Source organism: Sphingomonas sp. Leaf242, assembly GCF_001422045.1.
Classification (GTDB): Bacteria; Pseudomonadota; Alphaproteobacteria; order Sphingomonadales; family Sphingomonadaceae; genus Sphingomonas.
Map to the genome: position 1 here is coordinate 1 of NZ_LMLW01000001.1, position 56,561 is coordinate 56,561.

56 protein-coding genes and 2 pseudogenes (1 of these 58 running past the window's edge) are annotated in these 56,561 nt (G+C 62.0%); 28 read left to right on the forward strand and 30 right to left on the reverse strand.

Annotated elements, in window-relative coordinates; all coding sequences use genetic code 11:
• Positions 1-127: 127 nt before the first annotated feature.
• Positions 128-382 carry a hypothetical protein gene (locus tag ASF09_RS19925; protein WP_156359111.1) on the forward strand — a complete coding sequence of 85 codons (255 nt, stop codon included), beginning with the start codon at positions 128-130 and terminating at the stop codon, positions 380-382.
• 363 nt (positions 383-745) lie between these two features.
• Positions 746-1,081: a hypothetical protein gene (locus ASF09_RS00005; RefSeq protein ID WP_156359112.1), complete on the forward strand. Its 336-nt coding sequence runs from the start codon at positions 746-748 to the stop codon at positions 1,079-1,081.
• 85 nt (positions 1,082-1,166) lie between these two features.
• Here the strand turns inward: ASF09_RS00005 and ASF09_RS00010 are convergent, their stop codons facing one another.
• Complete coding sequence (locus ASF09_RS00010; RefSeq protein WP_060523663.1) at positions 1,167-1,964, reverse strand: class I SAM-dependent methyltransferase; 798 nt, start codon at positions 1,962-1,964, stop codon at positions 1,167-1,169.
• Between the two features lie 322 nt (positions 1,965-2,286).
• On the opposite strand from ASF09_RS00010, the gene ASF09_RS00015 reads away from it, so the two are divergent.
• Positions 2,287-2,697, forward strand: coding sequence for a GNAT family N-acetyltransferase (locus ASF09_RS00015; protein ID WP_082443953.1), 411 nt, complete (start codon positions 2,287-2,289; stop codon positions 2,695-2,697).
• Positions 2,698-2,744: 47 nt separating this feature from the next.
• Here ASF09_RS00015 and ASF09_RS00020 read toward each other — a convergent pair whose 3' ends face one another.
• From ASF09_RS00020 to ASF09_RS00060, 10 genes and pseudogenes are all read right to left on the reverse strand, one after another.
• Positions 2,745-3,281 carry a GNAT family N-acetyltransferase gene (locus ASF09_RS00020; protein ID WP_235529467.1) on the reverse strand — a complete coding sequence of 179 codons (537 nt, stop codon included), beginning with the start codon at positions 3,279-3,281 and terminating at the stop codon, positions 2,745-2,747.
• 106 nt (positions 3,282-3,387) lie between these two features.
• Positions 3,388-4,098 (reverse strand): GNAT family N-acetyltransferase, encoded by a 711-nt coding sequence (locus ASF09_RS00025; protein ID WP_082443954.1) that lies wholly within the window; start codon positions 4,096-4,098, stop codon positions 3,388-3,390.
• A gap of 73 nt (positions 4,099-4,171) precedes the next feature.
• Positions 4,172-4,672, reverse strand: a complete 501-nt coding sequence (locus ASF09_RS00030; RefSeq protein WP_200912488.1) for a hypothetical protein — start codon at positions 4,670-4,672, stop codon at positions 4,172-4,174.
• Between the two features lie 183 nt (positions 4,673-4,855).
• The gene (locus ASF09_RS00035; RefSeq protein ID WP_060523667.1) at positions 4,856-5,233 is read right to left on the reverse strand and encodes a hypothetical protein; all 378 of its coding nucleotides are present in this window, start codon (positions 5,231-5,233) and stop codon (positions 4,856-4,858) included.
• A gap of 681 nt (positions 5,234-5,914) precedes the next feature.
• On the reverse strand, positions 5,915-7,474 hold the full coding sequence (locus tag ASF09_RS20785; RefSeq protein ID WP_268795599.1) for a PAS domain-containing sensor histidine kinase: 1,560 nt from the start codon (positions 7,472-7,474) through the stop codon (positions 5,915-5,917).
• Positions 7,475-7,528: 54 nt separating this feature from the next.
• Positions 7,529-8,053, reverse strand: a pseudogene (locus ASF09_RS21140) (PAS domain-containing protein); the annotation flags it as partial.
• Positions 8,016-8,189: a type II toxin-antitoxin system ParD family antitoxin gene (locus ASF09_RS21145; RefSeq protein ID WP_082443956.1), complete on the reverse strand. Its 174-nt coding sequence runs from the start codon at positions 8,187-8,189 to the stop codon at positions 8,016-8,018. The gene ASF09_RS21145 and the pseudogene ASF09_RS21140, both read right to left, overlap by 38 nt.
• Positions 8,190-9,808: 1,619 nt before the next feature.
• Entirely contained in the window at positions 9,809-10,657 is an 849-nt protein-coding gene (locus tag ASF09_RS00050; RefSeq protein WP_060523671.1) for a hypothetical protein, read from the reverse strand.
• A gap of 229 nt (positions 10,658-10,886) precedes the next feature.
• Positions 10,887-12,662, reverse strand: coding sequence for a methyl-accepting chemotaxis protein (locus ASF09_RS21110; protein ID WP_060523673.1), 1,776 nt, complete (start codon positions 12,660-12,662; stop codon positions 10,887-10,889).
• Between the two features lie 447 nt (positions 12,663-13,109).
• Positions 13,110-13,988, reverse strand: coding sequence for a TorF family putative porin (locus ASF09_RS00060; RefSeq protein WP_060523674.1), 879 nt, complete (start codon positions 13,986-13,988; stop codon positions 13,110-13,112).
• 479 nt (positions 13,989-14,467) lie between these two features.
• Here ASF09_RS00060 and ASF09_RS00065 point away from each other — a divergent pair, with 479 nt between their 5' ends.
• Positions 14,468-15,001: an AAA family ATPase gene (locus tag ASF09_RS00065; protein ID WP_060523675.1), complete on the forward strand. Its 534-nt coding sequence runs from the start codon at positions 14,468-14,470 to the stop codon at positions 14,999-15,001.
• A 107-nt stretch (positions 15,002-15,108) separates the two neighbouring features.
• Here ASF09_RS00065 and ASF09_RS00070 read toward each other — a convergent pair whose 3' ends face one another.
• On the reverse strand, positions 15,109-15,849 hold the full coding sequence (locus tag ASF09_RS00070) for an alpha/beta hydrolase (RefSeq protein WP_235529468.1): 741 nt from the start codon (positions 15,847-15,849) through the stop codon (positions 15,109-15,111).
• 531 nt (positions 15,850-16,380) lie between these two features.
• A complete protein-coding gene (locus ASF09_RS00075; RefSeq protein WP_156359113.1) occupies positions 16,381-16,770 on the reverse strand; it encodes a hypothetical protein in 390 nt (129 codons plus the stop codon).
• Positions 16,771-16,781: 11 nt separating this feature from the next.
• Here ASF09_RS00075 and ASF09_RS00080 point away from each other — a divergent pair, with 11 nt between their 5' ends.
• From ASF09_RS00080 to ASF09_RS21155, 5 genes are all read left to right on the forward strand, one after another.
• Positions 16,782-17,300, forward strand: a complete 519-nt coding sequence (locus tag ASF09_RS00080; RefSeq protein ID WP_060523679.1) for a PAAR domain-containing protein — start codon at positions 16,782-16,784, stop codon at positions 17,298-17,300.
• Positions 17,301-17,577: 277 nt separating this feature from the next.
• A complete protein-coding gene (locus ASF09_RS00085; RefSeq protein ID WP_060523682.1) occupies positions 17,578-18,168 on the forward strand; it encodes a hypothetical protein in 591 nt (196 codons plus the stop codon).
• Between the two features lie 791 nt (positions 18,169-18,959).
• Positions 18,960-19,436, forward strand: a complete 477-nt coding sequence (locus ASF09_RS00090) for a hypothetical protein (RefSeq protein ID WP_156359114.1) — start codon at positions 18,960-18,962, stop codon at positions 19,434-19,436.
• Positions 19,429-19,665 carry a hypothetical protein gene (locus tag ASF09_RS21150; protein WP_060523685.1) on the forward strand — a complete coding sequence of 79 codons (237 nt, stop codon included), beginning with the start codon at positions 19,429-19,431 and terminating at the stop codon, positions 19,663-19,665. The genes ASF09_RS00090 and ASF09_RS21150 overlap by 8 nt, the downstream gene beginning before the upstream one ends.
• Positions 19,666-19,696: 31 nt before the next feature.
• The gene (locus tag ASF09_RS21155; protein WP_200912489.1) at positions 19,697-20,086 is read left to right on the forward strand and encodes an HD domain-containing protein; all 390 of its coding nucleotides are present in this window, start codon (positions 19,697-19,699) and stop codon (positions 20,084-20,086) included.
• A gap of 692 nt (positions 20,087-20,778) precedes the next feature.
• On the opposite strand, the gene ASF09_RS00105 is transcribed toward ASF09_RS21155, so the two are convergent.
• Positions 20,779-21,996, reverse strand: a complete 1,218-nt coding sequence (locus tag ASF09_RS00105) for a MipA/OmpV family protein (RefSeq protein ID WP_327196525.1) — start codon at positions 21,994-21,996, stop codon at positions 20,779-20,781.
• A 1,251-nt stretch (positions 21,997-23,247) separates the two neighbouring features.
• Between ASF09_RS00105 and ASF09_RS00110 the strand changes: the two genes are divergently transcribed.
• Positions 23,248-24,426 (forward strand): hypothetical protein, encoded by a 1,179-nt coding sequence (locus ASF09_RS00110; RefSeq protein WP_082444031.1) that lies wholly within the window; start codon positions 23,248-23,250, stop codon positions 24,424-24,426.
• Between the two features lie 392 nt (positions 24,427-24,818).
• Complete coding sequence (locus ASF09_RS00115) at positions 24,819-26,531, forward strand: GMC family oxidoreductase (RefSeq protein ID WP_082443957.1); 1,713 nt, start codon at positions 24,819-24,821, stop codon at positions 26,529-26,531.
• On the opposite strand, the gene ASF09_RS00120 is transcribed toward ASF09_RS00115, so the two are convergent.
• From ASF09_RS00120 to ASF09_RS19475, 4 genes are all read right to left on the reverse strand, one after another.
• The gene (locus tag ASF09_RS00120; RefSeq protein ID WP_060523689.1) at positions 26,445-28,070 is read right to left on the reverse strand and encodes an alpha/beta hydrolase; all 1,626 of its coding nucleotides are present in this window, start codon (positions 28,068-28,070) and stop codon (positions 26,445-26,447) included. The two genes, ASF09_RS00115 and ASF09_RS00120, sit on opposite strands and share 87 nt — an antisense overlap.
• Positions 28,071-28,268: 198 nt before the next feature.
• Positions 28,269-29,882, reverse strand: a complete 1,614-nt coding sequence (gene glsA, locus ASF09_RS00125) for a glutaminase A (RefSeq protein ID WP_162237210.1) — start codon at positions 29,880-29,882, stop codon at positions 28,269-28,271.
• Entirely contained in the window at positions 29,879-30,535 is a 657-nt protein-coding gene (locus ASF09_RS00130) for a cupin domain-containing protein (RefSeq protein WP_060523693.1), read from the reverse strand. The genes glsA and ASF09_RS00130 overlap by 4 nt, the downstream gene beginning before the upstream one ends.
• A gap of 59 nt (positions 30,536-30,594) precedes the next feature.
• Complete coding sequence (locus tag ASF09_RS19475; protein WP_235529469.1) at positions 30,595-31,047, reverse strand: DoxX family protein; 453 nt, start codon at positions 31,045-31,047, stop codon at positions 30,595-30,597.
• Positions 31,048-31,375: 328 nt separating this feature from the next.
• On the opposite strand from ASF09_RS19475, the gene ASF09_RS00140 reads away from it, so the two are divergent.
• Both ASF09_RS00140 and ASF09_RS20810 read left to right on the forward strand, forming a co-directional pair.
• Positions 31,376-32,857 (forward strand): alpha/beta fold hydrolase, encoded by a 1,482-nt coding sequence (locus ASF09_RS00140; protein WP_082443959.1) that lies wholly within the window; start codon positions 31,376-31,378, stop codon positions 32,855-32,857.
• A 650-nt stretch (positions 32,858-33,507) separates the two neighbouring features.
• Positions 33,508-33,729 carry a hypothetical protein gene (locus ASF09_RS20810; RefSeq protein WP_235529470.1) on the forward strand — a complete coding sequence of 74 codons (222 nt, stop codon included), beginning with the start codon at positions 33,508-33,510 and terminating at the stop codon, positions 33,727-33,729.
• Between the two features lie 207 nt (positions 33,730-33,936).
• On the opposite strand, the gene ASF09_RS19935 is transcribed toward ASF09_RS20810, so the two are convergent.
• Positions 33,937-34,275: a hypothetical protein gene (locus ASF09_RS19935; RefSeq protein ID WP_156359116.1), complete on the reverse strand. Its 339-nt coding sequence runs from the start codon at positions 34,273-34,275 to the stop codon at positions 33,937-33,939.
• Positions 34,272-34,892, reverse strand: a complete 621-nt coding sequence (locus ASF09_RS00155; protein WP_235529577.1) for a DUF805 domain-containing protein — start codon at positions 34,890-34,892, stop codon at positions 34,272-34,274. The genes ASF09_RS19935 and ASF09_RS00155 overlap by 4 nt, the downstream gene beginning before the upstream one ends.
• A gap of 387 nt (positions 34,893-35,279) precedes the next feature.
• Between ASF09_RS00155 and ASF09_RS21160 the strand changes: the two are divergent.
• Positions 35,280-35,551: pseudogene (locus ASF09_RS21160) on the forward strand (NAD(P)-dependent oxidoreductase); the annotation flags it as partial.
• A 161-nt stretch (positions 35,552-35,712) separates the two neighbouring features.
• Here the strand turns inward: ASF09_RS21160 and ASF09_RS00160 are convergent.
• From ASF09_RS00160 to ASF09_RS00180, 5 genes are all read right to left on the reverse strand, one after another.
• Entirely contained in the window at positions 35,713-36,594 is an 882-nt protein-coding gene (locus ASF09_RS00160) for an AraC family transcriptional regulator (protein WP_060523699.1), read from the reverse strand.
• Between the two features lie 337 nt (positions 36,595-36,931).
• A complete protein-coding gene (locus tag ASF09_RS00165) occupies positions 36,932-37,132 on the reverse strand; it encodes a DUF5818 domain-containing protein (protein WP_060524801.1) in 201 nt (66 codons plus the stop codon).
• Between the two features lie 13 nt (positions 37,133-37,145).
• Positions 37,146-37,346, reverse strand: a complete 201-nt coding sequence (gene rpsU, locus ASF09_RS00170) for a 30S ribosomal protein S21 (protein ID WP_056052371.1) — start codon at positions 37,344-37,346, stop codon at positions 37,146-37,148.
• A gap of 287 nt (positions 37,347-37,633) precedes the next feature.
• Entirely contained in the window at positions 37,634-38,542 is a 909-nt protein-coding gene (locus tag ASF09_RS00175) for a sensor histidine kinase (RefSeq protein ID WP_235529472.1), read from the reverse strand.
• A gap of 223 nt (positions 38,543-38,765) precedes the next feature.
• Positions 38,766-39,986: a sigma-54-dependent transcriptional regulator gene (locus ASF09_RS00180; RefSeq protein WP_060524805.1), complete on the reverse strand. Its 1,221-nt coding sequence runs from the start codon at positions 39,984-39,986 to the stop codon at positions 38,766-38,768.
• 186 nt (positions 39,987-40,172) lie between these two features.
• Between ASF09_RS00180 and ASF09_RS00185 the strand changes: the two genes are divergently transcribed.
• From ASF09_RS00185 to ASF09_RS00200, 4 genes are read left to right on the forward strand one after another with little or no spacing between them, the layout of a single operon-like run.
• A complete protein-coding gene (locus ASF09_RS00185) occupies positions 40,173-41,408 on the forward strand; it encodes an efflux RND transporter periplasmic adaptor subunit (protein WP_060523701.1) in 1,236 nt (411 codons plus the stop codon).
• Between the two features lie 23 nt (positions 41,409-41,431).
• A complete protein-coding gene (locus ASF09_RS00190; protein ID WP_060523703.1) occupies positions 41,432-42,142 on the forward strand; it encodes an ABC transporter ATP-binding protein in 711 nt (236 codons plus the stop codon).
• Between the two features lie 48 nt (positions 42,143-42,190).
• Complete coding sequence (locus ASF09_RS00195) at positions 42,191-44,617, forward strand: ABC transporter permease (RefSeq protein ID WP_060523705.1); 2,427 nt, start codon at positions 42,191-42,193, stop codon at positions 44,615-44,617.
• A 36-nt stretch (positions 44,618-44,653) separates the two neighbouring features.
• Positions 44,654-47,077, forward strand: a complete 2,424-nt coding sequence (locus tag ASF09_RS00200; protein WP_060523707.1) for an ABC transporter permease — start codon at positions 44,654-44,656, stop codon at positions 47,075-47,077.
• Positions 47,078-47,155: 78 nt separating this feature from the next.
• On the opposite strand, the gene ASF09_RS00205 is transcribed toward ASF09_RS00200, so the two are convergent.
• Positions 47,156-47,506 carry a DUF2461 family protein gene (locus tag ASF09_RS00205; protein WP_060523709.1) on the reverse strand — a complete coding sequence of 117 codons (351 nt, stop codon included), beginning with the start codon at positions 47,504-47,506 and terminating at the stop codon, positions 47,156-47,158.
• A gap of 23 nt (positions 47,507-47,529) precedes the next feature.
• Positions 47,530-47,745 carry a hypothetical protein gene (locus ASF09_RS00210; protein WP_060523711.1) on the reverse strand — a complete coding sequence of 72 codons (216 nt, stop codon included), beginning with the start codon at positions 47,743-47,745 and terminating at the stop codon, positions 47,530-47,532.
• A 64-nt stretch (positions 47,746-47,809) separates the two neighbouring features.
• Here ASF09_RS00210 and ASF09_RS00215 point away from each other — a divergent pair, with 64 nt between their 5' ends.
• The 5 genes from ASF09_RS00215 (at position 47,810) to ASF09_RS19940 (ending at position 51,365) form a co-directional block, all read left to right on the forward strand.
• Positions 47,810-48,454, forward strand: a complete 645-nt coding sequence (locus ASF09_RS00215; RefSeq protein ID WP_082443961.1) for a TetR/AcrR family transcriptional regulator — start codon at positions 47,810-47,812, stop codon at positions 48,452-48,454.
• Between the two features lie 229 nt (positions 48,455-48,683).
• On the forward strand, positions 48,684-49,175 hold the full coding sequence (locus tag ASF09_RS00220; RefSeq protein WP_082443962.1) for a DUF892 family protein: 492 nt from the start codon (positions 48,684-48,686) through the stop codon (positions 49,173-49,175).
• Positions 49,176-49,267: 92 nt separating this feature from the next.
• Complete coding sequence (locus ASF09_RS21040; RefSeq protein WP_268795586.1) at positions 49,268-49,396, forward strand: hypothetical protein; 129 nt, start codon at positions 49,268-49,270, stop codon at positions 49,394-49,396.
• Between the two features lie 12 nt (positions 49,397-49,408).
• Positions 49,409-50,749 (forward strand): FAD-binding domain-containing protein, encoded by a 1,341-nt coding sequence (locus ASF09_RS00225; RefSeq protein WP_156359117.1) that lies wholly within the window; start codon positions 49,409-49,411, stop codon positions 50,747-50,749.
• A gap of 460 nt (positions 50,750-51,209) precedes the next feature.
• Positions 51,210-51,365, forward strand: coding sequence for a hypothetical protein (locus ASF09_RS19940; RefSeq protein WP_156359118.1), 156 nt, complete (start codon positions 51,210-51,212; stop codon positions 51,363-51,365).
• A gap of 50 nt (positions 51,366-51,415) precedes the next feature.
• Here the strand turns inward: ASF09_RS19940 and ASF09_RS00230 are convergent, their stop codons facing one another.
• Positions 51,416-51,694 (reverse strand): winged helix-turn-helix transcriptional regulator, encoded by a 279-nt coding sequence (locus ASF09_RS00230; protein WP_268795587.1) that lies wholly within the window; start codon positions 51,692-51,694, stop codon positions 51,416-51,418.
• 182 nt (positions 51,695-51,876) lie between these two features.
• Here ASF09_RS00230 and ASF09_RS00235 point away from each other — a divergent pair, with 182 nt between their 5' ends.
• On the forward strand, positions 51,877-52,740 hold the full coding sequence (locus ASF09_RS00235) for an SDR family oxidoreductase (RefSeq protein WP_060523719.1): 864 nt from the start codon (positions 51,877-51,879) through the stop codon (positions 52,738-52,740).
• 10 nt (positions 52,741-52,750) lie between these two features.
• Here ASF09_RS00235 and ASF09_RS00240 read toward each other — a convergent pair whose 3' ends face one another.
• Together ASF09_RS00240 and ASF09_RS00245 are read right to left on the reverse strand one after the other, a co-directional pair.
• A complete protein-coding gene (locus ASF09_RS00240; RefSeq protein WP_200912490.1) occupies positions 52,751-53,323 on the reverse strand; it encodes a sugar O-acetyltransferase in 573 nt (190 codons plus the stop codon).
• A 2-nt stretch (positions 53,324-53,325) separates the two neighbouring features.
• Positions 53,326-53,946, reverse strand: coding sequence for a DUF1349 domain-containing protein (locus tag ASF09_RS00245; protein ID WP_200912491.1), 621 nt, complete (start codon positions 53,944-53,946; stop codon positions 53,326-53,328).
• Positions 53,947-54,087: 141 nt separating this feature from the next.
• Here ASF09_RS00245 and ASF09_RS00250 point away from each other — a divergent pair, with 141 nt between their 5' ends.
• The 4 genes from ASF09_RS00250 to ASF09_RS00270 all read left to right on the forward strand — a co-directional run.
• Positions 54,088-54,636 carry a TetR/AcrR family transcriptional regulator gene (locus ASF09_RS00250; RefSeq protein WP_060523723.1) on the forward strand — a complete coding sequence of 183 codons (549 nt, stop codon included), beginning with the start codon at positions 54,088-54,090 and terminating at the stop codon, positions 54,634-54,636.
• Positions 54,637-54,882: 246 nt separating this feature from the next.
• Positions 54,883-55,119, forward strand: a complete 237-nt coding sequence (locus tag ASF09_RS00255; protein ID WP_060523725.1) for a YozE family protein — start codon at positions 54,883-54,885, stop codon at positions 55,117-55,119.
• A gap of 326 nt (positions 55,120-55,445) precedes the next feature.
• A complete protein-coding gene (locus ASF09_RS00265) occupies positions 55,446-56,006 on the forward strand; it encodes a GDSL-type esterase/lipase family protein (RefSeq protein ID WP_162237211.1) in 561 nt (186 codons plus the stop codon).
• 48 nt (positions 56,007-56,054) lie between these two features.
• Positions 56,055-56,561 carry the 5' portion of a TIGR02594 family protein gene (locus ASF09_RS00270; protein ID WP_060523731.1) on the forward strand. The gene runs 12 nt beyond the window's last position, so 507 of the gene's 519 nt are visible here — the first part of the coding sequence; its start codon is at positions 56,055-56,057; its stop codon lies beyond the right edge, outside the window.

A 56,561-nucleotide genomic window follows, 5' to 3' on the forward strand; every position in this document is an offset into this window, starting at 1 on the left:
CAACCAGAACAACGCCATCTACCGCCTCCATCGTCACACACTCTGTGAATCAGGAAGCTCCATTCAGATCAATAGACTGATTGGGTTTGAGCCCTAACTTCGATCATCTCAGCGGAGGCAGGAAACGATGATCTACGACGCATCGAGTTTAGTCGCGGCTAGCGGGGGCATCGCAATTATCGTGACGATGTTGATGCGTAACCCTTACCTCCCGCCATTGGCGCGCTATGCAGTCATCGGTGCTGCCTTTGGCCTGTTCACCTCCAGCCGCTATGTTGCTGAAGACCATAGTCTTCACGCCGCAATTTTCTCCGTTGGCGTTTCCGGTCTAATGGCCGCCGTCGCTCTCCGACACTTCCGAGCCTTTCCACCAAGTGTCTAGCAGGTTCGCCATCAGCTGAAGGAAGATGCCATGCGCTAGCTAAACATGTACCCGTCGCCTTTGTGGGGGGGCTGCTAGCCCTTATTATCATGCGCGCCTTTGGGTGGAGCGATTGGGCATTTAGCCGTGAAGACTGGTTCGTGCTCGGCGGATTACTTGTCGGTGAGATTACGGCCCGCTCCATCGTTACCGCCAGACGGAAACAGGCGTCATCGCAGTAGCTTTCCCATTTCTCGATCGATTCCGGGAACGCCCGCGCCGTCTCGCCTGCCGTTCGGTTTTGGGAAGGAGAGAGCGACGGCGCATACGCACAGACAATGCTGACGCCTTGTTACCCGGCTCCCGCCGCTGCATCATCCTTCAATGATGACGTTCGGCTTTTCTACGCTACTCGACCTTTTGAGTTGGATCGTAGCCGTAACGCTGGGTGCGAAAGTTCTGGCAACGCTCATACTGCTCAACTTCGACAAGAGCGTCTGGGATCGGCCAGGGTGGGGGGCGATCCTTTGGTGGTCTACCAAGATTACACCGATAATCGCGGTGCCTTGCGTCATTTGCATCGCGTGGTTGCAAGGCATGACCGATCAGATTTGGATTTTTGTAGGATTGATGGTGTTTGTAATGGTCGCGGTGCCGTGGAAGATCCGCCAGCGCCGAGCGCGGATAGCCGATCGGGCAACCATTAAATCAAGCTCGTAGTATCAAACCATTCGAATGCTCACCGCCGCTGACTATTCCCAAAATTCGATCGAAAAACGGGAATGCGATGGCTCAACGATTCACTTCATGCCGCCTTTCGGCTGATGAACAGCCCGCTTTCCTTGCCGACCTCAAGAACACCATTCCCGGCCTGAAAAGCTTCGGCAATGGCATCCCGAAACGCGGCAAGCTGCGCCTCGTCTGCCCTGTCGCCGGGCGGATAGGACGTGAGTGCTAAAAATACGTCGTCCGGCTCTGTCACTTGCATGCGCGCCGGATGCTGCGACATGCTTACATTGCCGAACTGGGCCTGCATGGCCCCCTCGGCCGCGTCGTATCCGAAGGCAGCGCCGGCCGGGTCCAACGGTTCGCTGCCGAACACGGTCGTCAGCGCATACAGTTCGCGCCTGTTGCCCGCTCCGTTCGTCGTCACGGCAAGAAACCCGCCGGGTTTCAAAACGCGGTATATCTCCGCAAGTCCCTTTGATGGGTCTGGCAGATGATAAAGCATGTGCATGGCTATGACGGCGTCAAAGGCCCCGTCCTCGAAAGGTAAATCAGTCGCATTGGCCTGCCTGCCGGTGACCGATGCGAACGGCAGTGGCTGGCATCGCTCAACAGCTTCCTGAACCATGCCCGGCGACAAATCCGAAAGGGTGAGTTCCAGATTCTTGGGCACCTCATTCGCGGCAGCCGCCCAAAACCAACCTGGGCCACATCCGATATCGAGGATGCTGGCCTCAGCGTTGAGAGGGAGTTGCTTCGCCACCCATGGGAACCAGTCCATCTCGGCAATGGTGTATTCGCTATGAAGGCGAGCGCGGGCGGCAAGCTTCTGGCTGTCGCTATACTGTTCTACATTGCCGGAAGTAATGGACGACATGATAGACCCTCCTCTGGGCCTTCTATCTTACATCGGCGACTACAGGCAGAACAAGCGGGCAGCGAGGAGACGGCTTGCGACCGAAGCCTATCACGCGACTGGGAGCTTCCCGAAAAGGAACGTCTGGCGGGAACCATGCCGCCTCGATGGCGCTGACGTGTAAACGCGCACGGTATGTGGCGGCCTTCTGATCGCGCTAATTGGCGTCGTGACTAGCCCCGCCATTCTCACTGAGGATCGAATTTCGGGAAAGCGGGTGAAGACGGGTAGTATGGGCTATATGGCTTCATAGGCAGGAGCCGTCCTGCAATAGAGGCAAGTCGTGGCGATCACGTTGAAGTTGCAGAAGGTGACGGAGGCCGACCCAACACGCGGTTGGGCCCCCGCTGAGTTTTACGACATGGTGGCGGCCGGAAAGGTCGTTGGCACTATCCAGCTGCGTCTTGGAAACACTGACTATATGCGCCTGTATGGCGGGCATGTGGGATATATGGTCGAGCCGGAACATCGGGGGCATGGCTACGCAAGCGAGGCGCTGACGGCATTGCGCCCGATTGCTCGCCGCCACGGCTTCGAGGAAATCTGGATCACCGTGCGGCCGGACAACACTGCGTCTTGCCGCACGCTCGATAAAGCCGGAGCGTGCTATGAGGGAACGGCAACAGTCCCGCTCGACAGCGACCTATATGTGCGAGGCGACCTCCATATGCGGCGATATCGCCTACTCACCTGAGCGGCCCCCGCTCATTCCCATTGGGATCGTGAATGGGAACGGTGATGCTACTCGGCGGGCGAAGCGGCTAGGTTGCTGCTCAAGGGCCGGCATAGCTCGACGCGATGATGGCTCCGCAACTTGAACGTGTCGGGACCGACACGGCGAAGCTCTCTATAGCCCAGTGACCGCCAGAACCTCTCCGCCGCATCGTTCGCCTCAAGGACAGCAAGCCTCATTTCCTCTGCTCCGCGAACCACTGCCCACTGCTCGATCGCGTCATGAATCGATCGGCCGATGCCTTGCCCTCTGACGGCTGAATCAACGATCATGAAGCCGAGATACCAGACACGGTCGCTTGGATAGTCACGCAAGATGGCGCCTACGGCTATCAGGCCGTTTTCATTCCGCCAGCCCATAATGGTCTGATCGGCCGAACTCTTTTCTTCGGGAACCTCGCGAAACAGATCGATCGCATCCGCCAGCGTCGCCGGCTCCCCGTCCTGCAACATGAAGTAGTCGATGCACCGGGCATATAGGTCAGCAACATCACCGGCATCATGCTCTGTGAGGATCGACGGCGGTTCACTGGTTGCGATCATCATCCACGCCTAGCCTGCCGCTCGACCGAACACGACCTTTCCCGCAATCGAAGGGCGATCGAGACCGACGCTTTCGCAAAAGGACGGTCAGTTGGGAATGTGCGGGTCTCTAAGCCGCAGTTCGATCGAGCACGTCAGATGCCACTATCCACTTGCCGAACAACGCAAAGCCGCACGATTTAGCAAGGGTGACGGATGCAAGGTTATCGATCTGGCAACGATACTGCGGTTCATATCCCTTTCGGCGCGAGAATTCGCTGATCGTCAGGACGACCGCACGTGCGAAACCTCTTCCCCGAACATCGGGAAGCGTCAGTACTCCTAAGTCCGCGAACAGGCCGCTTTCCCAAGGGTATGCGCTGGCGGCACTGACCAGCCGACCGTTCTCAAAGCAACCGAACACCGCCCAATGATCGAGTTCGACAAACGCATCGTCGCGGTCCTGCCCTGATGCATCGGCATGGAACGCCTCGAACGCATCCCGATCCTCGATCGTAAGTTGGCGTGCGGCCAATGATTGACCGAATGCGACGCGCGTATCCGCGGGAAGGTAGAACAAATAGTCGGGATCGTGCAGGCTGACGCCCTCGCGTTCCAACAGGTCCTGTATGTCGGCGATCAACGTGACACCCGGCGCATTAAGACTGACCCGATCGATCAGCTCGGGTCGCAATACGGTTCGCACCCGGCCATCAATCCCCTCCAGCATCATCGCCGGGCGTTTGGGGTTCAATTTCTCGCTTACCGCCCACGTCGAGCTGCCGTCACCAGCGAACGCATCATGCCAGTAGTCCAGAATGGGCTTGGGGAATATCGTCATGAGGCTGCACTACCATAGCGGCTCACTGCCCCGGCACTCCACTTTCCCGATGGGATCAAGATTTGTGACACGGTTAGACCGTGGCTGGCGTCTGTCGCCTTGCGAGCCAATCACGATGAACTGCGATGCCGGACGCGAGCCAGAGCGCACCAGCGGCCATTAATCCAGCGACCTTGCCGCCTGTGGGGGCGTCGACAATGAAGCCCATGATCGCCGCAACAATTAGCGCCGTTCCAAGAGCATAGAACGGACGAAAGCCGCCAGCAAAGGCGATTGGCAGGAAATGGAGGCCGACGACCAACGCCATTGATGGTAACAGAAGATCGGGTCGGTGCAGGTTCACTACGATGTTAGCGGCTAGGAAAAGGCCGACGCCTTCACCAATGCTGCTCCACATGATGGCTCGTTCTTCTTTCGGTGACGGCTTGATGCCCTCGCCAGGGGTACGGATCACATAGCTCGCGGCAAGACCGATCAGCATGAATCCTAAGAAGGGCAGCGCCACAGTGATCCCGGACAAGTGCCATTGCCAGTAAAGCGTCAACGCCGCGAACACCGCTCCGAAGAAGCTCATAATCAGCGCGCCCCATGCCCCCACAGACGGTCCCCCTTATATTTGATAGGCCGATAGTACGTCTGCAATTTCGACAGGTCGAGAAGGATACGCCCATTCTCATTTGGGAACGACGATCGAGAAGGCCGGGGCTTTCCCAAAAGGATCGAATTTCGGGAATATCGGGTTAAGTGGAGAGTAGTCCTAAGCCTCCGAGTCGGGTTTCGGGCTCCATGGCATCAGCCCGTATACTGCTTGGGAAAAGTCGATGTCGGTGGTCGGCCCGCCAGCGTTACAGTAGCCTTCGATCATCGAAAGGCGGCCGTCTTTCAGAAACACGATGAAGCCCATACCATGTTCGATCCCTAGCACGCTCCCATAGGCACCGCTTAACGGCGAGTTTTCGAGCAATACAGGAGCATCATCGGCGACCGCGAGGTGGGAAAAGAAGCCTGCTCCGCTGTTCTCAAAGCTGGTAACTTGTGCGGTGTCAATCTGGCGGCGCATGGCCTCGACAGAGCCCGAATACTCCGTTGCCGTGATTTCAAGAACTTCCCGTTCGATGGGCCAAAGCGGACGCATCAGGGGTCTGTAGCCGATCCTGCGTATGACCGGAACTGGGCGTTCTTGCCCGAGCCGGCATTTTCGCGAGGGATCGGATTTCGGGAATGTCCGGAATGGGAAGGAAAGCGGACAGGCTGCTTTTAGACTGAGCCGACGATTATCGTACCCCCGAAAATCCGCACTGCTGCTGGAACCCTTGCCACACCTTACTGGCTGTGCGCCGATCTACTGCGTCCATGAATGCCGAACTGAATGTGGCGTCCCCGTCAAAATAGGCAGTGAGAAGCGGAGCGGAACGACCTGAGTGTTTCAGGGAGTGGAGCATAAGACGGATTGAACCGGCTTCCGGCTTTGCGCCCCTATCGCTGACGACGCGACCATATCGGCTAAGCACGCGCATGGCGCACCTTGCGGTGGCATCCAGCGAGCGTTTCGAAAACCCCTCCCACTCGGGCACCGGCCTGTTCGCGTGGAGCATACCCCCAGTCGTCAACACGGCCGCTGAAAGGACTATGGAAGCCATTCGGATCGTACGGTTGGTCATTGAGACATGCTGCCTTGCTGAACGATCGTCCGCAATCGGGAAGCGCGAGAATGTCCGCGATCGGCAAGGTATGGGCGGTTTGGTCATTTTGGCCATTCCCAAAAGGGATGCTATTTCAGGAATATCCTGCTTCCTTAACTTGTCAGAACGAGAAACTAGCGGCAGTTTCCCTCCATCATCTCGCCGACTTTCGCCGCGAGTGCCTCCATGGAGAACGGCTTTGTGAGCAACTCCATACCAGCTTCAAGGTGGCCGTTTCCGACTGCGGCGTTCTCTGCGTAGCCGGTGATGAACAGCACCTTCAGTCCCGGCCGGAGTATCCGAGCAGCGTCGGCAACCTGCCGGCCGTTCATGCCGTTAGGCAGCCCGACGTCGGTGATGAGCAGTTCAATCCTTGCTCCGGATTGAAGTACCTTGATCCCGGCTGCGCCGTCAGCGGCACCGATCACCGTATAGCCGGCCTCGTCTAGCACTTCATCGATCAGATGGCGGATCGTCGCCTCATCATCGACCACCAGGATCGTCTGACCAGTCGCACCGGCGACGGTCAGAGCGGTCTCGTCGGCTTCCGTCTCCTCCGCGTCGCCAAGATGGCGCGGCAGGTAGACGCACACGGTCGTTCCCTCCCCAATTTCAGAGTAGATGCGGACCTGACCACCCGACTGACGGGCAAAGCCGTAGATCATCGACAGGCCGAGACCGGTGCCCTGGCCGATCGGCTTCGTAGTGTAGAATGGCTCGAAGGCGCGCGCGATCGTCTCAGCAGACATGCCCGAGCCTGTATCGGTGACGCAGATGGAGAGGTATTGCCCTGGTGACAGATCACGTTCCTTGCCAGTGCGGTCGTCGAGCCACTTGTTAGCCGTCTCGATCGTGATCCGACCACCGTCGGGCATGGCATCGCGCGCGTTGATGCACAGGTTTAGCAGGGCGTTCTCAAGCTGGCCGGCATCGATGTTCGCTGTCCACAACCCGCCCGCACCGACGATCTCGATGTGCGACGCACCTCCGACCGTACGCCGGAGCATATCTTCCATCCCGGTAATAAGACGGTTCACGTCCGTTGGCTTTGGATCGAGCGTCTGGCGTCGGGAGAAAGCGAGCAGTCGTTGAGTTAACGATGCCGCGCGGCGACCTGCACCCTGGGCCGCGTTGATGAACCGGTCGATGTCATCAAGCCGTCCCCGCGCGATCCGCGCTTGGAGCAGTTCAAGATTGCCCATCATGCCAGTCAGCAGGTTGTTGAAGTCGTGCGCCAATCCGCCGGTCAGCTGCCCCACGGCCTCCATCTTCTGAGCCTGCCGTAGCGCTTCCTGCGCGCTGGCGAGCTGTTCTTCAGCGTTTACCTGTTCAGTGATGTCCACACCGTGCTGAACCGCGCCGATGATCTCGCCATTCCCTGCGCGCAGCGGATTGTAGAAGATTTCCCACATGGGCGAGGCAAAATCTGGATGTCCGAACCGCTCGGTGATCGTGAATGCCTCCCCGGCAAGAGCACGATCGAGATACCCCGCGATGATTTCGCCCTGGTCCGGCAGGAAGAGGGCCGGGAACGTCTCGCCAGGCTGAGCGCGATGCCCATACACCCGGAAGAATTCATCGCTGAACGCCTGATTGAAGGCAACGATCGCGTGATTGATGTCAAAGGCGCACGCTGGATTCGGGTCGGATTGGAACACGTCCTGGTACAAGAGCAAAGCTTCCGATCGCTCCACGACGCGTTGCTCAAGCGTGGCATTCAGCGCTCGCAGATGCTGCTTGGACGTCGTCTCAGAAGCGACGTTTAGAAATCCTGCAATACTGCCGCCATCGTCTCGCAGGGGGCTATAGCAGAACGTCCACCAGGTTTCCTCAGCATGGCCGTACCGTTCCATCGTGAGGGGAAGATCATCAAAGGCGACCGTCTCCCCCGACATCGCTTGGACGATGAAGGGCTGGATGTCGGCCCAGACGTCACTCCAGATGCTCGCCATCGGCTTGCCAAGAGCGGCTGGATGTTTCTGACCCAAGAACGGTATGTAGGCGTCGTTATAGAATAGCGTCACGTCATCGCCCCAACCGATGCACATCGGAAAGCGAGACGCGAGCATCGTGTCGAGGACAGTCGTCAAAGATTGCGACCAACCGGTTCGATCACCGACGGACGTCGACGACCAATCATAGGACAGGGTCAACGCGGTAAGTTCGTCCGACCCCTTGAGGTGACCTGTGCTAGCAATAAGGGCTTGAGCCGTGATATTCGCAGTTTTCTCGACATTATCGTGCATGACTGAGCCCCATCGTTCGCGTCTCATCGCGTTCGATCATCGGCCGGAGCGCAGAGCGCACGATCTCGCTGGAGCTGCTGAACCGTCCTGATGGGACCTGCGCCTTGATGTACGCTTCTAGTTCGATCGTCAGAGTGACATTGCGGGTCAGAGTCGAAGCCATAAGCCCGTCTCTTCAGGCAGTTGGTGCCTGTCAATGCTTGCTAGCGGTATTGCTGCTCGCGGATGGCACTGAACCTTCCCGCAAAGGAACGTTGACCGGGAAACCTGCCCCGTCGATCCGGCTGACAGCCGCAGACGGATGCGCTTTCTCAAAATCTGTTCCCAATTTGAAATTCTCGAAATTCCGAATTTTGATGGCAAACTGGGAAAGATGCCGATGGCTCTTGGGCGGATATGGGGTGACGACTATACCCGAACCTGAAGCCGGGTGCTGATGTACACAACACCCTCAGCACCACCGTCCGTGTATGTTCAACAAACGGACGTTTTCTGGACAGAGGCAGCCGTTGGCCGTGCTTCTTATAAAAGCGTGTTTACAGTCGCTTAGTGCAACAGGTGTTCAACANTATGTTCAACAAACGGACGTTTTCTGGACAGAGGCAGCCGTTGGCCGTGCTTCTTATAAAAGCGTGTTTACAGTCGCTTAGTGCAACAGGTGTTCAACAAACGGCAGTTTTGTGAACGGATGTCAGCTCTTGAGGAGAGATGCCCGCCAACAAGCCATCGGCGCACGCCGCCAGACGGACCGACCGCTCTGCGCCTTTGTGTCTTCTTAACTGGACCGGGCGAACATGCGCATTGCCGCTCTACCAGAGCTTCTACCGCAAGCGTCTGCTTTCGTCGGGAGCTGCCGTTCCCGGCGGGCACATCCGATGACCGCTTTGTCCCAACTCAAGCCGTTCGACCGGTCCGCGCTATCAGGCGGCGCTCAATGCATTGGGNCTGGACCGGGCGAACATGCGCATTGCCGCTCTACCAGAGCTTCTACCGCAAGCGTCTGCTTTCGTCGGGAGCTGCCGTTCCCGGCGGGCACATCCGATGACCGCTTTGTCTTAACTCAAGCCGTTCGACCGGTATGAACCAACGGCCGAAGTTGGGAAGCCGGAAAGAGCCCGCCAGTGTCGACTATTGGGTCTAACCCGCCTTTATCGCGCCGCTGCGCGATAAAGGCGTCGCCCCCTGTGTCATCCCCATGGCAGCATCAAGGGTATCACCGGTGCTGCTAACCATCGTCCCCGGCGGGTAGCGCTTTTAGTCCGGCAGCAATCGGGGCGGCGGGCATCGCGCCAGCCGGGGTCGGGGAGGGCCCAATTTCGCGACCCCATCTAACACGCTATTACCCCCGCCTCGCCCGCGGTCTTTTCGTGGCCCAAAAGGTGCACCCCCCCATTGGCAGAAACCGGCCTAGATCCTAGCCCGACGCGCACCGATCGAGCAAACAGCGACGGTGCAGTTCGGTGCAGCAATCGCTGGCGTTGCGCGACTGAGGGCTGGTAACTGCTAACGCCCATTATCGGTGATTTCTGCGTTGATCGGCGCACCCCACAAGCGGACAGGCTACTCGCTTAACCAGGTTCCACCGCTACAGTCTGGAAATGGGTGAGGAGCAGTAGGTCCGCTTTCAGCTCCGATCGGTCAACAACGGTTGCGGTGCCCGCTACCCGAAATGTCGGCCAGGTTCGTGGCGAGGTTTCCGGCCCATACCGCGATGTCGTCTCGCTAGCAGCGGTCAGTAAACCCAAGGACTGGCTGGTCATATATGCCAAGCCGAAACGATTGCTATTTCACCGAACGGCAATCCTTCAACACCAGCACGTGGCGATCGAAATTCAACGATTCGTAGGCGCCACTTAGCGTGATGCTCTTTCCCGGCTTGAGCTGTAGGTAGTATGTCGCCTGACCCGCCGCCATCTTGCAGACGATATCTGTTTTGAACGGTGCCTGATTCGGTAGTCGCAATGCCTCTCGGCTAGGTTCGGGAATGTCGAACATGACGGCGTAACTGTTACCCCATTTATCGAGGCTGCCTACATTACCGCTAAAAACGAAGGTCTGATCACGATATCGCAATTCAGTGGCCGCCGGGTTGCGTTGGGTATCCTTTGAAATCTGATGCGAAAAGGAGAACGCGGTCATCGCGATCGGGGTAGATTTTCCAACTGCGGCTACTCTGCTGGCTGCGGCGGCAGTACCGGCACGACCGCCCTTCAACGCGCCTAAGATCTGGCACATTTCCGATTTTGCTGAAACTGCGTTGGCGGTCATCCCCCTGGGCAACTTCGCCTGGATCGACACGGTCGCGGCTCCGCCGTTGGCGGTCGTGCTCACTGTCAACGGAAAGCCCCGCGCCTTACCGCTGACGGATTGTTCAAACAACATGCTGCCAGCCTCGGGCTCGGCGGACATCACCACATAGCCGCGCGATGCAACGATTCCACGCAACTGGCCGATCGCGCTTTCCGGCGTCAGGTCCGTCACTGTCACTGCCGCGCCGAAGCGCTGCCCGCCGATGATGTTACCGGTCTTTGTGAACGCTTCCTCACAGGAAGTGGCATGCGCCAGTGAGGGCAGGCAAACAGCAACCGGTACGGCGAGATAAGCAAAGCGCATCAGATTTCCCAGCTTCATCAATATATATCGGCCGTATCAATTAGGATCAGGGCTGACAACCCGACGCGGTAGAGGCAATTACCACCCAATTGCGTACGTTTGGGTTCCCGGTCGAGATCACTAGAAATAGCCATTCGTTCGGTTTGTGTTCAACAACTGCACCCGTGGCGCACCCCGTCGACTATCGTGCAAACCGCCAAGCGGCGCATAGTGCAATTCCGAGAGCGCTTAACGTAAGTCGTTGCAATTAAGCGGCTATCCGCATGACGGCGTGTTTGGTTGTCATATCGGTGCTGCCCAGGCGAGCGATCTGGGTCCTGCTGTCTTCGAGCAACCCGTTGATTTCGGTAGTTGCGTCGCCCGCCTGGCCCGCCAGTTTGCGCACTTCTTCTGCCACCACCTTAAAGCCGTTGCCCGCCTCACCCGCCCGACCCGCCTCCACCGCAGCGTTGAAAGCAAGCAGATTGGTCATTCTGGCAATAACGTCAATTTTGCCAACAATCGTAGTTACACCGTCCAGCATTCGCCGCATCGCGCTCGACGTCTCCTCGACAGTGCGACGCCTCGGCGTGATATCGACTCCGCACATCAGAATGCGGTCGATCTTTCCCTCGAGATTGATCATTGGTGAAAAGGTCGCATCAAGCCACATGTCGTCACGCTTGGAACGAGGCCATGCCACTTCGCACCGCACCACCTCATTGCGAAAAATGCGTGCGATCTGATCCTTGGACAACATCATCGCCAATGGCTGCACGGCAAAATCGGCAAGAAAGGGATTAAGCGCTTGGCACTCCCCGGCTCCATCCCATTCAGCCATAGCGGTGGATGCACCGATCGCCTTGAGTTTCAAATCGAATTGCAGCGATTGGAGCTTAGTTTCGGTTATGTTGGCTTGGATAGATATGAACTTCTCTATATTTCCCTGTGAATCGTGCACCGGGTTTATAGCCAACGATATCCAATAAGGTTCGCCAGATTTATTATAGTTCAAGATTTCGTCATAGAATGCCTCACCCGCTGCCAGCTTTTTCTTGATACGATCCACCGTTGCCTTATCGGTCGCTTCACCTTGCAAGATACTCCCGGGTGATTTGCCCATCACGGCGGTGTCTGAGTAGCCGGTCATGCGGCGAAAGCCTTCGTTGACGTAGATGATACGCTTTTCACGGTCCGTGATAACTACCGAATTATCAGTACCGTCCGCAACCAGTGAGAGCAGATTGAATTTTTGCCTTTCTTCGACGCGTTTCGTGATGTCGCTGGCATATTTCACCACCTTGAACGGTATTCCGGCGGGGTCGAGAATAGGCGTGTAGGATGCTTGAAGCCAAAGAGGGCGGCCTGATCGACCAACACGCAAAAACTCACCGGCTAGACATTCACCGCGATTAAGTGCCTCCCAGAACTGCGCATACGAAACGCTGTCGCGCTCTGTGGTCGGCATGAACAGTCGATGATGTTTGCCGACGATTTGATATTCAGCATAGTCTACTGCGTTGCAAAAAATCTCGTTCGCCGACGTGATGATCCCGTTCATGTCAAAGGTGATCACGGCTTGAGTGAGGCCAATTGCGGCAATCTGCCCTGCGTGATCCGCGCTTCTAAGCTTGTTGACGGTAATGTCGGTGGCAAATTTCATAATCCTGACTGGAACGCCATCCGGACCGAGCAGCGGATTGTAGGCGCCCTGAATCCATATAGGCTTGCCTCCCTTGCCGACGCGAGCAAATTCCGCCGAGAAGAACTCCCCCGCGCGCAGTCTTTCCCAGAAATCGGCATAGGATTTACTGGCCGCCTCCCTCGGGTCGACGAACATCCGATGATGGCGCCCGACTATCTCGTCCAAGCTGTAACCCATCACCGCTAGGAAATTTGCGTTCGCATCCAGAACGATGCCGTCCAAGTCGAACTCAATAACAGCCTGCGACCGCCGGATGGCAACCCGCTCTGCTGCGTCGATAGCGAATGTAGGTATCGGCGGGTCGCTTTTGACCTTATCAAAAATTCCAAACATCGCCATTCCCCAAATATCTTTTGAATATTATAGGATTATTTTTCAGGGCTGGGCTCGATGATACGCTTGGATGAGCCGGCGGATCATGTGTGGCGGATGCTGCGGAACGGGGTCCCGCCCGAAAACACAATCGGCGCAAGCGATATTGCTTATTGACCAGTATTTATCCCGGCTATCTGCCGCGAAAGCGGTCATACCGCTTTCCTTCCCATTCCGGCCGTTCCGCGGCGGAGATACCCTCCGCCGCAACCACGCTTTTCCGCGGGTTTCACCGCGGGAAGTACCCCGTTTTCAGGCCGTTGATATCCCGGCTGGTTATGCCTAATCCTCGCCGCTCCCGGCTGCCAGCACTCTACCCGATTGAGGGCGCTCGTTCATCAAGGCAGCATGCCGATGATGAACAATCCAAGGGCACGACAGACCAAGTCGTGCATCAGGTATCCTTTCAGAAGGTCAGAAGTCAGCCGTGAGCGAGACCACGACAGTGCCGCCGGCGATATTGCCGGCGCGGTCCTGACCCTTGCTGAAGCTGGGGCGGAGGTACGTTGCCTCCCGGTTCGAAATGTCGGTGTCGATATAGCTGACGTTGAATGTCAGGTTTTTGTACGTGGCATCGGTACCGAGAGACCAATCCCAGTATGCGCCGGTAGGCGTGACCGCAGTCGCGTTCGGCCCCAAGCCATCCTGGCCCCAACTGTGGCCGACATGCGCCTTCGCCGTGATCGGCGTGCCGGCAAGCGCCAGAGCTCCGTCACCCCAAAGGTAGAGGTTGTCGTCCTTGTCGCCGGGACTGTTGTAGACGCCGTTCGCGGCATCGGTGCCGGTGTTATACCATTTGCCGAGCGCCTGCTGCTTGGGGGCGTAGGCAGCACCAGCGGTCAGCGTCGCAGGACCGGTAGTGCCGGCCAGTTTCACGTAAGGCTCGGCAAAGTCGGTTTTATCAGCGCCGCCCGGATACATGTACCAGGTGAGGCCGACGTCGAGCGTAGCATTGGCGGCAAGCGCTGCTTTATAGCCCCCGATGAGATCGAGTTCCATGTTGGCGCCGCCAAACGTTCCCCACCCCGCGAGGTTCGATCCCCAGGCGCCAGCGTAAAGACCGCTCTCGTGCGCAACCGTAATGCCACCCTGCACTGCCATTTCTTGGTCGGACTGCGATACGCCGCGGAACCTATAGTCGGAGGCAATTGCGGCCGAACCGCTAACCGTCAGCGTCGCGGGTGGCGCAGTGTCTTCGGAGGCTTCAGCCTTGTCGTTCGGTGTCGATTGTGCCCGCGCGGTAATTGGAAAAGCCAGGATCGCGACGACCGCGGCCGCTTGACGGAACTTCATTTCTACACCCCTTCACTACCGCTCGTCACATGACGATGCCTTCATGAAATGGGGATTAAACGCGTTCAGCATAGTAATTCGAGATCGATTCTGGGGAAACGCATATAGTTCGAATGTGCAGCCAGCAGCTACATAACCGAGCGTTCTTATTCCTAATTTGATAGTTTGGGATGCCCCTGGCGTTATCAAAACACCATCATGATGGGAAACCGGCATCGGTAGAAACGCCCAAAGCCGGACGTTCAGGCTGGCGATCCGAGCTACCAATAACGGCCATTCGTTAAGCGGCATCTTTCCCGTTTCTCCGTCTTCGATTGGCCATTTCGGGAAAGAGCAATTGGGAACAGATTTCGCGAAAGCGAAACCCACAGACGTCCGTCAACGCGATCGAGGCGGCGAGATTCCCGCTAGACGTTGGTTTGTGAGAAAGCCGTAAAAGCGGGTATAGAGCGCGCGAGATCACCTAGCGAGGGCTTGCCGTGCCGGTAGCCGGAAGGAAAATCGTTATCGTTTCCGGTGCCCCCGGCGCTGGCAAGACGACCTTGGCGGTTCCCCTCGCCTCAAGGCTTGGTTTTCCTCTCTTCTCCAAGGACTTCATCAAGGAGACGCTGACGGATGTGTTCGGTGATGCTGACGGCGATCTAGCAGCATCAAGGAAGATCGGCGGCGCGTCCATGGAATTGATCTGGTCTTTGGCGCGACACGCACCCCAAGCTGTCTTGGAGGCAAATTTTCGACCACACAGCGAGTATGAGCGATCCAAGCTCGCCGGCTTGGGTGCGCTCGTGATCGAGGTGCATTGCGACTGTGGTGCAGACGAGACTGCGCGCCGCTTCCGCGACCGCGCCGCTGCAAGCGGCCATCATGCCGCTCACCCATTAAAGGAAATGCCGCCAGAGATGCTGGCGGAATACGACAGGCCTGTTGGCTTGGGGCCGGTGATAACGGTAGATACGCGCGTCACAGCGGACGTTGAGAGGATCGCGCAGGACATTCTTCGATCCTTCGCGTGATCGCCGTTTCCCATTTCCCGATCGCAATGGGAATGGCCCGGCCGTCTCGCAGGCCTTTCCTAATCGGGAAAGATGCAGCGAGCCTTTCGGGCGGACTTTACCGTCTTTCACTGGATCACATTGATGGAGCGCAGCCATTGTTCCGCCAGCTTAGGCCAGTTGCCTATCGATGATTTTGTCGGGCGGACCCCAAATGCGTGCCCGCCCTCTGCGTAGATATGCATTTCCGCGGGCACGTCGGCTTCCTTAAGCGCGATGTAGTATGCAAGAGATTGCTGGACGCTATCGGTGTCATCGTTTTCAGCATGTATGATGAAGGTTGGCGGTGTCTCCAATGATACTATGATGTCTCCGCGCAATTTCAAATCTGACGGATCGCGCGATTTTGCCTCTTCATCTTCGTGCGCCCAAATATGTCCAGGGTAAGCGATCATGGCGAAGTCTGGTCGGCAGCTTACTACATCAGCGGCGTCTATTGAGCGGTAAGCCCGTTTTGCGAAGTTGGTACTCAACGCAGCGGCCAAATGCCCGCCAGCGGAGAAGCCCATTACACCGATTTTATTCGGGTCTATCCCATGCTCCTTGGCACTTTTACGAATAAGGCCGAGGGTTCTTTGGGCATCCTGTAACGCGGTGGGAACCGGTGGATAGTACCGCTTGCCATCCCTGTAGGTCGGTCCGGATTCCGGCACTCTGTATTTGAGCAGGACGCAGGTAATCCCACGAGACGTCAACCAGTCACAGATTTCCGTACCTTCCAAATCCATGGCGAGGAACTGATACCCACCACCCGGAAGCACCATGACAGCCGCACCGGTATTGGCTCCTGTCGGAGCGTAGATCGTCATCGTGGGGCGACTGACGTTATTGGCTCTCGGCCACCATTCGCGACCAGGCGGGGGGCCAACAGATTCTGGTTTGGGATGTGGCAATGCATTCGGCACCGTGCCAGGCCAAATCGGCACTTGTATATGTCCGGCGGACGGTTCCCAAATCCGAGAAGCAATTGCTGCCTTACCTGGGGTTCCGTTGATCGGCCTGACAGCCGCTTCGCTTACGTCATGCTGGCCGATCGTATCCGCTTGAACGTCGCAGGCTCCAAGCAAGGCTGCGAGTGTCACACAAAGAACGTCGCCACGCCCCATCGTCCGCCTGTCCTTTCCCGATTGCGGCAGCATATACGGGTTTCGAGAAAACCACAGTGTTCCCGTTATCGAATCCTTTTCGGGAAACGCAGCAGCGTCGGGCGACGTCCGCTAACGCCATCTGCCTCCCCAATAGCGGACGGGCTGCTTTCCTGCCCAACGCGGTCGTTCCCGCGACGCCGTCGCTGGCGGGGAGGCGCATCGGGCGACCACATTAATTGGGCGATCAACAGCCTACGCCTTCGCAACGATTAATGTATGATGTTGGCCAGATCCTGTCCCCGCAACCATCATTACAGAACTCGACATCACGCCGCCCCTTGGGGCGGCGTTGTCGTTTGTGGACCAGGCCAGCAGGTTCGATACTTTGGCGACCACCTCCGCCTCCGGGCCGCCGGGTTCGTCGGGGCAGATCGTCACGCTTTCGATGGGCGTCGACATCACTGCCGCAGCCTCGGTCCGGATTGATCCGTCGTCGAGCGACTTGCGGAGTGCCGCAACCTTGCCGCGGAAGCGGTCCACAAGCACCGGGTTTGGCTGGAGGACTACGATCGGTTTCCCGGTAGTCGTTGCAACTCTTTGTGCCTCCAGCCGCTCCTTCTCCGCCTCTCGCTCCGCGATCATCGCCCGGAGCAATGGACTGGCAATGCCAGCGAGCAGGTTTGGTGCAGATTGTTGAGTTCAGTATTGACCTGCTTGAGGCGGTGTCGAGCGGCAACTGCCTGCAATTCAATGACTCACCCTGGCTCGGATCGATTATCGTCCGCAAGGGATCGGCGACCGTCTTCATCAACGGGCGGCCCGCCTCGCGCCTGAAATCGATGCTGACGTGCGGCGCGCATATCAAGACCGCATCGCCGAACGTCTTCATCGGCGGCGAGACGGTGCGGACCGGCTTCGTTTTCGACCTTGAGGCGTGGACGCGTAGTGGCCTGCAGATCTTGGGGATAGGCGCCGCGGTAGGTGCTGGCGCGTTTGCTGCGATGGCCGGTGTTGCCGCATTCGGCACGTTCGCCGGGATCGGCGCGCTCGGTTTTGCGGGTATGGAAGGCGTCGGCATGGTCGGCGACGCGATCGAGCCAGGCTACCGCGACCTGGTTTGGTCGGCATGGGAATGGTCGTGTCCGAGCCGAAGTATGCCAAGGCTCATGTAGGCACGACGCTGGAAGGCACACCGGGTGGCCGGGTCATCGATGACTGGGATCATTTGAACACCTTTATGCCATGGGACAAAGGTGGCGAGCAGGTCTAGAGCCAAACATCTGCAGGCTATACCCGCGGATTGATGGGGGACGTTGAAGCGTTGCAACCACCAAGTAGGGCAGGCGGCGGTTACGTCTTCCGAAAATACGAGATCGAGGCCGGCAAAGCGGCAGGTCGGATCACCAGTTTCCAGGAGAAGATCGTGTTGCCTGATACGGGAAATTGGCCGTGACCTGGACAGCCTTCAGCAAGCAATATGAGGCAAAGGGGCGGGAGAAGGCGGATGGCTATTTTCCCTTCCACTTTGAGGGCATGGACGCCAACGAATTGACGCGGGCGCGAGCATTGATGGAAACGCGTGGCTCGGCCGGCGATACCACCGATCTCGACGGCTTGAGATTGATCGGCGATGCCGGCAGCATCGCCGTGCTCGAAGCCGCAGAGGCTCAGGATAAGAGGCTAGGCATTGCGTTCGAGTGTGCGCGCCGTGAGACTTTGTTCGCCCTGACGGGGAATGCGCGCTTCCTTGCCCCGCTGATCGATCGATTGGACACACGCGAGGACCGCGATTCGGCCTTCGCTGCGCAAGCGATCGCCCGCCATCAACTGCCGCCATCCTTCGCCACAGTATTGGCGGCCCGTATCGCCGACGGGCGTCACGAAACCGCCTTGCTGTGGATCATAAAGGCATGGCTGTCGGCGCAAGGCGAAGCAATCTGGCAGGTGCCAGTATTCGACGCGAACCTTTCCTTTATCCGCAGCGTGATAGCCGAGCGTCCCGCGGCGCGGCGAGCGTTGCTGGAAACATGGCGGATGTAAAATGGCTTGGTAAATGAGAAGTCAGTGCTGCACGGTTCCGATATTGTGGAGTAATGCGAGGTTTCGAGTTTAGTGAAGGGATGACGAGCGGACGGTTTACTCTGGTTGAATACGAACGGGTAACATGACATCTGGTCGACGTGATTGACGCCGCTATTTGTAGTTATCAGTAAATGATGTGGAGTGAATTCCAGCACCAGTACGAAGCTCGGTGACGTGAAAGGGCGACGGTTATTCTCCAAGTGACTTCGACGGGATGACGGAAGAGCAGCGCGCGCGTGCGCGGGAAATGATGCTGGATCGGGCGCTGAAAGCGCGATACCATGGATCTTAGCGGTTTGCGTTATATTGGCGATGCCGATACCATCGCCGCTCTTTAAGTCGCTGCCGAAAAACTTACCCACCTTGGATGGCGGGATGGCATCATCCGGCATGCAGTGTTCGAACTTACAGGCCAGGAAATATACCTGACCGATTGCGCGAATTAACTCGCCGAGCGCGATCGCCCGTGCAGTAACGTGCCGCCAGCGCTTTCACCCGGGATGTCGTTTCTAGCCATACCGAACACTTTCTGCTCGATCGTATCTGTGACGGCCGGCATAAAACAGCCATATCTTCGCTTGTGCAGGCGTGGATCGCTGCCCACCAACGCGCCGCGTGCGATATCACGTGTTTTCAGCGTCACTTGGACTTGATTTGCCAGATCAGCGGTGACCCTCCGAAACGTCGACATGATACATTGGCCATGCCGCGAGGAAGCTTTCGCGCGGATCGTGTCGCGGGACCCTGATATGTTGACATTCGAACACGAGACATCCTCTTTCGTTTTTCACGGAGTTCGGATCGGACCAAGTGTCCCCGTCACGCAACTCGCAGCGGGTCTGGGCGTCAGCGTTCAAGACAAGCCAGATGATCGAGCATGGAGCTTCGTTAAAGTCGACGACCGACCGGTGGGGGCGTTTGTCGCGTTTTTGGAAGGCAAGATCAACGGCGGCTATTTCTGGGTCGACGTGCCTAGTGCCGGGTGGAATGACTATGAACGCGCAGAGCAGCAGCGTCGAAGGAAACACGAGTGTTTGATGTACGAGATGTTCGGAACGCTGCAATACGACGATCAATTTTTGAGCGTCGACCTCGTGCGCGATCCTCGGTCCGGCCTTGAGCAGATACGGTTCGAAACTGGGGAACGGCTTGAGGTGCGTCCGTTTGGATCCAGGCGTGCGATGCCGATGAGGCAGCTAATAGGAAGGGCGCGTTGCGTTGCTTGAGGACAATGAGCGCGGCGTACCATCCGACGCATTTCGCGGGGGGCGTGACGTCTATATGATTTATAGCTTCGAAGACGTCGCCTTCCACTGGGAGCATGTGTCGGGACGGATTTTCCGTCGCTTCAAGGGTACGGGGCGGGAGAGCGAAACCGTCCATTCAAACCGCTTATATATGGACGCTCGAATGGGCGGCCGGCTCGCGACCCGAGAGGAGTACGACAATTACTGACCTATCGTTTAGCCCACTTGACGAAGCGATTGTGTTCGCAACTCATGCGCATCAGGGACAGGTCGACAAAGCTGGCGCGCCCTACATCCTGCATCCGCTCCGGGTAATGCTGGCGCAGGCGGACGATGTGCGCCGGATCACCGCGGTGCTGCACGATGTCGTCGAGGATTGCGCTGTAACGCCAGCTACGATCCGCGTTCGCTTCGGCGATGCGGTTGCCGACGCCGTGGTGGCACTCACCCGACGCGATGATGAGGACTACGATGCTTTCGTCGCGCGCTGCGCCGCAAACGAGATCGCGCGCGACGTGAAGCGCGCCGACATTGCCGACAATTTGGACCTTTCGCGCCTTCCCGTTGTTACGAACCGGGATCGAGAACGCGCTGATAAATACCGACGAGCGCTCGCGTTGCTTCAATAGAAGATTGGCCAACGACGTCGAAGCGTCGCAATTTTCCGGTCGCGCAAACGGCAGCTACGTCTTTCGGGTGGAATGGTCGCTTCTGGAAAGCAGCGAGAGTTCCTTCGATGTCGGATTATGGGCGGACATGGCCTAGCCGCTTTTTAGTGTCGACTGGCCGCCGAGCGCCGTTGTAAAAGACCGGTTTGTCGTTGCCGCGCACCTTAAATCCCGGACAATTGCGGCTTGCGCGGTGGAGTACGTGCTCCATGTCAGCACTATTGTCCGAGATACCCTGTCGGATTGAGAAAGTGCGCGACAACCTCGGAAATGAGGTTTTTCGTCATGGACAGCGGCTGCTGTTTTGGCGTGAGATCCAATCTCGACGAAGTCGCTACCTTGCAGGCTGGCTTGGTACCGAGCCGACCTCGAAGGCCCCTCGAATGCCCAATTTTTCCAGAACTCGACATTCACGGCCGATTGCCCGAACGACCGCTTTGTTCCAATGTTCGCCATTAAATTCTCGATCCGTGGCGGCTTGACGCCGCGTTCCACTGAGATGAAGACATGTCTGAAGTTGGAGCTAGCCAACGAAGCGCTGAGTGTCTGGGAGTGGGGCATCTGAGCTGTGCCAGCGTGAACGCCCCCTATAGTCGACCTTGCTGTGGGTGGATGACCGGCTACGGGCCAACTGGCCCCACCCACACTACGGACTAGAACGTATAGGCAAGACCGATCGTCCCGAGCCACTGATCGCGCGATCCGGCGATCGCGACGAGCGGGCTGCGGGCGATGTCACCTTCCATGCGTCCATAAGTGCCGCCCGCGACGATCTTGATGCCCTGCAGTAGGTCGCCAGTGAGCGAATAGCTGCCGATCGCGCCGAGCGTCCAGTTCTTGAGGCCAGCACCGGCGGCATAGATAGGCAAACCGCTCGCTACGCTCTGCGCCGTTGAGACGCTGTAATAGGTTTGGGCATAGCCGCGTTCGACGATGTCGGCGGACGCGAACACGCCGATCGCAGCCTTGCGGGACAGTGGCGTGAAATAAGTGATGCTAGGGTTCCAGATGCCGCTGTCGTGGACATTGCTGATGTCGTGGCGATAGCCGAGCGTGACCGACAGCTTGTCGTACGGGCTCGTCAGCACCCCGGTTTTGCCTATGCCAACATAGCCGCCAAGTTCGACTGCGGTGGCGCGCTTGCCGAGCGCACGGACGCGAAGGTCGACTATGTTACCGAGCGAACTGCGGTTGAAGTTCAGCTGGACGATCGGACCCACCTGGAAATCCCAGACTGGACCGGGCTCGTCCTTGATTAGGTCGACGCTCAGCTGGTTGCCGGCAAGCACGAAGCCGTACCCCCTGACGGCGCCGATCGCGGCGGGGACGGGGGTGATCCGGTAGTCGTTGGAGCCTTCGTAATCAGGGAGCGCCGCGACGCCGGCACCGACGGTCACGGTATCGCGGTACAGATCGGCGGGCTGGTCCTGTGCGTAGGCGGGTAGCGTGACGGTCACAGCAAGAATGCTGGCGAGCGTGAACTTCAGGGTTTGGGTATAGAGCACGGGAAGATCCTTTGCTGATCGATAAGGGTGAAGAAAACGGCTAGCCGCCAAGCGTGCGGTGGCGCCGGATGTGTGTGAGCGTTGACGCGACCGCTGGCGAACGACCGCGGGCTCTGCCGTTAATTTTGCTTGGCGCGTGTCGAACACGGGCAGTGCGCCGAAATCGCCACGGGCGTAGCGGGCCTCGACCGTCGCGACCGTTTGGTGCCGCGACGCCAGATCACGATCGTAGAGGTGAGCGCCGACCTGCACGTTCAGCGCGAGCACCCGGCCGCCGGTCTTGAAGCCAAGCGGAATGTCGCGGCGCGGGCGCAGGACGCCGTCCAACGCCGCAGTCTGTCCGCCAGCATGATGGATGGTGACCACGTTAACACGCGTGGCGTCGGATCGGGGGCGATATGACCGGCTCGGGAGAACAGCTGGCGCAGGCAAGGAGGGGCAGACCGGCGATAATCAGCTTAGTCGGCAGCTTGCTTGGCAGCCTGGTCGAGGCAATGGAAATCATCGGCATCGTCGTGTCCCGTTGTGAACGCGGTCGCCCTGCCGATTTGAACCGATCCTGGCACGGCGATCCTCGAAACCGACCAGTCGTTTTCGAAAACGACTGGTACGCAGGCTTGGAAAACGGCGCGCCTAGCCTTCGAGATGCCGCCGCCCAAACGTGCTGGGGGCCTTGCCGAAAAGTTCTTTGAACACCCGGTTGAACATCACGAGGTTGCCAAACCTGGCACCCATCGCGCTCGTCAGGAGCGACACGTCGGCCTGCGAGGGCGGCGAGCGCGCTGCGGACTTCGGCGATCCGGTGTTCGTTTAGGTAGTCGCTGACGCTGCAAAGGCCGAGCCCGCCATTGATGTGACGCCGCACGCGGTATTCAGGCGTCTCGATCCGCGCAGCGACCTTCGACATGAGATGCGCTTCCGGCTCATCTCCCCGGATCGCTCCGTCAGCCTCTGCCTGTAGTCGGCGATTACCAGCGATCTTGGCGAGCAGCGTTCGGCTGCATCAGGTCGCGGCCATGATATCGCGCCAGCTTCGGCCGTCGCGGAGAAGGCTTGAGATAGCGGCGTTGCGAGCCTTATTTTCGGGGCGTTCCTGATAAAGGCCTGCAACCTGCTCACGGTGCCGAACCAACTCGGCGTCGACTATAACGCGCATGTGCTCGAGTCCGTCCTGACCTACGTCGCGCCCGCGCTCGGATGGCGCTGAGGCGGCGCGTGTCACGGTGTTTCGGCTGGTTCAGCACTTCGAAGAGTGAAGGTGGGAGGGCAGGTCTACCGTAACCGATCACCGTCGAAACGGATCATGAAGGCGTGTCCGGTTTCAAAAGCGACAACGTCGACCTGAACGGCCGCTTTCATCCCCTCGCCGCGCGTTCAAACCCAACTACACAGCCGGCAAATATCTACTGGAAACCGCGTATTCGTCAGCTCCGCGCGCCGCCCTGTCGGCTGGTAAATTCGTCAGCGACTACAGGAATGACGATAGCGGCAGTGGTGCTTTCCACGCTCAACAGCTGAGAACCAACGCGCGCTTCCCCGCTGGCACAGACGGTCCTCTCCGACGATCGGATAGGCACTATTGCCGCCATCGCCAGCGAGGAAATCGAAATGACCGTTATGGTATCGCGCCTGCCAGCTACACGCCCCACGGACTTCAACAGTGGCTATCCCATCCCCAACAGTATTGAAGAATTGCTGGCCGATATTCAGGCGCTCGCACCTGAAATACGGTTGCGTGCCGACGAGATCGAGATCGACCGCCGCGTGCCGTCGGATCTGATCGACCGGCTCCGTACTATCGGCATCTTCCGGATGACAGCGGCCCGAAGTCGAGGTGGCTTGGAGTTCGATCTCGCATCGATCGTCGAGGCTATCAGTGCGCTCGGCCGCATCGATGGATCGGTTGGATGGACGGCGATGATCGGATGCAGCTCGTCGCTGTTCCTGCCGCTCCTGCCGCAGGAAACATATGACCTGATCTACCGGGACAGTCCCGACGTCGTCGTCGCGGGCTCCTCCCAGGCATTGGGCACCGCGCAGACCGTCGATGGTGGCTGGCTGGTCACCGGGCGGTGGCCGTTCGCCAGTGGTTGCCAGCACGCGCAGTGGATGCTCGGCGTGTTCGTCGACGACGACGACGCGATGCGCGGCTTCATCATGCCGGCGCGCACATGGCACATCGAGGACACCTGGTCCGTCGCGGGCCTCAAAGGAACCGGTAGCCACCACATCCGGGTCGACGGCGTCTTCGTCCCAGCTGCAAATGTGTTCGATCCGGCTATGGGGATCGTCTGCATGTCAGAGCCCCTCTTGCAGGCGCCCCGGCATTTGCTTCCACTGATCTATGCTGCGGTCGTCGTCGGCATGGCAGAGGGGGCGGTCGACGATATCGTCGCCATGGCCAACAGCGGCAGGCGTCTTCAATACGCCAGGGATGCGCTACGAGACATGGAGACGTTCCATGCCGAATTGGGCCGGATCGCGGCGGAGTTGAGGGCGGCCCGCGCGATGCTTCAGGCGCAGACCGCCATTCACTGGCAGCACGCGCTCACGGGGACTCTGCACACCGATGCGCGTCTTGCCGAGGCGACGCAGACCGCAGTGTGGCTGCAGTCGACCTGCGTGGAGATCGTCGATGCCTGTTTCCGCCTTGGCGGGGCGAGTGCGCTCTATGATACGTCGCCGTTGCAACGCCGACTGCGCGACATCCACGCCGCGGGACAGCACGCATCCGCGCAGCCGCGTCACTATGCCGGCGCCGGCAAGCTTTTGATCGAGGGGCATCGAGCGGTGTGATCGAGATCGGGTAAGTGGGGCGAGCTGGCTTCCGGCCGCCCCAAAGACGAGGTAGCATCCGCGTAGGACGTGCCGGACTGGCGAAGGCTTGGGCTTTGTTAGGCCGGCAGGTTCCGGGATAGATGCCGACGCAGCGGCAGTTTGGTTCGGGTCGACAAGGGGTAACCGGACTACCCAACTGGGTCCCCTTCACGCCGCGTGGTCCCGGAATACCACGCGCGCGCGCGCCGTTTCCACGCTCACATCCCCGACTGCGCCGCGGCCTGTCACCGATACAGATCGCGGCGTGACCGACATCCGGGCGCCGCGATCGAAGGATGGACATGTGAAGAACCCTATCGTCAGCGCTACCGGCCTTGGTACACGAAGGATCATCGAGCAAGGCCGTCGCCATGAAGCATGATGGCGAAACCACCGCTGCTTTTGAAACGCGTGTCTCGGCGAACCAAGCGCTGCAGCGTGCCGAAGACCGTCGCGAATACGACTATATCGTTTGCGGGGCGGGGTCGTCCGGTTCGGTGGTCGCGCGGCGGCTTGCGGAGGATCCCGATGTCACCGTGCTGCTGATCGAGGCGGGCGGCGGCGATGCCTCGCCGAGCGTTTCCAATCCCGCGCTCTGGATAGACAACCTCGGTGGCGAACGCGACTGGGGGTTTGTCGCGGAGCCGAGCGCGCATCTGAACGGACGTGCGATGCCGTTGTCGATGGGCAAAGGGCTCGGCGGCGGATCGTCGATCAACGCGATGGTCTGGTCGCGCGGGCATCGGACCGACTGGGACCATTTCGCGCGCGAAACCGGTGACGATGCCTGGAGCTACGAGTCGGTGCTGGGCATTTATCGCCGGATCGAGGACTGGCGCGGTGCACCCGATCCACTGCGTCGCGGGCAGGGCGGGCTGTTCCCCGTCGAACCCGCCCGTGACCCGCATCCGCTCGCCACGGCGCTGCTCCGCGGGGTCGCCGATGCGGGGATCGCCACGTTCGCCGATCACAACGGCGCGATGATGGAAGGGGCGGGCGGTGCCGCGCTGTGCAATCTCGCGATCAGCGGCGGGCTGCGATCGTCGGTGTTCCGGCGGTACCTGTACCCGGCGATGGCGCGGCCGAACCTGACCGTCTTGACCCACACCACGGTGACCCGCGTGTTGATCGAACGCCGCGAGGCGCGTGGTGTCGAGATCGTGATCGACGGCCAGTGGCGGCAGATCCGCACGCGGTGCGAAACGATCCTGTCGCTTGGCGCGATCAACACCCCGAAGCTGCTGATGCAGTCGGGCATCGGGGATATGTCGCAGTTGCGGCGACACGGCATCGCGCTGGTCGAGCATCTGCCCGGCGTCGGGCGCAACCTCCAGGATCACGTGATGGTGGCGGGGTGTGTCTGGGAAAGTCCCGAACCGATCGTCCCCCGCAACAATCTGGGCGAGGCGACCTTTTTCTGGAAAAGCGATCCGCACCTGGAGACGCCCGATATCCAGGCCTTCGTGGTCGAAGCGCCGATCGTCGCGCACGATGCGGGGGGACGCGATCCCGCCCCCGCTGCGTCATGGTCGTTGCTGCCCGGTCTGGTTCGGCCAAAGAGCCGTGGCTCGGTGACGATCACCGGTGCAGCACCCGCATCGCCGGTGCGGATCGAGGCCAACGCACTGGCCGATCCCGATGACCTGACGGCACTGGTGCGCAGCGTCGAGCTGTGTCGCGATATCGGCAACGGCGCAGCGCTGCGTCCGTACGTCAAGCGCGAGGTAATGCCCGGCAATTTGAGCCGCGAGGGCCTCACCGGATTCGTGCGGAATACGGCGTCGACCGTCTGGCATCAGGCTGGCACGGCCAAGATGGGGCGTGATGCGATGTCGGTCGTCGACGCCGAGCTGCGCGTCTACGGTATCGCCAACCTGCGCGTCGCCGATGCCTCGATCATGCCGCGGGTGACGACCGGCAACACGATGGCGCCGTGCGTCGTGATCGGCGAGCGGGCGGCGGCGCTGCTGACGGCCGCACGATCGTCGGAAACGCGGTCATCCGCCGATGCTCCTGCGTTCTTCGGCAAGGAACTGGCGGATATGCGCGACGAAGGCCGCGGCCGCGGGCTCCCGGCCGAGTAGGACATGATTCTCGGTGTCGAGGGTCACGAACTCGGCACCGGGGATTGCCGCCGCTAGAGCACCGCCGACCGCCAGCGGGATCTGACGGTCGCCGCGGCCGTGCATCACCAGCGTCGGCGTGGTCACGCCGGCCAGCCGGTGGCGTACATCGATATCGGCGAACACGTTGGCGAAGCGTACCGCGTTCTCGGCGCTGACCGCCTCGCGCTGAAACGCGTCGAACCAGTCGAGTTCCTCGGCGGAGGCGCCCGGCATGAACTGCCACGTTACGAGCTTGCGGTACGCGGGATCGGATCGCCCCCAGCCTTGACGGACGAGCGTCAGGATCGCCTCGCGTTCCTTGTGGACATCGGGCGTGCCGATCACGCGCCAGCCGGCCGCAAAACCACCCCACAGGATCAGGTGACTGACGCGTTCCGGGTGCCGCGCGGCATATTCGATCGCGACCGAACAGCCTTGCGAGATGCCGAGCAGCGGGAAACGGTCGATCCCGGCCGCGTCGACGACCGTCTCCAGATCGTGCACCAACGTATCGAAGTCGATCAGGGCGACCTCCCGGTCCGACATGCCGTTGCCGCGCCCGTCGTAGCGGAGGAAGCGGTGGTCCTGCGCCAAATCATGGAACAGCGGCGCCCACACCGGGGCATCCCAGTCGAGCTCGAGATGGTTGAGCCAATTTGCGACCTTGACGAGCGGTGGGCCGTCGCCGACCGAGGCAAAGGCGATCCGCACGCCGTCATCGGTTGTCGCGAAGCTGATCTTCTGGCGGTGCAGCGTCATCCGATCAGTTCCTGCACCGAGCGCTGGAGCCGATACATCTGCGGGAGCCGGTGCCCGCGAGGGCGCAGGTTCGAATGGCATTGCCGGTGATCTAGGCAACCCTGCCTCACGCAGCCCGGCGGAGAAGTCTCGCTCGACTCGCTTGGCATCTGCAAGCCGGCCCAGTTCGCGCAAGGTCCTTTGCAACCGTGCCACGGCCTCGTGATTGAACGGATCGGCGTCGCACCATTCGCGGCACCACGGGAGCCGGTCCTCGTGAGAGAGCGGCATCTCGCCGACAAGCCGTTGCAGCAGCGTGCGTCGCAACCGTGCGGTCGCCTCGCGTTCCGCCACCAGCCAAGCCTGGAAGGCTGCGTTGTCGGGCAGATCGATCCCGGCGAGCAACGGTTGGCGCAACGCGGTAAGACACGCGACGATTTCCTCGACCGACGCGTCGGGACCGATCTGGCGGGCGGCATGAAGGTCGATCGTCACTTCGCCTGCATCGAACGCGACGGTCTCGCGGTCCGCGATGACGCGCGGGCGATCGGTATCGATCAGCGCGCGGATCTTGCTGAGCGACCAGCGCAGCGCGCCGCGCGGATCGTCGGGACCATCGCCCCAGAACAGATCGATCAGATGCTCGCGGCGCTGTGGGCGGGTGGCGAGAACGAGATAGGCGAGGAGCGCGCGCGTCTTGCGCGAGGGGGGCAGCGGTACCGCATTGGTCGATTGGAAAACCGACAGGATGCCGAGTGTCGTTATAGCGAGATAACTCATGAGACGGGTGGGCCGATGTGAAGTGCCGCGAGCATGGGGGCCGTACGCTTGGAGGGCGTCGGGTCCCAGCCGGGGCATGGTTCATCACAAAGGCGGGGATCCGAACTGGATGCCCGCCTTTGTGGGAAAGCAGGGGGGGGCGAGCGCCCGATTTCTGGGGCGCGCGCGTGTTTGCAGAGATTGGCGAAGGGTTGGCGATCAATAAGCGAGGGCTTCGATCGACCCGCGCCGGAACATGCCGCCAGGGTCGAGGTCCACGGCGTCGGGCTTGCTCGGTTGCAGAAGCGCGATGCTTGCCGCGTCGCCGTTGCGGCACGCATCGTCGAGCGGGGTGTTGCCCCAGCGGTCGGCCACGTCCGTCGCCGCGCCGAGCGGCAGGAGATACCGGAGCACGTCCGCGCGGCCTTCGCTGGCCGCCAAATGAAGCGCCGTCCGGCCGTCATAGTCGGCAAGGTTCACGTCGATCGAGCGCGCCACCAGGCGGCGCAATTCGGTCAGGTCGCCCTTCGCTGCGGCGGCGCAAAAATAGGTCGCCTGATCGACCGCGGCTTCGGCAGACCTGCGACGCGGGTTGGTCTGTTCCGCCGTGGCGACCAAGCCGTCGAACGCGAACCGCTTGACGAGCCGGCGGGCAAATTCGACGCCGCGCACCGAGTTGCCCAGCGCGTCTAGGCGCGGGCTCCAGACCGCGATCCCGCAGACGCCCGGAATGGTGATGAACAGCGCCCCCGATACGCCCGATTTTGCGGGCAACCCAACGGTGAACGCAAACTCGCCGGAGAAATCATACAGACCGCACGACGCCATCAGCGGCAGGCAGTTTTTGGTGGTGTCGCTGGTGAAGACGCGCTCGTTGCTGAGTGGGCATACACCGCCGTTTGCGAACGTCGCCGCGATCGTCGCCATGCCGGGCGCATCGACGGTGATCGAACAGCATTGGAAATACAGGTCGAGCGTCGCCTTCAGGTCGGTGCCCTCGGGGAATGCGCCGTTCTCGCGCATGAAATAGGCGAGCGCGAAATTGCGATCGGCGGTGTCGCGCTCGGACAGGAAGACCGCGTTGTCGAAACCGACCGCCCCCTTGCCGGCGAGCGCACCCCAGGTCTGCATCACGGTGTCGAACCGGTCCGCGGCGGACTGTTCCGGCGCGATCAAAGAGGCGCACATGATCGCGCCTGCGTTGATCATCGGATTGTGCGGCAGGCCTGCGCCGTTCAGCGTGATTGCGTTGAACGAATGCCCGGATGGCTCGCGACCGACATGACGATGGACCGCATCGACGCCAAGCCGGTCGAGCGCTATCGCGTAGTTGACCGGCTTGCAGGTGGATTGCACGCAGTAGCGCGTCGCGGTGTCGCCGATCGCGAAGCGTTGCCCGTCGATCGTGCACACCGCCACCGCAAAGCCGTCGGGGTCGGCGCGCGCGAGTTGCGGGATGTAGGCGGCGACATCGCCGTCGCGGCAATCGCGCACCGTGTCGAACATCCGGGCGATCTCCGCGCAGAACGCAGTGAAGTCGGGGATCACCAGATTGCCGGTTAGCGCACGGCTGAGCAATGTCCGGTTCGCACCGGCCAGCGCGGGCGCGATCGCCTCGAACGGGATGTCGACCGCCTGCGCATAGCCCTGCATCAGTGCGTCGAGCTCGCGCAGGCGGGGATCGTCGATCGCCAGGCCATTGTCGCGCAGAACCCGCTCGATCGCGGTCCGCGAACGCTCGCCCCCGCCATCGGTGAGCCCTTCGTAGAGTTTCCGCGCCGCGTCGTCTTCACCGGGGCGAACCGCCGTCATCCCCGTTGCCGTCGTCTTCACGACGCGCTGCCGGTGGCGGCAAGCGGCCATTGTCTTGCGCCGCCGCCGAATACGGCAAGCGATTGGTTGCGCGGCGCATGGTCATCGCGCAGCGGCTCAGCTTTGCCGAAGCCTGGGTATTGCGGCAGGGCGATGGCAGCCTCGTCGGGCGACAGGATGGTCATGCCATGCTCGTTGGCCAGCGCGACCGCGTGATCCGGATCCTCGGTCTGATAGGTCGCGGCGGTATTCGGGGGCAGCGTCATGCTTACCGCGACGGTGCTCATCCGACGGAAATACTCGTCGAGCTGGACGGAATCTTCGCCCACCGCCTGCACGATCACCAGGGCCCGAAACTGTGCCGAGCGGATGTAGAAGGCGTGCGGCTGGCCACGCGGGACGAACGCCATCTCCCCCGGATGAAGTAGCATGACCGTATCGCCGCAATACATCTCTAGGGCGCCGTCCAGAACGTAGACGATCTCGTTTTCCCAGAGGTGGATATGCGGGGGCGGCTCGTTACCGGGTTTGCCGCGATATTCCATCAGCGCAAAGCCGCCTTCGGTTTCGGCGCCGGTGGTCAGGAAGCTCATCAGGCTGCCCATATAGAAGCGCGTCGTGTCGAGCGTCGCCGCGCGGGTGAACGGGGCGGGCGTGAGTGTTGAAATGGTCATGTCGGGTCCTTGGCCGGCACCCGAAGTGACGGCGTATAAAGTGAAAAGGGCGTGGCGGGTCAGGCGCGAAAGGGCAGCAGCGCGCGCAACCGCGGATCGCGCAGGTACAGTCCGCCCCACGCCATGACGCCAAGCGTCAGACAGACTATCTGCGGTGGCGAGCCGATCTCGTTCAGGCGGAGATGCAAGCAGATTGCGCCGCCCAGAAACCCGGTGAGCAGGATCGCGCCCAGCACCGCGGTGCGCGGGGCCGCGTACAGGACGACGCAGGTCATCGTAATCGTTCCGACCACCGGCGACAACGCGAAGGGAAAGCCGCTCGCCTCGACCTCGGCACGGAGAACCGGCAACGAGACCAGCTGGGCGACCGCATCGGCGAACAGCAGCATGATCACAATCACGCTGAGGACATGCCCGATACGGATCGCGGCAGACGGCGAAGCGATGTCCTTTGCGGGGAAGTTGCGATCCGATCGCACGGCAACGCCGCCCAGGTCGAGCCAGAACGTCACAGCAACGCTGCGGGCAAGCGGGCCAGCATCGGCGCTTCGAGAAGATACGAGGTTTTCATGAGGATGGTCCAGTCGATCGGGTGCGACGTCGTGTCGCGCTTTGCCGACGTTGCACTCGACCCCCGTCGTGGGGACCAGCGATTGAGCGCGCGTGGACATTGCCGCTGGCGGCGTGGTAACTGCTTTTTCACGTCGAGAGGCCGTATCGATCGATCATTTGCCAAATCTGGTCGTCAACTTACTGGGTTCTCTGGCGATAACGTCAGAATCGGTAGCCGTTGATCTCCCGGCCTCGCGCAAGACTCGGGCGCTGATCGCGTATCTTCTCATGGCGGACCGCCCGCAGCGCCGCGAACACTTGTGCGATCTGTTGTGGGACGAGGGTCCCGACGATCCCCGCGGCGCGCTACGCTGGTCGCTGAGCAAGCTGCGACCAGTCATGGATCGGGATCGCCGACGGCTGATCGCCGACCGCGAGACGGTCGTGATCGACCGCGAGGGGATCGTCGTCGATATCCATGACGCGCAACGGGCGCTCGATACGAAGCCATCCGTGGCAGCCGATCTGCTGGCAGCGTTGGTTGCTCTTCGCGAGCCGTTGCTGGCGGGGCTCGATATGCCGCGACACGAAAGGTTTGCGATCTGGCTTGCCGCCGAACGCGCCGCCGCCGAGCGGCTGCGTCGATCGCTGTTGCACCGCCTCGTCGTGTCGATCGCGTTGTCGCCGGAAGATCGGCTTCCCTGGGCGCGCGAGTGGCTCGACGCGGATCCGTTCAACACCGATGCGGCGGTGCATCTGCAGGAGACGCTGCGACAGCTCGGGCGGCAGGACGATGCGAAGGTCGCCAAGCGTAGTTTCGCGGATGCGGTGAGCGAGGCGGGCCTGCCGCCACCGCCGGTGACGCAGGAAGCGGCGCGCGAACTGGCGATCCCGGTTCTGCCCGCACACGACATGCTGCAGCGGCAGAAGATTCAGTTCTGCAAGGCGGCGGACGGCGTTCGGCTGGCCTATGCCTGCGTCGGGGAGGGGCTGCCGCTCGTCAAGGCAGCGAACTGGCTCAACCACCTCGAGCTCGACTGGGATGCGCCGATCTGGGCCCCGCTGTTCCAGGAGCTGGCGCGCGATCACATGTTCGTACGCTATGACGCGCGGGGCAACGGCATGTCGGAAGCGTGTGTCGCGGATATCAACTTCGACGCGTTCGTCAGCGATCTGGAGGCGGTGGTCGATGCCGCCGGGATCGATCGCTTCCCGTTATTGGGCCTGTCGCAGGGTTGCGCGGTCGCGATCGCTTACGCGGTGCGCCATCCCGAACGAGTGAGTCACCTGATTCTGTGGGGCGGGTATGCCGCCGGGTGGCGGATCAATGCCACACCCGACGTGATCGAAGAACGCGAGGCGATCATCACGCTCGTCCGGCAGGGTTGGGGGCGTACCGATGCCGCCTACCGCCAGGTCGTGACCGCGACCTTCATGCCGAGCGCGACCGCGGAGGAACTCGACTGGTTCAACATCTTCCAGCGCCAGACCGTCCACGCCGAGAACGCCGCCCGCTATCTCGAAGTGTTCGCCGATATCGACGTCCGCGCGATCCTGAAGGACGTGCAGGCCCCAACGCTTGTGATGCACGCGCGCGGCGATCGTCGTATCCCGCTGGCGACCGGGGGCGAGCTCGCCGCCGAGATACCGGGTGCCGAGTTCGTCACGCTCGACAGCGACAACCATCTCCTGCTCGGGCGCGAGCCCGCGTCGCTCGCGTTCGTGGCGCATGTTCGGCATTTCCTGTCGGTGCCACTGCGGGTCGGCTAGGCAAATGCGCTCGGGCGCGTCTGCGGACTGCTCACGACCATGTGGGCGGATCGCTCGTAAACGGGACCAACGACCGCCAGTAGGCACAGCGTCGTACTGAAGGCGGTCGCGGCAGTGACGATCATTGCCTGGGCAACGCTCATTTTCGAGGGGAGGGGCATAGCTGTCTTTCCGATCATGGTAGGAACGCCGGTGCGGCTTTCCTAACGGACTCTAGGCCGGGGATTTCCGGCATCCCTCCAATGCGGCGCTGCCGTCGACACGTACGTTGATCGGCGCGTGGAAACGGACCGTCCCAGCGTGGTATTGCGCGGTGCTGAAAGGAGCTGCGGGGAAAATGTGCGCGGCTCCATTAATGCGCTGATGCGTTGTCGGTGAGTTTGCAAAACCACCAGACTATCAGGCAGTCTCTAATTTTGATGTAAACTGGGACTCGTTCGGCTGAGTGCAAATACATTTTAGGTATAGCCAACTACTTCACAAGCAGGTGCATCGAGTTCGTCGACCTAGAAATGTTGCGCTATCTCGATTTATATCGGACGGGCGGACTTGATGGCGGAGTGTCCTGTTCGAAACCTGCTAGTGGTCTTGATGAAGCTAAATGTAGCGGATGTTCAGGCTGGGACGTGAACTGACGAGCAAGAGGCAAGATGTTCGAAATCCGCAAAGATGATTTATCCGGCGATCAAACCCGTTCCCTGTTGGCGCTGCATCTTGCTGGAATGCATGACACCTCGCCCCCGGACAATGTTTTTGCTCTCGATCTTACAGGCTTGCAGGCTCCGGAAATCACAGTGTGGACGGCGTGCGTGACGGCCAGGTTGCCAGTGTTGGCGCGATCAAGATGCTGGCCGGCGATGGCGCTGAGGTGAAGTCGATGCGAACTCACCCTGAGTTCCTGCGTCAGGGGGCAGCAGCGGCCCTGCTGGATACGATTATAGGTGTTGCGTGAAGCCGGGGCGTAAAACGGTTGAGCCTCGAAACCGGTAGCGGTGCTGCGTTCGAGCCAGCCCTCGCACTCTACCGCCGTCGAGGTTTCACGAGCGGAGCGGCGTTTGGACAATATAGAGCTACCGCGTTCAACCAGTTTCTACATCTGGATTTGTAGTCCCACGCTCTGAATCCTGAGGTACCGCGATCGCGCCAGGGCGGCCTCTGCTAATGTCCATGCCGGTTCGCTTGACCTCAATCCTGTATCCGTCCGGCAAGTGCTCGCTCTTGGGCATCGCAGTTGCCTCCATGAAGTAGCCCGGAGCGTGTAGCGTCCCGCCACTCGGCAGGGCTGCTTGCAAATAACCGGCCGCGCCGCACAGCTTCAAAAAATAGCGGGGATCGCTGATGGAACGAGCGAGGCGTTCAAGAGAATAGCTTGACTTGGGAAACACCCAGCGGGCGACTTCGGCGTTGGCCGTGATCATCGCGCGTGTCCTTCGTTGAGCAGGCTGTCGATCTGCGTCGACAGGGCAGTATTATCATTGCCGGATGCTTCACGCTCGTGGTTCATCGATACCTCGTTGCCTGTCGCCTGTATCGCCGAAGTGTCCGGCGCGCGCGGCTCGGCAGCGCGCATGCGTGCATCACGCTCGGGGACCAGCGCATTCTGCCAGGTAATAACTGCACCGCCCGCGGCGATCCCCGCTGCCAGCAACAACGCAGCTACCATCAGACCCGCCCGCCCATCGGCAGGTCCGCTCGATGTCCAAGGCGTGGGCGGGACGCCATGGTCATTGATACCGCGCTCGCCCGGTCGCAGCCCCAACGCCGCTGTCGCAATTCCCGCAAGCGTTAGCGTTCCCCAGACAATCGCATCGGCATCATGGCCTAACCAGCGCGCGACTGCGGTCAGCACAAGCGCGACCACGCCAGTGGCGACCGTCGGCACCCACCAGCCGCTCTGCCCGCTGTCATGAACGCGGCGCACCGTTTCGGTCCCGATCTTCGCTGCGAATAAGCCTAGCGCGGCGAACACGCTCATCAGCACGACGCCTTCCACCCGAGCTAGCGTTTCGACGCTCAGCCAACCAAGCCCCAGCATCAGCGTCAGCCAAGCGAGCCACCGCAGCGGCGCCGTTCGTGCACGATATGAGAAGAACCGGACCAGAATCACTGTACGCTCCCGTTGTCATGGTCGTCAGGCAGTTCTACACTCCTGACCGCAATGAGACAGTGTCGGCTTACAGGCAGCGTGCCGCAGTGCGAACCCGCTCTACGGTCCGTACGCTTACGATGCAGACTTTGACTGAGCTGCAGAGTGATCGCGTGCAAAACGCTTTATTTTTTCCATTCGTGTTGCCGCCCAAAGCGCTGACAGAGCATCGCGGGTTTGCGCGATGACTCGCCGGGTGATCGATAGGGCAAAGCGCGGTCCGCTGTTCCCCGGCCTTATCTCCAGCAACATTATCAATGATTAGGTCCAAAAGGGTATTTGGTGAATGTCGCGCGTGGATACCTCATAAATGAAGATGCTTTGATTGCTGCACTAGAAACAGGTCATCTTGGCGGGGCTGCTCTCGACGTTTTTGCGACGAGCCCGCGGACGCAGGCCGCTGGAAGTACGTACCCAATGTCCTTTTGACGCCTCATATCACAGGCAAAACAGCGGAGGCCATTGCCAAAATGGGCCGACAACTCCGCGTTAACCTCGATACATTCTTTGCCAGCTCAGATTCCCTAGGTTCGGTGAGAACGGAATAATCGGCCTAATCTTTGTAGAATGCGTCAAAAGGGTAGCACTTCCGCCGGCAAGCGACATCAGGGAGGGGTGATCCTCAATTGTCGTTTTATGATCGAATTTCGGGAAGGGGGCGGCTTGTTTGCTGCGACGGCGCAAAGGATCAATGATGCCCTATACCAAGCTACTTTAGTGGCAGGAACAATTCCGCGACCGCCTCATGCTCCGGCACCTCCGGGAAGAAGGCGACGCGCTGGCAGTAGAGTGGAAAATCTCGTGCCTCCTCGCCGCTGGCGGGTAGCCAATCGCGGTAGAGGTATAGCGCGGCCAGCTCCAGATTGTCGGTGTTGCCGACGACGCGCAGCACCGCGCAGCGTCCGCCGGGGATGGTGTCGGCTTCGATCCGCTCGCCGTTTGCCTCGATCGGTCGATCGGTGCCGACGCATAGGTCCATGCGATACTGGGCCGGGGGCGTCGTGCGCGGATCGGAGTGGAAAACGTTGAATGTCGGGCTAACCGTCGGCGACAGGCCGGTTGCCTTCCGCCAACCGATGAACCGCTGAATGGTAGCGCCGATTGTTACCGGGTCGCCGCGATGCTCCATGATCGCCACAGGGGTCGGGGCTACGTCGCGGATCGTCACATCGTTGGGTGTGTAGGTGGTCTGCATGAGCTTGCTCCTCGCGTTGTTGAGAGGCCCGAAGGCCGCAAGCCACGGTTCCCAATCGGGAGCCTTCCTAAACGACGACGGCGATTGCCCGACCCGTTGCCGGAAGGCGCGGGCAAAGGCATCCGGGGCGTCGTATCCGGCGTCCATTGCTATTTCAGTGATACTCTGCGCGTCCCTGTAAACCAGCCGATAGGATGCACGCTTCATGCGGGCGAGCTGGACGTAGCGATGCACGGATAGCCCGAAGGTCGCCGTGAACTGCCGGTGGAAGTGGAATTTCGAAAAGGCCGCGACGCCGCTCATCGCATCTAGGTCTAGGTCATCGTCCAAATGCTGGTCGATGTGATCTAGTACCCGCTGCATCCGGGCACGGTAATTGGGAAGCGCCGCCTTCATCGTCCTGTCCTCCTTGGCGTCGCTATCTAGGCGCTCCCGGATCTGACGCGCTCGACCGATCTTGCGGTTCTAGCAAGGCTCGCAGTCTTTCCCGCAAAGGACCGACGATCGAGACGGGGAGGTCATTCTCGGAATTGATCCTAATCGGGAAATTGAGCTTGCCGTCGGGTAGGGGGAATGCGTGCGCCAATAGCCCGCCTAGACATGAACGAAGGGCCGAAATTGGGGAGCTGAAATTACCCCGTGAACGTCCACAATGGGGTCCAGCCTGCTGCCGCAATTTCAAACGACAGGTTACTAAGTACGCTGTTTCGAGATCAGATGACCCGCGCTCGCTTTATGCCGGCGCGACGCCGTCGGCGCTGACCAGTTCGGCGCCCACGAGTGTGCCGACGAGCCTTACCCGCTTCTCAACCAGGTCCACGGGCGTACGCTGAAGTTCCAGCTGATAGCGCCCGCCTGCGTCCCGGCGCAGGCAGAAGGCACCACCATCGCGTGACAAAGTGCCCGTTTCGTCAATTCGGGTTCCAATTTCCATCGCCAGCTTCCTATCAGCGATCACGTTCCTCGCGCTTGCGATCGGCTTTGCGCGCGCGACTGACGGCGGCTGCATGCTCCCGCGCGCGCTTCTCGGATGGCTTTTCATAATGGCGGCGCAGCTTCATCTCGCGATACACACCCTCGCGCTGCAGTTTCTTTTTCAACGCGCGCAAAGCTTGATCGACATTGTTATCGCGAACGGTGATCAACATGCGTGCGTGCCCTAGCTGTGTCTATAATCTCGGCTAAGCTCGTTAACGGTGAGCGGGCCGGCTGCCAAGAGAGGCTGCATGTAAGCGGCATATGCTGCACGCAGAAAACGCTGTTGGGCGCCTCCTTTCGGAACGACGGCTTCAGTTTTCTTCATTCAATACGACTTCAGGATGATTGCACACCGATGATGAGTGGCGGAAGTTGGGAAGGCTAGGATGCGCCACGAATGTCGGCTTATGGGTCGATCTGTTGCGCACTATGCCGCTGGGTCATGTTGTTCGAAGCGCTAAGCTCGCGGAAGGGTCATGCGAAATATGGTGCCGGGGCCGTTCACGAGCGTGAGGCTCCCGCCGTGAGCTAGCGCAATTTGTCGCGCGAGACTGAGGCCGATGCCGTTACCGTCTGGCTTGGTCGTATGAAACGGCCGGAAGACTAGCGTGGAACTAGCCGGGGCGATACCTGCGCCATTGTCTACGACATCGATAACGAGCTGGGCTTTTACATGGTTTATCGACAGGCTGACCCGCGCGTCGCTCGATCGCGCCGCTTCTGCCGCATTCTGTAGTAGAGCCCAAAGCGCCTGATCGATCTGATCGCGGTCAAACGACCATGTGAGACCGTCGTCAACCTCGACCCAAAGCGTGATATCCGGCCAGCGTCCGGCACTTAGCCGCGCGAGATCGTCCGCCATCTCGCGAAGGTTCGTCGGCCTCAGTATAGGGCCGGGTAGGCGGGCTAGCGCACGATAGGCTTCGGTGAAGCGCTGCAATCCCTCCGCCCGACGGGCCAGCGTGCCGAGAATCTCACGCAGGAGGTCAAGATCGACGCCCGGCCGGTCGATAGCCGTCACCCCACTTTCGGCAAGCGAGGCGATCGGCGCCAGGCCGTTGAGCAATTCGTGGCCCAGCACCTGGATCATTTCGGTGGTCGCTCGCGCTTCGGCCACGCGCTCTTCCTGTTCGATATCGATCAAGGCGGCGACGGCGCGATGGTCCGAGACGATGACGCGGTCGATCCGCCAGCGTCGGCCTTCGTGGCTCAGATGGCTCACACCTAGCTGGGAGAGCGCGGCAGGGATTGGGAGGATGCGGTCGTCGGTCGCGAACAGCGTGCGGGCGGCACGGTTGAGAGCCCGAGCTGCGTTGCCCTCAATGGCGAGCAGAGGAGTCGGCGCGGCGTCGAGCAGGACGAGCAAGACCAAAGCGTCGGCGTCCGCTTCGGTTGCCGTCGATGGCTGGGGAGCGGCCCGCGGACGCATTACCGCCCACCAGACGAGCGTCCCCAGCCACGCGGCGATCAGCGTTGCGCCCGTCAGCAGGCCCCACAGGCCGATCCGCCATGCCGTCGCTCCGGCGATTCCAGACGCGACGAGACCGAGGCTTGCGAAGATCGCGGAAAGGCTCCTGCTCGCAGGCAGTCTAAAGCCCATAGCGCGCCATGCGACGATACAGCGCGCCTCGGCTAAGCCCGAGCGCGGTGGCAGCATGGGTAACATTGTGGCGATGCTCGCGCAGCGCCGCCTCGATCAGCGTCCGTTCGGCATCGGTCAGATCGAACGCTGCGTCGGATACGCCGGCCGCGATCTGCGCATCGGCCGTCGGGGGAGCGAGTATCGCTGCGTCGATGATGCCGCCATCCGACAGAAGCACGGCGCGCTCGACGGTAAGTGCCAGCCCGCGCACATCGTCGGGCCACACGGTCGCGCGGATCGCGGCCACGGCTGTTTCGCTCAACGTCGGCTCTGGCTGACCGAACCGGTCCGCAGCAACGCGGGCGAAATGCCGAGCTAGTAATACGGCATCGTCCTCGCGAGCGGCGAGCGGCGGTACGCTGACTTCAACGGTGCAGAGCCGCCGCCGCAGCGCCGGCGTCAGCGGAAACACGGTCTTGGCAATCGCGATGCAGCGCACGCCGGGCGGGATGCGGTCGATCAATCGCGATTGGGCGACCGTGTCGAGCTGGTCGGGATGGCGTAGGATGGCGGTGCCTTTGGCATCGTCGAGCCGTACCCATGCTGCCCCGTCGCGCAGGTCGATCCGCATCGGCGCGGTATCGGCATGCGGCGACGCGGCGTGGATCGCGAGCGCCGTCAGCGTCCGGCCACTGCCTGGGGCACCTGTGACGGTGACCCCTGCCGGAGTCGGAGCGATCCGGCGAACGAGGTCGCGCAGCCGGTGCATCGCTGCGCTTTCGCCGAGCAACCGCGCCGGCTCGTCGCTGTTGGCAGAGCGGGGCGTGCCCGTGCTGACGGTCGCGCCACGAGCGATGGCGCCCTCGACCTTGGCAATCAGCTCGGCGTTGCGCCACGGCTTCATCAGAAAATCGCTTGCGCCGGCCTGCATCGCCGCGACCGCGATCCGTATGCCGCTATGGGCGGTGATGATCACGACGCGGGCGTTCGGATCGTCGGACATGATGCGAGCGAGGCAGGCCATCCCTTCGCTGCCGCTCGATTCACCTGCGCTGAAATTCATGTCGAGCAGGATGGCATCGTAACCGCACGCAGCGAGCCGAGAGAAGGCGTCTTCCGGCGTGGTCGCGACATCCAGCCGGTGTCCTGCCATGCGGAATACGATCTCCATTGCCCGAGCCACCGCCTGGTTGTCGTCGACCAGCAGGATGGTGGCGACACTTGACATGGCCTCGAACCGTCCATTGGTGGACGGTCCGTCCATTTTCGAACGGCCGCCCGGTGGGGCAATCATGTTAAGAGGCTGATCCATAACGATTTAGTCTTTCGGCCGGTGATCGGCGACACTGGCGCCATGATGCCCGAACAGCCCGTACACGCAACTGCTTCTGCCAGCCCATCCGCGGGCGCGGCAATGGACCGCCGGGTCGACCGGCATGCGACGCCTCGGTGGCGTAACCCGCGCGTGCTGATCGCGGTGGCGCTCATCGTTGCTGCGGGCTTGGTGTGGCGGTTCCTGCCGGCCAGCGGATCGACCGATATGGCTGCGTCCGAGGTCGAGACCGGCATCGTCGAGCGTGCACCGTTCGCCGACTATTTGCCGGTGCGCGCCTCCGTTGCGCCGCGCGTCACGACGCTGGTCGGCGTGTTGTCGGGCGGACAGGTCGAAAAGCTGTTCGTACAGGACGGTTCGATGGTCGCCGAAGGCCAGCCGCTCGCGACGGTCGCCAACCCGGCGCTCAAGCTCGACGTGCTGACCCGCGAGGCACAGATCGCGAGCCAGCTCGGCAGTGTCGCGGGTGAGAATCTGGGGATCGAGCGTAACCGCCTCGATCGCGCTGGCCAGATCGCACAGGCGAACTACGACCTGATCAAGGCGCGTCGCGAACTGGGGATTCGCCAGCAGCTGCATGACAAGGGCTTTGTGTCAGATGCGGGGGTGCGGAGCTTCGTAGAGGAGGCTGCGTACCAGGAAAAGCGCCTCGCGCAGTTGCAGTCCGGCGGCGCGGCGGAGGCGCGGATCACGGCCACGCAGGGCCAACGGCTCGACGATACGCGCGGTCGGTTGGAAAGCAACCTGTCGGCGGTGCGTGCCGGTCTGGATGCACTGGTGATTCGTGCGCCGGCGGGTGGGCGGTTGACCAACTTCACGATCCAGCCGGGCCAGACGCTCAAGGCTGGTGACCCTGCGGGGCAGATCGACAGCGAAGGCTCGTGGAAGCTCGAAGCGGACGTCGACGAATACTATGTCGGGCGCGTCGCGGTGGGGCAGACGGCGACGGCGGGCGACGCACGGCTGCGCGTGTCGAAGGTGTTGCCGGCGGTGAAGGACGGGCGTTTCCGCGTCGAACTGACGTTCGTGTCGGCCCCGCCGGCCGGGCTCAACCGCGGCCAGACGCTCGACAGCCGTATCACGCTGGGAAGCACCGCCCCCGCACTCGTCGCGCCGGTCGGCGGCTGGCTGGAATCGGGCGGCGGCGCGTCCGTCTTCGTGTTCGACGCCGACGGCCGTCACGCCCGCCGCCAGGCGGTCAAGACCGGTCGGCGCAATCCCGAACAGGTCGAGATCCTGTCCGGCGTGGCCACCGGCGATCGCATCGTCACCTCCAGTACCGCGACCGTGAAGGGCGACATCCTCAACCTCCGCTAGACCCATCCTCCGAAAGGCTTCCCGTGATCCATCTTGAGAATATCCAGCGCCGCTACGTCTCCGACGAGGTCGAGACGACCGCGCTCGCCGATATCGACCTGCACGTCGAGGCGGGCGAGTTCGTCGCGATCATGGGCCCGTCGGGGTGTGGCAAGTCGACTCTGCTCAATACGCTCGGCACCGTCGATCGTCCGACGGGGGGCAAGTATCTGTTCGACGATCGCGATCTCGCCGCGCTCGACGAGAAGGCACTGGCGCAGTTCCGCGGCGCCACGCTCGGTTTCGTGTTTCAGAGCTTCAACCTGATCGACGAATTGACGATCGAGGAGAACGTCGCGCTCGGGCTCGCCTATCGCAAGGATGATGGCGGCAAGAAGAGCGGGGCTGGCAAGGGGATTGGGGACCGGCGGGCGCGGGTCGCCGCTGCGATGGACAAGGTCGGCATCGCCCACCGTGCACGGCATTATCCGCACCAACTGTCGGGCGGGCAGCAGCAACGCGCCGCGATCGCCCGCGCGATCGTCGGAGCGCCCAAGCTGATCCTCGCCGACGAGCCGACCGGCAACCTCGACACCGCCAATGGCGAGCAGGTGATGAATATCCTCGCCGGACTGAATGACGAGGGCGCGACGATCATCATGGTCACGCATTCGCCTAGCCACGCAGACATGGCGAAGCGGCGCATCGACATGCTCGACGGCCGAATCGTCGCGTCCGCCGCGCGCGTGATCTGAGCCATCCCCTCGCTCGACCATCCCCTTGTTCGAAAGGTCCCGCGCGCGATGAACCGTTTCGCCCTGCTCTCGCTCTACCGGTCGCTCACGCGTCACAAGCTGCATGCCGCGCTCAACATCGGCGGGCTCGCGGTTGGCATCGCCGTGTTCCTGGTTCTGAGCCTGTATGTCCGGTTCGAGACGAGCTTCGAGACGTGGTTGCCGCGACACCGGGGCATCTATGTCGTGCAAAGCGCGCTCCATCTGCCGGGCAACGCGTTCAACGGCGCCTATCCGGGAACCATGTCTGGCATGCTCGAACAGATGCGGCAGGATTTCCCCGGCCTCGTCGGCACGCGTATTCGCGGCGGCAAGGGCGGCGGCACCGTGTTGCGCGGCGACGACGCCACCAAGGAGGATGTCGCGCAGGTCGATGCGGCGTTCTTCGACGTGTTCGACCTGCCGATGGTGCGCGGCGAGGGCGCGCGCGCGTTGGCCGATCCGGCCGCCGCGCTGGTCAGCCGCTCTGCCGCGCGCAAATTCTTTGGCACCACCGATCCGCTCGGGCAGACGATCCGGATCGCGGTCGATGCACCCGCCAATTACCGCGTCGCGGGCGTGTTCGAGGATCTGCCGGCCAACACCGATCTCCACTTCTCGATCCTGCTGCCGATCCCGCGCACGCCGCCGCCCGCCGAATGGGCGTGGTATAAATGGGGCACCGCGTCGCTCTGGACCTATCTGCGTTTCGAGACGCCGGGTGCGGCACAGCGGTTTCAGCAGGCGCTGCCAGCCTTCATCAAACGCCATGCCGGGCAGGATCTCGGGCCGGCACCGACCGATATCTTCTCGCTGCCGCTGGTCCCGATCGCCGCCGCACATCTGCGACCGGTCGGCGAGGAGAGCGGGGGACGCAAGCTGACCGTTGCGACGCTCGGCATCGTCGGGGTGCTGACGCTCCTGATCGCGATCGTGAACTATGTGAACCTCGCCACCGCGCGGGCTAGCCTGCGCGCGCGCGAAGTGGCGATGCGCAAGGTGCTGGGCGCGGACCGGGCCGCGCTGATACGCCAGTTCCTCGGCGAGGCGATCGCTACCGCCGCGCTGGCCGCTTTGCTTGGCCTGATCCTCGCCGAACTCGGCCTGCCACTCGTTAATGCGGCGGCGCGGCTGGCGCTCAAGATCCCCTATGCGCTGGTCGTGCCGTCGCTGGCGCTTGTGGTGCTGATCGTTGGTCTGCTCGCCGGGTTCTATCCCGCGCTGCTGTTGTCGCGTTATCCCGCCGCAACGGTACTGGCGTCGGCGCGCGCGCCGGGCGGGGGGCGCGCAGGAACGCGTCTGCGCGAGGCACTGGTAGTGTTCCAGTTCGGCCTAGCGATCGCGTTCGTCACCGGCACGATGATCCTCGCTGCGCAGACCGCGCATGTCCGCAAGGCGGATCTCGGTTTCCGGCGCGATGGCCTGCTTACCGTTTCTTCGTTGCTGGACAAGGCGATCTGGCCGGCGCGCGCGACCGCGATCCTCGCGGCGATGCGCGCGCTGCCCGGTGTCGAGTCTGTCGGTGTCGGAGGCACCGGACCGGGCGGCGACGGTACCGCCAATATCGACGTGATCGACATGCCGGGACGCCCCCCGCCGGGCCTGTCGGTCGCCACGATCATTGCGGGCAAGGGCTTCTTCCGCACCTACGGCGTCACGCTACTTGCCGGACGTCTATTCGACGATGCCCACGGCGCGGACGATTCGAGCGACTGGAAGGCGTGGCCGAAGGGGCGAAATATCGTCATCAACCGCAAGGCCGCGGCGGCGCTCGGCTTCCGCTCGCCGACCGAAGCGATCGGCAAAACGGTCGGCGGCGGCATGCCCCGCACGATCGTCGGCGTGATCGACCAGCTCCGCTTTTATGCGCCACGCGCACCCGACCAGGCGACGTATTACGTCTATTATCGCAATATGCCGCCGACACCCGTGGCGGCGATCCGCTACGCGGGCGATCGCAAGGCCGTCATGGACGCGGTGCGCGCGACATGGCGGAGGCTCGCGCCCGAGGTTCCGTTGTCGGTCGAGACTGCCGAACACCGGCTCGCGCCATTCTACGAGGCTGACGATCATGCTGCGCGGCTGTTCGGGATCGGCGCGGGGCTGGCGGTGCTGATCGCCTGTGGCGGGCTATGGGGCCTCGCCTCGTTCAACACGACGCGGCGGATCCGCGAGATCGGCATCAGGAAGACGCTCGGCGCGTCGTCCTCCGACATCGTCCGGCTGTTGATAGGCCAGTTCCTGCGGCCTGTGCTGATCGCCAATCTGGTCGCGTGGCCGCTAGCGTTCGTCGCGATGCGGACGTGGCTGGCCGGGTTCGATGACCGGATCGCGCTGTCGCCGATCTATTTCGTCGGCGCCAGCCTGCTCGCGCTCGCGATCGCGCTGATTACCATCGTCGGCCAGTCAGTCCGTGCCAGTCGTGCCGCGCCCGCCTGGGCCCTGCGCCATGACTGATTCCGTCGCCATCTCCTCTCGTTCGGATCATCCGCAATGAACCGCTTCGCCCTGCTCTCGCTCTACCGGTCGCTGACCCGCCACCGGCTTTATGCCGCGCTCAACATCGGCGGGCTGGCGGTGGGGGTCGCCGTCTTTCTCGTCCTCGGGCTCTACGTCCGGTTCGAGACGAGCTTCGAGAAATGGCTGCCGCGCCACGCCGGAATCTATGTCGTGCAGACGGTGTGGAACCTGCCGGAAAGCCCCGTCAACGGTGCCTATCCGAACACGATGGGCGGTCTGCTGGACCAGCTGCGTGAGGATTTCCCCGGTATCGTCGGCACGCGGATCCGCGGCGGCGAGAACGGGGGATCGGTGATCCGCGGCGGTGTCGCGACGGCCGAGGACGTCGCGCAGGTCGACGCATCTTTCTTCCGGGTATTCGACCTGCCAATGGCGCGGGGCGACGGCCGCGCCGCGCTTGCCAGCCCAACCAACGCGCTGATCAGTGAGAGCGTGGCGCGCAAATATTTCGGCACCGCCAACCCCGTCGGTCAGACGCTGACGATCGCGACCGATGCGCAGACCAACTACCAGATCGCCGGCGTCTTCCGCGACCTGCCCAAGACCAGCGACCTGCGGCTCTCGATCCTGATCCCGCTGCCGCGGACCCCGCCGTCGGAGAGCTGGTTCCACTGGGGCAGTACGTCGCTCCAAACGTTTCTGCGGTTCGATACGCCAGCCGCGGCGCGCGCGTTTTCGCAGACAATCCCGTCGTTCGTGAACCGGCGAGGCTTGGCGGATCTCGGCAAGAATGCGTGGGACACGCAGCGGATCGCCGTCCTGCCGATCGACCGGCTTCATCTCGAACCGACCGGATCGCAGAGCGCCAGCCGCAAGATCACCGTCGTGACACTCGGGCTGGTCGGGCTGCTGACGCTGGTCATCGCGGTCGTGAACTACGTCAACCTGGCGACCGCACGCGCCGGTCTGCGCGCACGCGAGGTGGCGATGCGCAAGGTCCTGGGTGCGGACCGCGCCACGCTGGTCCGCCAGTTCCTGGGGGAGGCGGTGCTGACCGTGATCGTCGCGGGCCTGACCGGGCTGATTCTCGCCGAGCTCGGACTGCCGCTGGTCAATGCGGCCGGAGGCCTGTCGCTGAGCATTCCCTATGCGCTCGTCGTGCCCGCGCTGGCGGTGCTTGCGGTAATGGTGGGGATCCTCGCCGGCTTCTATCCGGCGGTGCTGCTGTCGCGGTTTCCCGCGGCGGCGGTGCTGGCGTCGGCGCGTTCACCAGGCGGCGGCCGTGCCGGAACCCGCACGCGCGAGGCGCTGGTCGTGCTGCAGTTCGCGCTGGCGATCGCGTTCATGATAGGCACCACGGTGCTGGTCGCGCAGACCCGCCATGTTCGCCAGTCCGATCTCGGTTTCAGGCGCGAGGGGCTGCTGGTGCTCCTGTCGATGCGCGACAGCCTCGTCGACAGCGCGCAGCGTCGCGCAGTCATCGCGGCGATCCGCGATCTTCCGGGTGTTACCGGTGTCGCCGTCGGCAACACCGCGGTCGGCGGCAGCGGCGAGGACAATAGCGACAACGTACCCTTGCCGGGCGTGACCGGTCCCGGACCGTCGCTCCGCTGGTCGATCGTCGGGCCGGCGTTCTTCCGGGTCTATGGCACGCGTTTGCTAGCTGGCCGGGTCTTCGACGAAGCGCATCGCGCGGACGACGATCCGTCCCGCGCAAAAGGGGTGTCCATAGCCATCGTCATCAACCGACGCGCTGTCGCCGTGCTGGGCTTCCGCTCGCCGGAGGATGCGGTCGGCAAGACGGTCGGCGGCGACCGGCCGCGGACGATTATCGGCGTGGTCGACGACATGCGTTTCTCCTCGCCGCGCGAACCCAACAGCGCGGCATATTATATCTATTACCGCGAGCCCGAGCGTACCGGCACGGCGGTCGCCTCGATCCGCTTTGCGGGCGACCCACGCGCGATGCTCGACGCGGTCAGGAAGACTTGGCAGCGGATCGTGCCTCAGGTGCCGTTCGCCGCCGATACCGCCGACTCCCGCCTGAACGCGTTCTACGAAACCGACGACCGCGCCACGCGGCTGTTCGGCATCGGCGCAGCGCTGGCGGTGCTGATCGGTTGCGTCGGGCTGTGGGGTCTGGCCTCGTTCAACACCGCGCGGCGGATTCGGGAGATCGGGATCAGGAAGACGCTCGGCGCGTCGTCCGCCGATATCGTCATGCTCCTGGTCGGCCAGTTTCTCCGCCCCGTGCTGATCGCCAACGTCATCGCATGGCCGCTCGCCTTTGTGTCGATGCGGACGTGGCTGGCCGGCTTCGACGACCGGATCACGCTATCGCCGCTCTATTTCGTTGGCGCCAGCCTGCTCGCGCTTGCGGTCGCAGTGTTGACCGTGCTGGGCCAGTCGCTCCGCGCCAGCCGTGCTGCGCCGGCTTGGGCGCTCCGCCATGACTAAGTGGCTGGCGTTGATCGGCGTGGCGTTCCTTGTTGCACCGGTTTCGGCGGAAACCCTGCGCGAGGCGATAGCGACGGCTTATGCGACCAACCCGCAACTCGGCGCAGCACGCGCCCGCCAGGAAGCGCTCGCCAAGAGCCCGGAGCAGGCGCGTGTGCTCGGTCGCCCGACCGTGTCCGTCGACGCGGGCGCGGGGTATGACCGGCTGGGCCGCATGTCGCGGTGGATCCGCGAGACGCACTTCTTCGGATCGAGATCGAGCCCGGCCACCGCCTCGTCGTAACTGGCGGCGGCGTCGATCAGCTGGGCAGCAACGTCCGTCAGGTTCTCGAGCGCCGTCTCGTAGCGGTCACGGTGCGCCTCGAACCATTCCTTGTCATTGTTCTTGCCCAGGTCGCGCAGGAACTTGAACGTAGCGGCATCGATCATCGGGATACTCCTTGTGGGGATGGTCAGGCGCCGGTGGCGGAGACGGCGACCACGGGTTCGACGGCGCGGAAGAGGACGCCGGCGATCTCCGAATCATATTCGTTGGCGCGATCGATCAGGTCCTCCTCGAGCGCGAGAAGATCGTCGCGGGCGGCATGCAATGCACCGCGATGTGCGACGGCCCATACCTTGCTGTTGTCGCCCGGATGTTTGGCGAATAGGAACGCTCGATCGACCATCGCGCAATAACGGACGGTATCGTCCTTTGTTGCAATGCCGGGTGAACGGACTAACTCTGACGCTATGGCTGACGCTCCTCCGACAGATCGCCCGCGTAGAGGCCGCCCCCGCGCCGAAGATCGCGGATTGGTCGATGAGCGCGTCCTCGACGCCGCGACGGCGCTGTTTCTCGAACAGGGGTTCGGGCGGACGACGCTGGACCAGGTCTCGGAGCGATCGCGGACGGGAAAATCGACGCTCTACGGGCGGTATGCGAACAAGGAGGCCTTGTTCGCGGCGGTGGTGACGCGGTCGATCGACGCGATGTTCGACGATCTGAAAGCCGCTCCGTCCGGTGGCGACGTGCAAAGCCGGTTGCGCCATCTCGGACGCGAGCTGGCGCTGGTGATGCTCGATGCGCGGTGTGTCGCGCTGATGCGGATCACCGCGGCCGAGGCCGGCAACTTTCCGGCGCTGGCGACGCTCGGGTATCAAAAGAGCTTCGACGGCACGGCGCGCTTCGTCGCGGAGGCGATCGTCGGGCCGGACGGGAGCAGGTCGGTAGAGAACGCCCTGCCGATCGCCTGCCGGTTCGTCGAACTCGCGCTTCAGCCGATCAGTTTCCAGGCGACCTTCGGCGTCGATCCCGAACTGTTGAAAGAGCATGTCGGTCGTCATGTCGACGATGCGATCGTCCTGCTGACCACGACCGGTTTGCTCAAGAGCTGACGACGCTCTCGGGCGTCACCGCAGTCGGCACGCTGTTTTCTGGGCTTATTTCTATCACCCCGGGAACCATGATCGCGCCGACGCGTCTTTAATGGACGAAACCCTCCGTTAATTAGCGGCGGCGATCGCATTTCTTCACCCGACCCTTTCAACGCGTTTTCGTCCGTCGTTCCGTCCCCGTTTGCGGCACGGGATCGGTGTGCGCGGGGTCACAGTTCAAGGACGCACGATGTCTAAAGCAGCCTATATGGAATGGTACAAAGCTGGCTCGCATGCCGCACGCTCGGCGTGCGAGCAGGGTGTCGCGGCCGCATCTAAGGCCGAGCAGCACTTCACCGACAGCGATGCCAAGGCGCTGGCTGGCGATGGCAGGACGATGCTCGAGCAGCACCAGAAGGCGTTTGTCGGCTTCCTCGCCGACATCCGTGAACAGCCGAACGACTTCGTCGATCAGATCATGAAGGGTATCGGCGAGGGCGTCGGCCTGTCGCTCGAGGCGGCAGAGGAACCCGAGATCGTCGATGTCGCGCTGGTGACGGGTGAACAGACCGGGCTGCACTATTTCATCGCAGCATACGGCGCCCATGGTGCCGCTGCCAAGGCGCTCGGGATGCCCGCGCATGCCGAGACTCTGGAGCAGATGATCGAAGAGTGCCACGCGCTAGACCGTCGCTACACCGATGTCGCTGAAGCCAGAGTCAATCCAGCGGCGGCGGCCTAACGACCTTCCAGTCCGAAGAGCCCGGATGCTGCCGTTCCACGCTCTGCGGTGGGCCGGCAGTATTCGCTTCGTCGATCCACGAGGATGAATTCATGGCGATGCCCCGGATGATGCAGGCTGCACGACTATACGATGTCGACTCCGACATGCAGCTGGAAGAGATTGTGAGAAAAGCCGAACGCAGCGGTGGTTTCACCAACTTCGTCGTCAATCCGAACTGACGGGTGCCGACGATGCCAAAGTCCTTGCCTGGAAAGGTGCTCGTCCTGCTGGCCGAGGATTTGCGACTGGAAGACAATCTCGCCTTCGCCTTGGCATCGGACCCCAACGGCGATGGACTGGCGGTTCTCCGCATTCTTCCCGAAGCGCGAGGCCGGCCCCTGCGTACCCAACACCGGCGGGAGATCGAGGATGCGGCTGAGATCCGTCTCGGCAAGCAGCTGTGCGACAGGGGTATCGCGTTCGAAATCGTGGGTCCCGAAGACGACGCATCGCTGGTGCACGCCTGCCGTCGGTTGGGGTGCACATCCGTCATTCGCAACGCAGCCGACGGCATGGCGATCGAGAACGCGTATCGTCTGGAGTGGGAGCGGGAGTCGGCGGCTGCGAACATTCCCTTCCTGACGGTCAACGGGGAGATGATCCGGCGGCTGGGTCCGGGCGGTGCAAAACCCGACCGTCCGTTCCTGTCGGATGACCGGGAGGTCGAAGCAGATCGCTTGCCTGACGATCATCCGATCCTGCTGCTGCGTGCGTTCCTGCTTGCGCTGCCGGATCGCAATTATCTGGCCGACATGTGGATACCAGGTCGGGACCGGACGAGTTCCAGCCAGCTCTCGACCCATTTTGCCGCGGGAACGCTGTCGAGTGACCGTGCGACATGGGAAACCGTCAAGGCCGAACGCGCGTGGAACGCGGCCAATCCTGGGCAATCACGGACGCCGGAAGGTGCGTCGTTTCGCCACTTCCGGAGTAGGGTCAGCATGAGGACGGGGTTTCTGACGACGTTCTCCCGCTACCAGGACACGACGCCACCGCTGGCATCGCCTCCGGCGGAGATGGAGCGGGTCCGGGCATGGCGAGACGGTCGCACCGGCATCCCCATGCCCGACGCCGCCATGCGCGAGCTGGCTCGCACCGGCTGGATCAATTTCCGGCTGCGGCAGCTCGTCACGTCCTACGGTGTCCAGCTTCTTCAACTCCCCGCGGCCGAGGTCGGTGGCGCGCTTGCCGAGATGTTCGACGACTATGAGCCGGGCATCACCTGGCCACAGGTCGGCCTGAACGATGGGACGATCATGCAGGATCGCGGTCCACGCATCCTCAATCCGGTCAAGCAAGGCCGCGATCTCGATCCGTTTGAGACGTACGTCAGGCGGTGGATCCCCGAACTGGAACCGGTGCCGGTCGGCTTCGGACACGAGCCATGGCTCTGGCTCGACAATCCGCTGCCTGCCCCGATCGTCGATCACAAAGCCGCCTTCCGCGATGCCCGAGCCCGATGGGGGAATCAAAAGCAACGTCTAAGGCCACGTGAAGATGTGCTCCTCACGCACGGGAGTGACCCTTCCTGAGAGCTGCAGCATGCAAATGGTGACCATTAGGATACTGGCCGAAACTATGGATCTGCAGCTACCGCCTGTCCCGAAGCTCGATTGTTTTGGAGACAGGCGGTAATGCAGCCCGACGGCAGCTATCGCACACGCCTCTCTGAAGGCTGCAGTACGACTGACCTGCCCAGTCCCTGCCGTCCAACCAGATGAACGAGTGGCTGAAGTCCGGAAGTCGATAGGTAAATCTGCGGGGACAAGAGGCTAGCTGGCCTACAACCGTTAGCTCTCACCTCGGGTTGCCGCGCCACGTTGAAAACACCGGTGTTCTAGTACGCACCTTCAGATGGGGCATCCAAATGCTCGTGACGTCCGATCCCGTTTTGCACGATCGAATCCAGCGCAGTGATGGCCTCGATGTCCTGATCATCTCGAGTCGGCACCGCGAAACGCCATAGCTGCCGTCGGGATCGATCACCGGGCCGTGCGCCACGATCTGCCCTTTGGCGAGCAGGTCGTCGAGCAACGCGCCGTGCTGCTCATCGATGTCTTTTATCGTCGGTCATCGTCGCGAGGAATCCGCGCGGGGTGGCAGGTATTTGCACAGCTGACATTTCATCGATGGTACCGTCAGACCTGAAACTGCTCGGCGCAGGCGGTGCGCAAGAGCCTACGCTATCCGGTTCTGGCCTAGCCTCGGGTGAGCTCGGGCAGCGTGTCTTCGATCCAGTCGGCCAGCGCCTGTACGAGGAGGGCGGCCTGCTTGCCTTGCTCGGTCAGCGCATACTCGACACGGGGCGGTACGACCGGGAAGCTTCGGCGGCGGACGAGCCCGTCGCCTTCGAGCTGCTTCAATGTCTGCGAGAGCATGCGTTCGCTGACGCCGGCGACCTTGCGGCGAAGGTCGCTGAACCGAAGCGTCCCGGGTAGCAGCGCGATCAACGCCAGTGTGCCCCAACTGCTCGTCACGTGCCGCAGGATGGCGCGAGAGGGACACCGGGGCGCGAACACGTCGCCGCGTTCCATGCGATCGGCAAGGCGCGTGGACGATGCGGTGGTGATTTCCAAAACTAACCTTTTTGTGCGTACTTCTGTTTCGTAAGTTAAGCGCTTACCTCGCCTGCATCAACAGCGTGAAAGTGGAGACCATCATGTACGCAGTCACGGGAGCTTCCGGTCAGCTTGGTCGCTTGGTCATCGACGCCCTTCTCCGGACGGCCAGGCCATCCGACATCGTCGCGCTCGTACGCAATCCCGCCAAGCTGAGCGACCTTGCCGCGCGCGGCGTCGTCGTGCGGGCCTTCGATTACGATGCGCCGGATACGCTCGAGCCCGCACTCGCCGGGGTCGAGCGCCTGCTGCTGATCTCCTCGAGCGACGTCGGTTCGCGCGAGGCGCAGCACAAGGCCGTGATCTCCGCCGCCAAGACGGCGGGTGTCGGCTACATCGCGTACACCAGCATCCTCCATGCCGACGCCAATCCGATGAACCTGGCGGTCGAGCACCGCGCGACCGAGGCCGCGATCAAGGCAAGCGGCCTGCCGCACGCGATCCTTCGCAACGGCTGGTATACCGAGAATTACGTTATGTCCGCCGCGTCCGCGATCGAGCATGGTGCACTGGTCGGTAGTGCAGGCGACGGCCGGATTTCCAGCGCGAGCCGCGAGGACTATGCCGATGCGGCGGCCGCGGTGCTGATCGATGGTTCCGCCGAGACCCGGGTCTTCGAACTCGCCGGGGACGATGCGTTCACGCTTGCCGAGTTCACCGCTGCGATCGGCGAGATCGCGGGACGCCCGGTCGTCTACCAGGATCTACCGCAGGACGACTATCGCCGGATCCTTGAAGGCGCCGGCCTTCCGGCACCGATCGCCGACATGCTCGCGGAAAGCGATGCAAAGGCGGCCAACGGCTCATTGTTCGACGAGGGCCGGGCACTCAGCGCGCTGATCGGTCGTCCGACGACGCCATGGCGCACGACGCTCGCCGACGCATTGAAGGGCAAGCAAGGCTGACGCTGGCGCTTCAAGCGCGCGCGTCGGGATCGCGCTTGGCCGCTACGCGTGCGGGAATGCCGACAACGGTCGTTCCCGCCGCGACATCCCGGGTGACGACGCTGCCGGCACCGACGATCGCGTCGTCGCCGATCGTCACGCCGGGCAGGATCAGCGCGCCGGCGCCGATCCAGACGTTGCGGCCGATGACGACCGGGCGGCCGAACTCCAGCATCTTCGCCCTGATCGCTGGATCGCGGGGGTGATCCGCCGTGAGGATCTGGACACCCGGTCCGATCTGCGTTCCCGCGCCGATCCGGACCGACACGACATCCAGGACGATGCATCCGAAATTGAGAAAGACACCGTCTTCGAGGTGGATGTTGTAGCCATAATCGCAGTAGAACGGCGATCGCACGGTGGCGCCGTTGCCGACGTGCCCTAGCGCTTCGGCGAGCATCGCATGCCGCTCTGACGCAGGCGCAGCGGGCGCGGTATTGTAGCGCGCGAGCCAGATAGAGGCCGCCGCGGCGTCGGCCGCAAGTTCGGGACCGTCCGCGGTGTACAGGTCGCCGCGCAACATCTTCTGCTTTTCGGTCGGCATGCTCAGCTCAGATCGTGAAGGTCTTTGCCGAGCGGGGCGGTGATCTGGAGGTCTGAGAACCGGATATTCAGGCCACTGCGTTCGGGCGTGCAGGCCATCGGACCGACCTGATACGACGATGCGATCGGGAACGGCGCGAGGCGGACCAGCGGCCAGGTCTTGCCGTCCGCCGAGACCTGAAGCCGCAGCACGCCTTTGGCGACGGTCGCGCGCATCCAGAAATCCTGCGCCGGATGCTCGTAAGGCCCGGTTGCCCAATCGGACTTGCCGTCGGTCAACACGCTGCTGAGCATCGCGCGTCCGTCGGACAGTTCGATCCCGGCCTTGACCCAATGAAGATCGTCGACCCGCACCATGATCCCGGCCTGATCGTAGAGCTTTTCATACTGGCCACGAATGCGGACCTGTGCGGTGAACGCATCGGGCGCGGTGAAACCGAGGAAGTGGCCGCTGTCGCGCGTGAAGCCGTAATGCGTTTCCCGCCAGAAATCGGTTCCCTGGTCGGTGACGATCGACAGGTCGTCATTCGGATCGACCGTCCAAGTCTTCGGTTCGTTCAACCAACGCCCGTCGGATCGTCCGAGTATCGACTTACCGCTCGCCGCTGCGACCGGCGTTGCCACAACCGAGGGGATCGCCAACGCTGCCGCTCCACCGAGAACCGTACGTCGCGATATATCAGGGGTCTTCACAAGCGCTGCCTTTCGCTACAATCTCCGGATGTGTACAGATGTACATAATGGCTGGAAAGGCAGAAATTGACCGTGGAACCTCGTCGGCGGAATGATCCGGAGCGCAGACAGCGGATCGTCGACGCGACGCTGATCGTCATCGAACGCCACGGCGTGGCCGGGACCACGCATCGTCGGATCGCCGAGGCGGCCGCGGTGCCGCTGGGCTCAGTCACCTATTATTTCGCATCGCTCGAGGACCTGCTGACGACCGCGTTCCTGCAACTGGCGACGATCTCGTCCGGCGCGTTCGAGGCGAGACTGGACGCAGCCACCACGCGCAGCGAGGCGATCGAGGGTGTCATCGACATCATTGCCGGATCGGTCTGGGCGGATCCGCGCACGCTGTTGCTGAGCTACGAGCTATACGCCTACGCGACGCGCCATCCCGAGGTGACGACGGTCATGCGGCAATGGATGGACAATAGTCGCGCTGCGCTGGGGCGGTTCTTCGATCCCGTCACGGCGCGGGCGCTGGATGCGCTTGTCGAGGGGATCGGCATCCACAATTCGATCGACTCCGCACCGCTCGACCGGGATGCGATCCGTATGATCGTCGACAGAATTACCAGGGTCGCATGACTCAAAGACGATTTGCAGCCGAGTATATTCGCCGACCAATCGCTACGGGGCGCTCCGCTTCTGCCGTGAACTAGCAAGCCTGCCTTCTGGCATCGTCTGGCTTCGACTCAATATCGTTGCTCCATCAGTGTGGAGACGTCGCGATCGGCATGCCGATAGCCAGGCTCGATCCGATTGACCCACAAGAACATTGCAAGAACATGGATTCGATGCGATTGTCAGCCCGACGATTCGTAGGACGAGAGAATGACCGATCACGATGACGACCAGCAGGAGCCGAGGCCGGCGTTCGGCCAGTGGCTTGTGACGCAGAAGGACCGGACCGACCTTGTCGGTCAGCTTGCGATCGGAGCGGTTGCCGACCGCCGTTTTCCGCGCAACGGGGATCCCGAAGCGGTACGGAAGCATCTTAGCGCCATGCAGGCGGAGGGCGACATGTTTGCCGCGGTCGATGACGCCGAGTCGGATTGGTTGTCGGCATGATGCAGGACGCGTGGGAGCAGGCATTTGCGCTGATGGCTGATCATGGGCAACTGGGTGCCTGCGCGGTCGTAGCGTCTGGCATGCAGAAGACGCCGCCAGGGCGACCGGAGCAATACCGACAATGGGAGGTGCTAGCGGACTGCCTGAATGCCGTGGCCGACGCCAGCCGGACGACGCATTGATCCGAAAGATAGTTCGCTGATCGCCGTCGCTGCAGCGAGGACGTTCCCCTGCACGGTACCGCGAACACGATCGCATCGGAAATACCGATGAGATGCCCGCGTCACCTTATATTGCGGCGCCTGTGACCTATGTCGCGGCGACTTATGGAAAACGTCCCACCTCTCATCCTCGCGATCGGCGATAGTCTCATTGCGGGATACGGACTGGCAGTCGCGGACAGCTTTCCGGCGCAACTGCAGTCATCGCTGCGGTATCGATATCCCGGCGTGTCCGTGATCAACGCCGGCGTGTCAGGCGATACGAGCGCCGACGTTCTACGCCGCCTGCCACGGCTGCTGTCGAGCCTCGACCAGCGGCCAGCGCTGGCCATCGTCCAGGTAGGGCCGAACGACGTCCTGCGGCAGGTGCCCGTAGCGCGTACCCGCGCGCAACTCGCGAACATCCTGCTGAGCCTGAGCGATTGCGGCATTCCCGTGGTCCTTACGACCGTCGAGCCGCCGGCGTTCATACGCGACCGCGCTGCTGCGTATCTGAACATCCATGCCGAGGTGGCTGCCGAACACGGTGCGACCGTCTGGCCGTTCTTCCCGCCGGGTGTGCTGGGGCACTCCGCCATGGTGCTGGCAGATAGGGTGCATCCCAACGCGAAGGCGATCGCTGCGGTCGTGGCCGCGATGCTGCCTGTAGTGGAGCGAATGGTGTAGCGCCGCGCGTTCGAGCGTAACCACAGGCTGTTGGGATCATGTCGGAATATGAAGACTAAAGTCGTGGCGACGGAGCCGACGTGGTTGAAGGCAGCTAGAGCGAAGTCGGGCACCAAAGAGGCTGCCGGTTCGGCGAACAGTGCCACCATTCTCGGCTGGGCGAAGCGGCTCGGCACGAAAGTGCTCGGCATGGTCTACAACGCCGACAGCGTCCCGTGGTGCGGCGTGTTCGTCGCCTATTGTCTTCAGGAAGACGGGATCGAGCCCGTAGCGATCGCGGTTCGCGCGACGTCGTGGTCGACATGGGGGCAGGGGCTTCGTCCGGAACGGCTCGCACCCGGCGCGGTGCTGGTGTTCGCGCGTCCGGGCGGTGGTCACGTCGGATTCTATGTCGGCGAGGATGCCGTTGCGTATCATGTCCTTGGCGGCAATCAGGGCGATGCCGTCACTGTCGCGAGGGTCGCAAAGGATCGGTGCATTGCGCGACGGTGGCCATCAGGCCGTCCGGTCATCGGCAAGCCGGTGCAGATGGCCGCGCGTAAGCCGACCTCGAGC

Coding starts and splice junctions, on each gene's coding strand:
- ASF09_RS00240 (WP_200912490.1), bottom strand. CDS start 53,323: ATGCCGACCGAAAAGCAGAAGATGTTGCGCGGCGACCTGTACACCGCG.
- ASF09_RS00205 (WP_060523709.1), bottom strand. CDS start 47,506: ATGATCGATGCCGCTACGTTCAAGTTCCTGCGCGACCTGGGCAAGAAC.
- ASF09_RS00030 (WP_200912488.1), bottom strand. CDS start 4,672: ATGAGCTTCTTCGGAGCGGTGTTCGCGGCGTTGACGCTTTACTGGCAA.
- ASF09_RS00265 (WP_162237211.1), top strand. CDS start 55,446: ATGGAAAACGTCCCACCTCTCATCCTCGCGATCGGCGATAGTCTCATT.
- ASF09_RS00080 (WP_060523679.1), top strand. CDS start 16,782: ATGGACTGGCAATGCCAGCGAGCAGGTTTGGTGCAGATTGTTGAGTTC.
- ASF09_RS20810 (WP_235529470.1), top strand. CDS start 33,508: ATGTTCGAAATCCGCAAAGATGATTTATCCGGCGATCAAACCCGTTCC.
- ASF09_RS00210 (WP_060523711.1), bottom strand. CDS start 47,745: ATGGTCGATCGAGCGTTCCTATTCGCCAAACATCCGGGCGACAACAGC.
- ASF09_RS00140 (WP_082443959.1), top strand. CDS start 31,376: ATGGCGGACCGCCCGCAGCGCCGCGAACACTTGTGCGATCTGTTGTGG.
- ASF09_RS00220 (WP_082443962.1), top strand. CDS start 48,684: ATGTCTAAAGCAGCCTATATGGAATGGTACAAAGCTGGCTCGCATGCC.
- ASF09_RS00010 (WP_060523663.1), bottom strand. CDS start 1,964: ATGTCGTCCATTACTTCCGGCAATGTAGAACAGTATAGCGACAGCCAG.
- ASF09_RS00090 (WP_156359114.1), top strand. CDS start 18,960: ATGTTGACATTCGAACACGAGACATCCTCTTTCGTTTTTCACGGAGTT.
- ASF09_RS00060 (WP_060523674.1), bottom strand. CDS start 13,988: ATGAAGTTCCGTCAAGCGGCCGCGGTCGTCGCGATCCTGGCTTTTCCA.
- ASF09_RS00235 (WP_060523719.1), top strand. CDS start 51,877: ATGTACGCAGTCACGGGAGCTTCCGGTCAGCTTGGTCGCTTGGTCATC.
- ASF09_RS00035 (WP_060523667.1), bottom strand. CDS start 5,233: ATGCGTCCGCTTTGGCCCATCGAACGGGAAGTTCTTGAAATCACGGCA.
- ASF09_RS19935 (WP_156359116.1), bottom strand. CDS start 34,275: ATGATCACGGCCAACGCCGAAGTCGCCCGCTGGGTGTTTCCCAAGTCA.
- ASF09_RS00180 (WP_060524805.1), bottom strand. CDS start 39,986: ATGTCAAGTGTCGCCACCATCCTGCTGGTCGACGACAACCAGGCGGTG.
- ASF09_RS00025 (WP_082443954.1), bottom strand. CDS start 4,098: ATGACGATATTCCCCAAGCCCATTCTGGACTACTGGCATGATGCGTTC.
- ASF09_RS00160 (WP_060523699.1), bottom strand. CDS start 36,594: ATGAAGGCGGCGCTTCCCAATTACCGTGCCCGGATGCAGCGGGTACTA.
- ASF09_RS00130 (WP_060523693.1), bottom strand. CDS start 30,535: ATGACCATTTCAACACTCACGCCCGCCCCGTTCACCCGCGCGGCGACG.
- ASF09_RS00115 (WP_082443957.1), top strand. CDS start 24,819: ATGAAGCATGATGGCGAAACCACCGCTGCTTTTGAAACGCGTGTCTCG.
- ASF09_RS00215 (WP_082443961.1), top strand. CDS start 47,810: ATGGCTGACGCTCCTCCGACAGATCGCCCGCGTAGAGGCCGCCCCCGC.
- ASF09_RS00050 (WP_060523671.1), bottom strand. CDS start 10,657: ATGAAGCTGGGAAATCTGATGCGCTTTGCTTATCTCGCCGTACCGGTT.
- ASF09_RS00185 (WP_060523701.1), top strand. CDS start 40,173: ATGGACCGCCGGGTCGACCGGCATGCGACGCCTCGGTGGCGTAACCCG.
- rpsU (WP_056052371.1), bottom strand. CDS start 37,346: ATGTTGATCACCGTTCGCGATAACAATGTCGATCAAGCTTTGCGCGCG.
- ASF09_RS00155 (WP_235529577.1), bottom strand. CDS start 34,892: ATGCTGGGGCTTGGTTGGCTGAGCGTCGAAACGCTAGCTCGGGTGGAA.
- ASF09_RS00020 (WP_235529467.1), bottom strand. CDS start 3,281: ATGATGATCGCAACCAGTGAACCGCCGTCGATCCTCACAGAGCATGAT.
- ASF09_RS00070 (WP_235529468.1), bottom strand. CDS start 15,849: ATGACGATCTACGCTCCGACAGGAGCCAATACCGGTGCGGCTGTCATG.
- ASF09_RS21040 (WP_268795586.1), top strand. CDS start 49,268: ATGGCGATGCCCCGGATGATGCAGGCTGCACGACTATACGATGTCGAC.
- ASF09_RS21110 (WP_060523673.1), bottom strand. CDS start 12,662: ATGGCGATGTTTGGAATTTTTGATAAGGTCAAAAGCGACCCGCCGATA.
- ASF09_RS00200 (WP_060523707.1), top strand. CDS start 44,654: ATGAACCGCTTCGCCCTGCTCTCGCTCTACCGGTCGCTGACCCGCCAC.
- ASF09_RS19925 (WP_156359111.1), top strand. CDS start 128: ATGATCTACGACGCATCGAGTTTAGTCGCGGCTAGCGGGGGCATCGCA.
- ASF09_RS00110 (WP_082444031.1), top strand. CDS start 23,248: ATGGTATCGCGCCTGCCAGCTACACGCCCCACGGACTTCAACAGTGGC.
- ASF09_RS00120 (WP_060523689.1), bottom strand. CDS start 28,070: ATGAGTTATCTCGCTATAACGACACTCGGCATCCTGTCGGTTTTCCAA.
- ASF09_RS00255 (WP_060523725.1), top strand. CDS start 54,883: ATGACCGATCACGATGACGACCAGCAGGAGCCGAGGCCGGCGTTCGGC.
- ASF09_RS21145 (WP_082443956.1), bottom strand. CDS start 8,189: ATGGCTTCGACTCTGACCCGCAATGTCACTCTGACGATCGAACTAGAA.
- ASF09_RS00225 (WP_156359117.1), top strand. CDS start 49,409: ATGCCAAAGTCCTTGCCTGGAAAGGTGCTCGTCCTGCTGGCCGAGGAT.
- ASF09_RS00075 (WP_156359113.1), bottom strand. CDS start 16,770: ATGATCGCGGAGCGAGAGGCGGAGAAGGAGCGGCTGGAGGCACAAAGA.
- ASF09_RS00195 (WP_060523705.1), top strand. CDS start 42,191: ATGAACCGTTTCGCCCTGCTCTCGCTCTACCGGTCGCTCACGCGTCAC.
- ASF09_RS00165 (WP_060524801.1), bottom strand. CDS start 37,132: ATGGAAATTGGAACCCGAATTGACGAAACGGGCACTTTGTCACGCGAT.
- ASF09_RS00005 (WP_156359112.1), top strand. CDS start 746: ATGATGACGTTCGGCTTTTCTACGCTACTCGACCTTTTGAGTTGGATC.